Origin of the sequence: Rothia sp. HSID18067 (assembly GCF_003989445.1) — a bacterium.
GTDB classification, from domain to species: Bacteria; Actinomycetota; Actinomycetes; order Actinomycetales; family Micrococcaceae; genus Rothia; species Rothia aeria.
The window spans coordinates 228,718-286,388 of record NZ_RBMF01000003.1 but is presented as its reverse complement, the minus strand read 5'-3'; the positions used below and the strand labels follow the sequence as shown (position 1 = coordinate 286,388).

Below are 57,671 nucleotides of genomic sequence, written 5' to 3'. Positions count from 1 at the left end.
GTGGCGCTAAGACCGCGCTCGATCACACGGTCATAGTAGGTGCGCTGCACATCTGCGGCCGCCTGGCGCAGTTCATCCTGCGTGATTTTGCCTTTCCAGAACGCTTCCTGTGCTTTTTTCAGCTCGCGGAAACGGCCCACGCGGGGGTAACCGATGATGGTTGCTGCGGGGAATGGGGTGTGGGTCATCCTAGTTCCTTACTGTGGGAGGGTGTCAAATAAAAGGGGAGTTTAGAGGTATTGAAGATCGCTTAGGGGGAGTTTGAAACGGTTCGAGTAGCGCGGAACGTCGAGTTCTTCGAGGACGTCCAGCACAGCCTCATGCTCGTTAAATGTGTAGAAATGCAGGCCGGGGGCGCCAGCATCAAGCACCTTGCGGCATTGGTCGAGTGCATGTTCCACGCCGATGCGGTGCAGCTCGCGCGAATCGCTCGCGGTTTCTAGGCGATGCGCCAGCTCGCGCGGTACTTCAAACCCGGCAAGCTCGCACAGCTTCGTCAGCCGAGTCAGCGAGGTAACGGGCATAATACCGGGAATAATGGGCATCTGAACCCCGGCAAGGCGCGCAGCATCCACCAGCCCCGAATAGCGCTCGGTCTCAAAGAAAACCTGGGTGATGGCGAAATCCGCCCCGGCACGCTGCTTTGAAAGCAGAATCTCAATGTCTTGAAGAAGCGAGGAAGACTCGGGGTGCTTATGCGGGTACGCCGCAACCCCAATCGACACTTTCCCCGCGGCAAGATGCGCGAAATCCTCACGTTCCACCCTGCGAATCAGCTCCACCAGGTAGCGGGCAAAAGGCAGCTCAAGCGGGCGCGTGTTTTCGGGCGGAATATCGCCGCGCAGCGCCAAGAAACCGCGTACTCCAAGCCCCAGAATCAGACGAACTGAGCGTTCCAAATCGGCCACGGAATGCCCCACGCAGATGAGATGCGCCAGCGGGTTCAGCGAGGTTTCATGCACCAGGTGATCGAGCAGAGCCAGCGTCTTTTGGCGGCGCTGCGCATCGCCCGAATAGGTGACGGAAACGTAATCCGGGTTGGTTTGCTCAAGCTCGGTAATGGTTTTGAGCAGGGAATCGCAGCTTGCGTGCGACCGCGGCGGATACAGCTCGTAGGAGAGAGCCGGGTGAACTGTCGTCATTTTCATTCCTTCGTGTTCACCCGATAGAAGCGTGCCCGAAGGTACGCCGAATTCTTTATGCACAATGCGAAGGGAATTCACTTCTATCGGTTCTGGCGGGAGCACCTTGTCCGCCCACCCCGTGGGGTGGAGGCTGGCGAGGTTGCTGCGACGTCGAAGAGCCAGATCTCTCGGTCGCTCTGGATAGATAACACTCCTACTTTAGGCAGGATGCGCGGTGCCAGCAAGAATATGTCGGCACATGTCGTCGCACGGTCATAACCGCTTAATATTGTGGGATGCGGCGAAACAATACGTCATACGGGTTCGCGGCAGGTCGGACTAGCGCGTTGAAACCTCCACCTGATTTGGCCGCGAGTAGATAATATGTCGACGAGCAGATAGCGGAATGTTATCTGCTCGTCACAAAACTATCTGCCCGCGAAGAGTGCAGAGGAGGTGACGCGGCGGCGAGAGGGAGAAGGCATTCTGCAAGGAAAACCTATTGTTCTGAGAAAACATGTTGTGTAAACTGTACGTAAGAGTCCCCCGACCGCCTCTACCCGTGAATCTGCAGGTTCACAGGATATGCGCATATGTCGGGGCCCTCCTTTATCTGCTTCCGGTTTTACTCTGAGGAAATCAGCATTGGGTATTGAGGCTTTTTCAGCACGTCATCTTGAGCTATTAGCTCCAAGTAATTTTTCTTCTCCATACGATTTACCCTCTCAGTAACGTAAGAATTTATTCTTTATGAGTGCTGAGCGTTCGGACGGATACATCGGCATTGGGGTTGGGTGAATGCGAGGAATGTGCCCGCGAGTTTGAAAATTTTATTGCGCAGGATGGGCTGTATTACATAGTCTGAGTACGTTTTTATGCGTCCGCTGGGTGGAGGGATAAAAAGAGGGAGCTTACCTGGCTTTAACTTAGCCACTCTATTCGCAGGTTGGGTAAATCAAAAACTAACAACAGAATAGCCTTATTATTGTTTCTCTCATTAATATTTCATTTATGGTTTTGATAGTGCCGACTTACTCGGGACCTGTTTCCACAGGTACTACTGCACCAGCGTTGTTTGGAGTGGTTCTGTGTGTAGAACAGGACGCAATGAGGAGCATGGCACTTACGGAGCCTGTCGCCTGTCTCTCCCGCTATTGTCAATGCACCAGAAACTGATATAAGCGCGACTAACTGGTTGGGAGTGTCTATAGAATGCTTAGAGTTTAGACTGTTCACCATCTGGATAACGGATAGATGATGGATTTGAGGTTTTAAAGAATGTGTAAGTGCAGATAATGTATCCTTGACGGCATCTTCATTTTCGTCTATACGTGCTGAATATAAGGAAATAATACGTTCCCTCAACTGTTGAAAGACCGTTAAATCTTTCTCATTGATCTGAAATGGTGACCATATACTAAGCTCTCGGGACATTGTGTTTATCCATCCCTGTGCTGTTTCTATGTTTTCGAAGCGATCAATAATTTCTTTGCCGTCATAATACCTGCTGCTTGCAAAATTCGAAGCTAGGGATTCTAGCGGTCGTACCATAGCGCCGTCAATAATGTATTGCGATTTCATGGATTCTCCCGATTCTGACGCAATGCTGTCGTGCCATCCATGAAGACTATGCTAGCATGAGGTTAGTCTAATGGTATCTACATTAGGAAGGTAGATTTTATGTCATCCTCGCAACACCCTTATGCGTCTCAGCAGGCTGTGAAAAACGATGAATCGAACCCAGCGGAAAATCCATGGTGGCGGAGTGCAGCTCCTCCACGACCCAAGATACGGACGATTTTTGTTGCTACTCTGGCAAGCGTTGTTGCTCTCACGCTCCTTGCAGCGATTACTGCCAGTACGGGATATATGCTGCTTATACCTCCCATGGCTGCATCCATGGCACTTGTGATGGGGGCACCGAAATTGCCACTATCTCAGCCACGGAACGTTATTGGAGGACAGACTGTTAGTGCAACGGTTGGAGTGCTTACTGGAATGGCCGGGAATTCCCTGTGGCTGGGAGCACTGGCTGGTGGGCTAGCGTTGGGTGCTATGATGCTCACCCGTACACCACATTCACCAGCAGCAGCAACAGCAATTATTGGTGTCACCACAGCGTCTTCAGGTTTGCTCTTTATTGGGCTGGCGGCTGTAGCCGCATTACTTCTTGTATTGGTAGGGGCTGCCGCTAATACAATAAACTCCGTACGATATCCTACTTATATCTGGTAATTGTCCCGTGCCTGCATTGCGAGGAGAAGAAAGCCTGCCTGCTCGTGTAGGTTGTATAACACTATTGGCGTAATGTTTGCGACCATGTACTGTCAAACACGGTAGAGTAAACGTATGGAACGCATCGAATCTCCCGCATCTGCACGCCTGGGTAACTCCGGGCTGGTCGTGCCCTCCGTCGGTATCGGCTGCAACAACCTGGGGCGCCCCGGCACCCCCACTCAAACTCAGGAAGGCACCAACGCCGTGATCGCCGCCGCAGTTGAGGCGGGCATCGGCTTCTTCGATATTGCTGACCTGTACGGTGCCGAGCCCGGGCTTTCAGAAACCATGTTCGGTACCGCGATGCGCGAACTCAACCTCAATCGTGATGACCTGATTATCGTCACCAAATTCGGGCTCCCTACCGGTACCCTCAACGGCAACGACTGGGATGCGCGCGGCTCACGCCGATACATCATGCGTGCCGTCGAAGGTTCACTGCGCCGCCTGGGAACCGAGTACATTGACCTGTATTTCTACCACAGCCCCGACCCGAACACCCCGCTGGAAGAGACCCTGTCTGCTCTTGATACGCTCGTGACCAGCGGAAAGGTGCGTTACCTGGGGCACTCCAACTTTGCGGGGTGGCAGCTTGCCCACGCCGAGCATCTCGCCCGCGAACTCGGCACTGAGCGGTTTATCGCCGCCGAAAACCACTACAACCTGCTGGATCGCCGCGCCGAACTCGAAATTCTGCCCGCCGCCCGCCACTTCGGGCTCGGGGTGCTCCCTTACTTCCCGCTCGCTAACGGGCTTTTGACCGGAAAATACCGCCGCGACAACATCCCGGCAGGGTCACGCCTGTCGCACTCCAAAGCGCAGGTACTTGCGCAAGCCGACTGGGAACAACTCGACGCCTACCGCGAATTCTGCGCCGATCTGGGGACCTCCGAGGTTCAAGCGTCCATCTCTTGGCTCAAACAGCAGAACCCCGTTGCCAGCGTGATCGCCGGGGCAACCACCCCCGACCAGGTACGCGCAAACGCGCAGGCCGCAAGCGTGCGGTTCAACGACGACGAACTGGCGCGGCTCAACGAGATTTTCCCCGCCCCCGAGCGCATCGCGCTTTTCTAACACAACCTTCACCACAGATATTGCTGAACGGGAATACTGCCGCCGGGGCGGGCGTTAAACCCCTGCACCACACAAAAACGCAGAACACCCGACCGCATGAGAGACAAGACTACCCGCATGAGCATCACCACTGATCCGCCGAACCGCGCCAGCACACTACCCCCGCTCGGGCAGGGCGCACACACCCGCCGCCTGGGCGTTATCGCGCTGGTGGCAACCTTCGGCGGGCTCCTCTTCGGGTACGACACCGGCGTTATTAACGGTGCCCTTGACCCCATGAGCCGCGAACTTGGCATGGGCAACACCATTCAAGGCTGGGTCACAGGCTCCCTCGCTTTCGCCGCCGCCCTCGGAGCCATGGTCACCGGGCGCATCTCAGATGCCATCGGGCGACGCAAAACCATCATCGGACTCTCAATCCTCTTCATCGCGGGCGCGCTCACATGCGTCTTCACCCCCAGCATTGCTGTACTGTTGATGGGCCGCACGATGCTCGGGCTCGCTGTGGGAGGCGCATCCGCAGTCGTACCCGTGTTCCTCGCCGAACTTGCACCCTACGAAATTCGCGGCTCACTCTCCGGGCGTAACGAACTCATGGTTGTCGGCGGGCAGCTCGCAGCGTTCATCGTGAATGCCATTATCGGTAACCTCTGGGGCGAACACGACAGCGTATGGCGGTGGATGTTCGCCGTTTGCGCTCTGCCTGCACTCGCGCTTTTCATCGGTATGCTGCGCATGCCCGAATCCCCACGCTGGCTTATCGCGCAGGGGCGCACCGAGGATGCGCGCGCCATTATGCGGCGCATCCGCCCCGCCGAACGTGCTGACGCCGAAATTGCGGACATTGCGCGTTCACTTGAGGAAACGCACACCCAAATCGGCGCGGAGACTAAGGGCAGCACGGGTAAAATCCTGCGTGAAAAATGGTTTGTACGGATTCTGCTGGTCGGTATTTTGGTGGGTGCCGGGCAGCAGCTCACCGGTATTAACTCCATCATGTACTACGGCATTAAGGTGCTCAAAGAGGCCGGGTTTGACGAAGGCTCGGCGCTCGTTGCGAATATCGCGCCGGGCGCTATCGCCGTGGTCGGCTCAATCTTTTCGCTGCGCATGATGGAGCGTGTGAACCGCCGCACGATGGTGATTACGGGGTATTCGCTGACCGCGTTTTTCCACCTGCTGATCGGGGTGGCGTCTATGCTCCTGCCGGAAGGCAGCCCCGCGCGCCCTTATATTATTCTGGTGCTTGTGGTCGGGTTCGTGGGGTCGATGCAGACCTGCCTGAACGTTTCGACGTGGGTGCTGATGAGCGAGCTGTTCCCGCTTCGGGTGCGAGCGATCGGCATGGGCCTTTCCGCATTTTGCGGGTGGATGATGAACGGCCTGCTGTCCCTCGTATTCCCGGTCATTCTGGGTGCACTGGGGCTGACCGGATCCTTCTTCGGGTTCATGGTGGTGAACGTGCTGATCGCCGTGCTCATGTGGCGTAACCTGCCTGAGACCCGCGGCAAAACCTTAGAAGACGTGGAGGCGGGCGTTATCTCGGGCGCCGCCTACCCGTTTGGGGCGACTCGGTAGACGGCACCCCCTCTTAGCTCGCGAGCAGGTAGGAGCTCATACCAAAATCCACCTGCTCACGGAAGAATAAGGCCGCTGGATACGGTTTACGGATTCTGTTGTAGAAAGTCTTCAAGAGAGATGCGATAACCATCATCTTCGGCACGGGCTTTACACAGTATTTCAGCATCAAACAGATTTTCACAATAGTCATTGCACTGAAGGCAAACTTATGCTATCATATATAGCGTTTAATTAGTTTTATGTTATTATTTCCCTAATTTTAATTTAAGGAGACTACCAACGATGCAGCACTGGATATTAGCAGATGAAATCCAAAACCCATATGTTGATGTGCAAAATAAACAATATATGCGCACTGAGATGGTTAACTCTCTGAAGCAATTAAGAGATAAAATATCTCGAATTGACTCCCAGCCGGAATTATGGTTTCGAGGTCAAAGCGATAGCGAGTGGATTTTAGTTCCCAGTATAGGGCGAAAAATGTATGCGGTTTCTGACTATCGAGGGAAACCTATTTATCCTCATTCGCTTAGTTTCCCCAATGATTTAGCGTATCATCAAGGGGCTGTAATATACCCAAATCCCTATAATTTAATCAAAAAATATAGGGACAGTCTTGTGCGGGAGGGAATTGTAAATAGTGACATGGATATGCCGCAGTTTATTGAGCTTGCGCAGCATTACGGTCTGCCAACTCCTCTTTTGGACTGGACTGTTAATCTTGATGTTGCATTATATTTTGCAATTTCTGGATATAAACCTGCAACTCAAAAACAGCCCGCATTGTATTGTTTAAACCCGAAAGCTATATCGCAGAGTAATGCTGAAGAAAAAACCACTCTCAAAACTTGGGTAAATCGTTTAAATGATATTACTATAGGTAACGAGCAAAGAACTGGAAAAATTGCTGTTCCTGCTTGGCCTGTGTCTTCCAAGGAAGATAATCCAAGGGTGCATATTCAAGAAGGTAGGTTTACTTTATCAGGCCTTGACCCTCTTGTGACTTTAGACACGTATAGGACAGGATATGTTCCGGTAACTTTATTTAAATATACGATGTCTCCTAAATGTGTATCTGAGGTAAAGAGTCACTTAAAAAATATCAACTGCACCCAAGAGTATTTATTTCCAGAATCTGGAAACTTTGAATCTAAAAAATCTAAGATTGCACAAAAATATGCGCGTGAGATATTTAATACAATGAATAAGGAGATTCATGATAAATATAAGAAAATGTGGCAGGAAACGCCGTTAGAAGAAAAAGGTACCCCAATGTACGAGATAGCTAAATATAAAGAGCTTTCCGTAGATGAGTATGTTAATAGTATTAAGAGGATTATTCATTAGGGATTGTCCCGCACCCAGAAAACACCGTGAGGTAGGAGTTGATGGGGTGCTTTATTGTACTAATAAGATCCGCTAATGCGTGATCTGAACGATTATGTGCCCCATCACTTCCTGGCGGTTTCTTCGTCCGGTTGATCATCTAGCCCTTGGTAACCCTTGTCGTTTAACATATTTTCTTCTATTAGAGCCTATCCCAATCGTGGCGCCGGTGCACAAAAGCTGTCGTGGCGTGAACCAGTAAAAAGGTCACTAATTGCTGGTGAAGTCCCGCCCCGGGTACAAATTGAAATCTTCTAGCGTGGTGTTTGCCTCTGAATAACCTAACTGCTGGGCGACCAATGGTAAATGAGCACCTAAGGCACTGTTGACGATAAAGGTATTGGTAATGTGTGGGATGGGAGGCGCAACTAGGTGTAGAGTCTCAGCAGTACCCTCTCAATCGTGGTAGTGGTATGGCTGATTGGGAAGGTGAGATACCTAAACGTTCAGCTGAGTCTTCACACGGTTCTGGTGTAGTACAGCAAGTTTTCAGGTTTTTGTCAAAGTAAAGGCATGACCCCTGGTAATGGAATGGTTCCAGAGAAGAGCTTCCACCCAATCAAGGGATGAATGGGGCGAATTGCGTGACAGTGAGTCCGGGACTATGGTGAACAAACGATGGTTTCTTATGATTGGTTATTTCTTTCACCATTATCGTGTACAGGGTTTACCCCAATGAATACCCCTCTAGCGCAACATAGACTGCTATTCGCAACTCCATACTAGATACATACATATTTTTATTTCTAATACTTATATATTTGACGAGGGTAGCAAAGGCACTCCTATCCTGCGGGGCAGGCGGTTAAGTGCTACCGTCAAATAAGACGGCACTATGCCGAAACAAACGCGCGCAGGCTCTCGGCACACACCCATGGCGCGTATCAATCCACCCGACGAGCCAAACATAACAACTGAATCAGGGGCAAAGAAGTGACCAACACCGAGAAAAATGACTGGGATTTGCGCAGCGAAAAGGTTCAGAAGAACCAGGTGGCCGCCTACGATGAGATGCGCCGCCGCTGCCCCGTAGCGCACGACGAGTTCATGGGCTACTCCGTGTTCAAAAACGCTGATGTGCAGCATGTGCTCGACCATCCCGACATTTACTCGAATATTGTCTCGACGAGGCACATTGCCGTGCCGAACGGTATGGATGCGCCCGAACACACAACGTTCCGTGCCGTGAATGACAAATACTTCACCCCCGAACGCCTGAGGGAGTTCGAACCGAAAATCCGTGAGGTCGTCAAGAACCTGGTGGCTGATCTGCCGCGCGGCACCGAGGTTAATGTGATGGACGGGTTCGCGCAGGCTTATGCGATGCGCATCCAGAACGCGTTCATGGGCTGGCCCGCGAGCCTTGAGAAGCCGCTGATCGAGTGGATTGAGAAAAACCGCGAAGCTACGCTGCGCCGCGACCGCGAACAGATCGGCAAGGTCGCCCTTGAGTTTGACACCTATATTCGTGAGCTTCTGGATGCGCGCCGCGAACAGGCTGCCGCCGGGAACCCGCAGGATGTGACCGCCGAGCTGCTAACCGACACCGTGCAGCTGCCCGGCCACAAGCCGCGCACCATGACCGATGAAGAGATTGTGAGCCTGATCCGTAACTGGACGGTGGGGGAGCTTTCGACCGTTTCGGCGTGCGCCGGGATTATCGTGAACTTTTTGGCGCGCAACCCGCAGGAGCAGGCACGGCTGCGTGACTCACTGGGGGAGGGGCATACGGAGGTCGCCGCCGCAGTTGAGGAGATTATGCGCCTTGAAGACCCGCTGGTGACGAACCGCCGCGTAACTACCGAAGACACCGTGCTGGGTGGGCGTACTATTCCGGCGAATTCGCGGGTGACGATTAACTGGTCGAGTGCCAACCGTGACGAAGACGCGTTCGAGGATGCGCTCACCTATAACCCGCACCGTGACCAATCCCGCAACCTGGTGTATGGCGACGGTATTCACGTGTGCCCAGGTGCCCCGCTGGCCCGCTTGGAGCTGCGCCTGCTCATGGAGGAGCTACTGAAGGCAACCAAGAGTATTGTTCCTGGTGACGAGTCTGACGTGCCCGCCACCGAGAACGCCACCTACCCGATCTCAGGTTACTCGACGGTCCGGGTGGTGTTTGGGTAGGGTTTAGGGCCTCATAGCAGCTTTCGACCAATTGCGAAGGGGGCGGGCTACACGTACTTTCCTTACGTAGGACGTATGACTGTACGCCACCCCAGGGCAGCGACGCAGTGGTGCAGATTGGGCTGTACCACTCAAAACCTGTGTCATATTGTGGACAGGTGCAGACCGAATATCTAAAAAATAGAGCACTTTTTCTTTGATATTTTTTAATTTTTCACCCTGACCCACAGAGTGAGTATTGAGCGTTGTTTTCAAATATGCTAGGTTGTTTTTCCCTTCGAGATTGTGGTTAGGGGCCAATAATTTAGCGGCTAAACAGCCTGAAAACTGTACTGCGCAAGCAATAATTTGCCATCAGATTTTAAATATTTACCCGTAAAATTTAAACACTAGTTTGTATTTTGATATTTTTGAATGTTCTTTAGTGCTGTGATGGAAAAATTTTCACAATCTGGTATTTGTCTCATTGGGGTTGGTTAATCGCTCAGATATCCTCTACAGTCGAATGGCGGGTTTAGGAAAATCTGTGCCTCAAGTTGAGGTTTAAAGTCTTTCGGTCATAGTGTCTAGAACAGTTGTTAGGGGTTGCTCTCGTGTATCTCAATACCTTGACAAAACCAAACCCCAACAGCCTGTGCCGTGCCCACCATCTCTTCTTACTCCATAGATGGGTTCCCCACGTATTTTTTCTGCCTGTAACAGGGAATAACCCCCGCCTGTCTGCCTGCCCCCAAACACCTGCTGCCCCTTTGGGCATGTTAACTACTCGCAGCGGCTGCCCGCGCGAGGCAGCGTGCATGAGCAACGGCCAAGCAGGCAGCTCCACGGGACGGATCGGGGCATATAAAATCCCCAGTCTAGAGCCCCTTTCGTTGCACAGCCGCTGCGGCTGGAAGGCACTGAATTCTATCCCACCCTGCAGCAGGGAATCGGCGGATAATGCCCTTGCACCCGCCTGTTCCTTACGGCGCGCCAGTACACGACCATAGGCCGCACCATTACAGCCCAGTAACGTCAGTAAATAACCAGCAGCAGGATAAGGGAGGTGAGAAACGATGTACACCACGCATCACATAGGCACAGCGACCCGCTCACACGGTTACTGCATCGCGCCGGTGGCGCAAGATAAAGATCGGGGGCGGGCGCCGCCTGTGCTGTGTTCACCCCCGAAACAAGAAGAATAGGGTTAACCGCGGGATCCCATCCCACCTGTGTCCCTGCACGGGCGGGATCTGAGGGGATAAATTGCTGTTCCTGGTATCCCTAAGGGGCCGCAACGAGGTTCTCAAAGCGGTCGGGTGAACGCACCTATTGGCCCTATTCGCTGGAAACACCACTAGTCCGGAAAGCGGTGTCTCTGGTTATCACCGATATTTCCCTGTTGACCCAAGAGGCAGGGGAACAGGTTTAGAAAGGAGAGTAGAGAGAATCCCCAGAACAACAGTGATCTTTTAGGTAGCAGAGTCTAGTGGATGATATTGAAGACTTGGCAGACGGTATGCCCTAAGCCGTTTCGTCAGCTTCAGTTCAGCTTCCAGCCCGTGAGGTGGGGTGCGCAGCCAGTGCATCCACCGAGGCGTGGTAGCCACCCACTAGGTAGGTGACTACCCCGCTTAGATATGTTGTGCAGAAAGAATGGTTAGCTAGCATCTCTCAGCAACATGTCTAGGCACACCTAAACACTTGGGCTGCTGTCCGTCATAGGCGGGCGGTAGCCCAAGTTTGTGGGTGCTCTCACAGCGAGCACGCCCACTATTCTACTACAGGCGATGATGGTACCCGAAGAGCATTTAATATACTGATAAAACTATATATCGCAGTGTCGCGTATTTTAGAGAACAGCAGATATTGAGAATGTGGCTTTATTTCTCTGCTATAGCAAGGGTTTACGATATTCCTTGATAAGTAAAAGTGCATAACTGAAATTTTACATACGAAATTATTTACAAAAAATTTAAATTTTTTTAAAAACTTATGGATTAAAAATTTAACCTCACCTAGGATGGGGACTATCGGATTGATAATCCGACCTGAGAGTACACCACTCTTAGGAACACCCTAGAGAATAGGAGTCTCTACATGCAGTACATCAATGCTGATATCCGCGAGCTTGGCTCGTTTGAGGAGGCCACGAGCGGTCTCTGGTTTGGGGCTTACCGTGACATTTTTGCTGGCCGTCTCTTCTTCCAGTTCTCCCTGTAAAAGGGCGTACCCTGGCAAGGAAATCCTAGGGATAGGAGTTTTACCATGCAGTACATCAATGCTGATATCCGCGAGCTTGGCTCGTTTGAGGAGGCCACGAACGGCTTCTCCTTCTTCGGCCTGTACCGCGACCTGTTCTTTGGGCGCACCAACGTGATTGTCCATGCAGGCTACTACCCCTAAGCCTACATTTAAGAAGGTGCCTCACCTTTGAGGCACAGGCACTGTAACTCAATGAAGTAATATCCGGTGCCGAACCCTCTGTGTATGTAATCCTACATTGTAAGAGCGCATATTTCGGGATAAAAAAATGCACCCGAAATATGCGCTCTTTTCGCTCTTATGTGCGCACCTATTTATTAGATGATCAGGGGAATACAGAGGAGGAGCTTTATTATTGGAGGGCAGCTCCAATAAATACTTAATTATTACCCTGAAACATAAAAACAATGTATAACTGGCTATATGGTGGAGAATCTGCGGTTGCCTGGTTGTTTCAATAAGCTGTGGTGAAAGAATAATAACAGTACTCACCGCAGTAGGAGAGGGTGAACCCTACAGGTTCTGCCCTTCGTACATGACTTCCCAGGCGGTGCCGAACTGGTCGATGCAACGTCCGTCGTATGCTTCCCACACCTGCTTCTCAAGCGGGTAAAGTACGGTTCCGCCCTCTGACAGCGCTGCAAAAACGCGATCCGCATCGGGCACAGAATCAGCCGAATAGACCAGAAAACTTGCTGGTGCGCCTTCGGGTGCTTCCTCATTCATAACATCTGAGCCCATGAGAGTCATGTTATTAAACTTTAAGGCGGTGTGAGCGATCTTCTCACCCCATTCTTCCTTGTACATCCCAGCGCTCTTGAGCGCGTCTGCCATGTCCCGGTAGCGGATAAGGCCATCTCGCTGCGCCCCGAAAAGCTTCTCATAGAAGTCGAAAGCTTCACGGGTGGTTCCGTGGTGGTTTGAAAGATAAACATTCATCTGTGCCATGTGAAATTCTCCTGATTTCGGATGATGGGGACAATAATTTCACGGTAGCAAAGCCACACTATCTTTGCTTATCTTCAATTGCGCACTTATTGACTCTTGCGGGGTGACGGCAGGTAACGTGCCAGCAACGCCGGAAAATTCATGGTGATAGGCGGGTCTTCGGGCAGAGGCATGCGCATTGTCAGATGAACTGGGTCAGGTGTTGTCGCCGCATCAAATGTTATAGGAAAGTCTGCTTTAGCTCGGTAATTCTGACTAAGCGCCTTCAGCGGGTGCGCCCCGAAACGCACCTCGCACGCCAGCAGGTAGTAGGTTCCAGACGGAATATTTGTGAAGGTATGTTCCACAGAACCAACCGCCGCCACCCCAATAACCGGCTCTCCCTTAGGAATCGCGGTAGGAAATAGCCCCATAAACGTAATATCACTGCGGTAGCCTAGCGGATACACTGCGCACACCGTCAGCCGATGCGGTGTTGTAACGGTGCTTTGACGGTGCACAAACTGGGCATTATAACCACGTAGCCCTGAGAGTAAGTTTTGAGCATTGAGAGACTCCCGTAGATATTCGCGAGGTGAGCTACCTGTATGTTGCTTGAAGATACGAGAGAAGGTCGTCAGGCTGTTGTAACCAGCGCCGATAGCGCAGCTTGTCACAGTTTTAGCGGGCGATGTGTTTAGGAGCTTTTCAATGCTGTGCTGAATCTTCAACGCCTCAACATATTGCTTAATGGTGTAGCCCCTCACTTGTCTAAAACGGCGTGAGAGATGGTACGGGCTGTAACCGCAGGCTTTAGCGATGTTGGCAAGCGTCGGCTTATCTTCTGCGTGCTGACGAATGTAATGTGTGATCTTGGTGGTATCCATAAGACTTCTGGGAGCGTGCATAAAATCTGGAGGTTCATATATGAGGCTAATAAGGGGAAGGACTAGCCCGTGACTACTACAAAGCTGCGCCTGCCATCGGTTCCGTACATGGCGTGGTTGTGGCTAGAGTCTAAGACGTTGTAGCGGTATTCGGGTATGCCATCTTTGACGTGGCATAGAAAGTAGTCATGGGACATGCTTTTTGGTAGAAAAATTACTGGTTGTGGGAGTTATCTTTCTGCGCAGAAGACTTCTTGTGTTCGCGGTACATCATCCAGAACCCGCAGACGATAAGAACCGCGCCGAGAATAGAAGAAGTCGTGAGATCGATCGGTAATATACGGCCGTCACCAATGCGGGGGAGCGCTAAAACGAAAGTTGCTAGGGCAAACACCCAGAGCGATAGTGGAAGTTCCTGACGCCGTGACTGCTTACCTTGATTGTCCTTGTGCACTATACTCATCCCCTCACAAATTATTGCCTTAAAATTTACCTTACCTAAGTTATAAATTTAAAAATACAACAGACACTGCCATTATACTGTTTAAAATAAAATAAATCAAGATATATTTAATATTTTGGTTGTGTGTACAATTTCTGTCTATTGATTGCTGGTACTTATTAATTTAAAGCACCGTTTCTATATTATATTTGAGGGTTATGCAGGGGGTCACTACCTTTTTATATTATTAATAAAAAATTCGAAGGATGGGGCAATCGTCGTGAGAAAACCATCGGAATGCAAAACACAAAGAGAATTATTGTGCGGATTAAAACATAAAAACCCAGAATCCGACAAGCCTATAGCAAACATATTTTTAACCATTTGTTCATCGAAAAAACTTGGTTCATGAGAATCTATGACTATCTCATCAATAATATTTAATGGGATTTGATAATTGGGGCCATCGGAAAAAGTTTCCTCAAGAAGCATATCTTCATTCCACAAGTCATAAAATGCGCCTCCGTCATAGTTTTTACAATCTTTTGCATTGAATAGCGCTTGTGAAATCCCGTCTTTGTTTTTATACAGGAAATCTATATAAGCTTTAGGGAGTCTATATTTTTCAAATATTTCCTTCATATCATGCTCCTTCAGCTATAACTTGAGACAGGCACCCATGTTTAGCTGCTCATTTTGCGATTTTAAATATTCCTCTGCCCGCTTCTTTAAGGTTTAATCACCAAGGTATTTTCGTCTTGGTTATCTGCGGTACAGGCCCGCTGCCTGGGCGGATACATTCGGGGTGGCAGCAGCCGAGCTAGGGACCGGTGCATCGGCACGCACAATCTGCGACTGTTTAAACCGGCGGTCAGGGGTGCAGGTCTGCTTGTATTTAGTGTCCGCTAGGCTGCGGATCTTCTGCACATAATTCTGCGTCTCGGGGTACGGCGGGATACCCTTATACTCCTCAACCGCGCCCGGCCCGGCGTTATACCCGGCCAGCACCAGATCCAGCAGCTCATCATCATTCGCGGCGTATTTAGCTAAACGCTCCTTCAACCCAACCAGGTAGCGGGACTGCGCAGCAATCGCATCGTGCGGGTCGCGCCGATCCCCACTCTGGCCCCACTGCGCCCACGCGGCATCGGTAAACTGGGCGATACCCTGCGCCTGCGCGTCAGAGACGGCACCCACCTGCCAGTGGCTCTCCGTCTCAAGCTGAGCGGCAAGAATCCCCGGGCGGTACCCGGTGGCGGATGCGCCCCGCAGCAGATCCTCACGCACCTCGGCGGGCGCATAGGTCAGGTCGGTAACCTGGCAGTACTCGTCATAGGTTGCCGCGAGTCCCACCACGCCGCCTCCGAGCAGTACAACGGACGCGATCACCTGCCAGTTAGCCATGAAACCAGCCACGAACTTCGTGAGGAACCCCGCCCTCGACTTTTCAGACGCCATGCCTTCTAGAATAACGCACCCCGCCGCAGAAGCGGACGCGGCCCACACACTAATCACTGGAGCCTCCTCACGGTGAACGGGGCGCGTGCCGGTGCTGGTTACCGGCACCGGGCGGTGGGCAATCGGGTCGTTGTGCGCAGGTAAAATTTAGACGGCAACCCTAGAAGAAAACGCTCATATTATTCGCACCATCAGGGAAAGAGATCATGGAAGCTTCTCAGGATAAAGAGCATAAATCAGCAATTGAACTGGATCTATTATTAGATGATTTTGTGTTGGATAAAAACAGCAATTGCTTAAAAGAGCTATTTGAATTACCTAGCGGGAAGTGGGCTGAAGCTAAACATTTCTTTGACCAAGATTATTACGCTTCAAACTATCGCAATTCGAATATTTCTGTCTGCTGGCTGCCAGATGTTGACGGAAGCACCGATAAGTATCGAATAATCGTATTTTTTGATATAAATGATTTGGTGTCTCAGGTAATATCTTTGAACATGGCAACTTTGTCATCGAATAACTCTTTCTGACTACGCCAGGGCAGGCGCAGATGCTGTTGCCCAGAAGGCATCGGCAGAACTGTCTGTCCTGCTGGGGGTCCTGATTTCGGGCCCGAGTTTCGTAGTAGGCAGAGCGCTTCGGGAGATTTCACGTGGGCCAAAAATTTCGTCCTCACGTATAAGTCACGTATAAACAGGGGGCACCGCCACCCCCCAGCTAGGGGTGGCGGCAGGGGGAGAGGTTACTTGTCTGTTACCTTAATTTTGCCCATTGCCCCGCGTTCCATTTCGGCGAACCGGTGATTCACGAACGTGTAGGTGCCGGGTTCGCGGAACTGCATCTCAACGAACCCGCCCTGCGCCGAGTCAAGATCGAGCGCCTGCGAATGCCCGCCAGTAACCCCGTACGGGTCTTTACCGCGCCGCAGCAGGTAACCGCCCTCCTTATACACCGTGTCGAACTGCGAACCGACCACGTGGAAGCTCATGCCCTTTGACGGCCCCGCCGCCATCAGCCAGATACGCACCCGCTCACCCTTCTTTGCCTCCAACGGCTGGTTGATGTACTGGGTGGCGTGCCCGTTAAACATGGTGAACGTGGGGGTGCCCGCCGCGATACCCTCGGACGAAACCTCAGTGAGCTTATTGCCGTTCTCCGCAGTCTGGCCCGTGTCGCTCAGGTACGTCTCGTTCTGCACCAGCACATACTCGTGGTCCACCGGATCCATATCCTGCGGGTCGATCACCACCGCCCCGTACATGCCCGAGGCCATGTGCAGGCTCATGGGCGTAGTCGAGCAGTGGTACAGCCAGATGCCGGTGCCGGTCGCCTCAAAACGGTACACCAGCTTCTCACCCGGGGCGATGGTCTTCATCGTATTATCGGGGGAGACCATGCCCGCGTGGAAATCAAGCGAATGCCCCATCGACCCGTTATTTTCAAGGGTAATCTCAAAAACGTCACCCAGTTTGCCGTGCAGAATCGGGCCCATGTATGAGCCGTTGAACGTCCACGCTTTCACATCCACCCCGGGGGCGACTTCGCGGTTAAGCTCCTGCACGTCCATGGTTATTTTGTGCACGGTCTTCCCGTCACGCTTCTCACCCGCAGGTACGGGCTGCAGCACCGGGTCACGCCGCTCATAGCCCTCCCCGGGGGATGCGTGCAGATCAACGTTCCCGTTCTGGGCCGTCATCACATTCGACCCCGAACCGTTCGACCCCGCGCCACCGCCGGAGGCGCCGCCCCCGTGGTGCCCATTCGCCTGCAGGTTAGAGCCGGTGGCTTTCACATGGAACAGCATGCCCTGCTGCCGGTGCCCGGCAACAGAGCACCAGCCCTCAGAGTCGGCGGTGATCACGCCAACATCCACGCTTTTCGTCTCACCCGGGTTAATCGTGCCAGTCTTAGCGCCGTTATTGAACGTCAAATCGTGGGTCATGCCCTGATCCTCGTTCGTCACCTCAACTACCAGGCGGTTACCCACCGGCACCTGCGCAGTGTCCGGGGTGAAACGGTAGTTTGAGGTGGCCTTCACCTTCACCGTGGTGGTCTGCCCTGTGCCGGTCGCGGTTGAGCCGCCCATAAGGTTAAAGCCCACTGAGCTCGGATCCACCGCAATACCCAGGATCAGCGCCAGCACCACCGCCAGCACTCCGAACAGGGAATGCCGGGTGTGGTTCACCGGATCAGGCTGAATCCCAGACCCGTCGAAAGAGGGCTTCTCACCGCGGGCGCGTGTAGCCATCATCTCCTTGCGGGTATTCACCGACGCCTTCACCCCGCGCACCATACACGGCAGGAACGACGCCAACCCCAACGCCCCCATCGCCGAGACCGTAACCTTCACCCACGAACCGGTGAGCGTAGTCGGAAGCATAAAAACAATCAGGCTCAGGTTAACCACTGTCACGCGTGCGGCAGCGAACCTGCTGAACTCCTTATTGGAGGCGCGCACCACCGCCGGGCCGCCGCCCATACGCTGCGGCAGCAGGTAGCTCATGGCCCCCAGCAGCACCTGCAGCAGGAACCCCGCCACAAACACGGGGGTGACGGCGCGCATATCAAGCTCAGCGAACGGGGTGCTGAGCACCATGAACGCGGTGGCGAGCACCCCCAGCACCAGCCAGATGAACCCCGCCCCCACCGACATGGGAGGGAACTCGCTGGGCCGTTTCGTGCGCATAGTGCGCACCATAATAACCGCCACCATCAGCAGACCCACGCAGTAGGCGAGCAGGCCCGCCCCGGCGGCAAACCGCGCCCCCGGTACGCCCCCAAAAATCGCGCTGAGCGCCGTCACCAGCACACCCGCGATCATTAGCTGCAGCGCCCGCACACTAATACCCAGGGCGTTCTCCACCATTTTGGTGCGCAGCATCGTCGGCCAGAACGTAATGAGAGTGCCGACCACGGTCACACCCACAAACCCGAGCACGTTCACCGCCTCGTGAGCGAGCAAAAACTGGGCGTGAAGAGTTTTCTCAAGGCCCGGGAACGCAGTCATTGCCCCCAAGGCCGCACCGAACGGCAGCATGAACGCGGCCGCAATATAGAAGCGGATAGTTGCACCAAACCGGGACGGCAGCGCCTGCTTCACCTGCTTCAGCAGCGCAACACCGTGCCAGGTGACCATCGCCCCCACCACGCTCGCCCCGGCCAGCGTGAGTATGTACAGCGTCGGCAGCTGCTCCTGAAACACCATGCCCAGCATGAGCACCACGATGCCGGCGTTAAGCGTGAAAATACGCGTGACCTGAACCCCGCGCGCCTCATCCGGGATTTTGATTTTCATCAGCGCCTCAGTGAAATGCTGACTCCAAATCAGGATAGAGTTCGTAATCAAACCCAGGGTGACCATGTGCACGATCAGCCAGCCGCCATTAGGAATAAACCGGTGCGCCAGCAGGGCGGCAATAATCCCGAACATCCAGTACGACACAGGTTTAGAAGCACGCCGGTGCCACGTGCCGCGCCCCGATGCGCGCCGCGCGATCTCCTCAGCCGTCAGATTCGCCCCAGGGGTGCCCTCCGGGCGGGCGCCGATCTGCAGCCCGCTGCTGCCGGAAGAACCCAAAGGCGCAGACCCCGGCTTAGGCCCGGCCGCGCCCCGGCCGTCCGCACCAGCAGCGCCAGCGCCTGCAGACCCCGCACGCTGGGAATCGTCATGGTGGGTGTTCTTACCCTGTGCACCGCCGCGTTCAGGCTCGTCGGCGGAAGGCCCGTTGAGTTTCTCGCTCACGCTACCGCTCTTTCATTCGCTGTGTCCAATTACCCCCATTATATTGCGCCACCTATACGAATTTTAGTGTCGGTGACCTGTGCTACATGACGTAGAGGAACGGTAGAATAGCCCCTATGAAGTACCTGTCCCTCGCCCCCTTTGCCGCACTCGCAGCCATCATGCAGGCGATCACAATCTACTCCTACGACCAAGACGCCATGGCGGTGGCAGGGCAGATTTTCTTCCCCGTCCTCTTCACCCTCATGGCGCTGTACCTGATGCTCAAAAACCCCGGAGGATCAGCGAAACTCACACTGGTGATGGCGATCGAGCTGGTCATTTCGGCCCTCACCTTCGTCGGGTCAAGCCAGAAAATCGCCGCACTATACCCCTCCATCATCGTGTACTACGTGGCCCTGGCCGCGCTCGCGCTTGAGGTGGCTGCGCGCATCGCCGATACCCCCAAACGCGCCAAGGCTTCCGCCGACGGCAACGACACCCCCGAAACTGACAGTCCCGCAGCGGAACAAGAACACGACAGCGCGGGTGAGCACGACCCGGACGAAACCGTACTAGACAGCGACAGCGCGGCGACCCGCGCCACCGAGGAAGACACGGACAACACCGCAGCGGGCGGCCACGACGACCCCAACACCGCAAAACCCGCTGCGGCAAAACCTGCCGATTCCCAAAAAACCACCCGCACCGGGATGCGCGCCGGGCTCAACCGCAAAGCACCCGTACGCCGCGGCAACCGCCTCATAGCCACCACAAAAAAATCAGACAAACCCACCACAGACACGGACTAACAGGCCCCTGCCGCCCCGCCGCTGCACACACCCTCGCCGCAACCAGCAGCACCCCGCCCAGCAGCAGGGCAGAGCCCCGCCACAAGACCCCCGCACCACCGGGGAACACCCACGCCCACACGCCCACACGATAGACTGGGACAAACAGGCAACAGAAAACCAGCCACAACCGCCGCGCCCGGCGGGCCACAACCGACACCACGCGAAACACCCCCGAGCAGAAAGACCCACCATGACCACAGCGCCACCCGTGCAAAACCCCACGCCAAACACCACCGTGGCAGGCAAAATAGCGCTCGCGGCACTCGCCCTGACCGTCGTCGGCTGGCTCATCTACATCGAATTCACCGGTGGCCTGGACTTTAACGTCTACCGGCTCGGGGCCATGACCATCTTCGACAACGAAGGCATGCACAAAGACCTCTACGCCCGTGACCTGCTCGACTACGGCGCGCTTAAACTGCCCTTCACCTACCCGCCGTTCGCGGCGCTGCTCTTTGTGCCGTTCGCGTTCCTGCCGTTCGGGGTGGGCGTGGGCATCATGTACACCATCAGCATTGGTGTGGCCTGGTGGATGGCCACCCTCATCTACGACTACGCCACCAGCCGTGGCTACCACATCCCCTTCCAGGACAAGCTCGGCAGATACGGTACTATTGCCGTGCTCACCTTCATCATCATCCTCTCCGGGCCGTGGCGGCGCGGGCTTGCGCTGGTGCAGGTGAACCCCATTATCCTCATCCTGGTGCTGGCTGACTTCCTGCGCCCAGCCAAGCGCATCCCCCGCGGGGCGCTGATCGGTATCGCTGGCGGTATTAAACTCACCCCGCTCGCGTTCGGGCTTATCCTGCTGATGCGCAAAGACTGGCGCGGTATTTTCACCCTCGGCGCCTCCTTCGCGGCGACCGTCATTATCGGGTTCATCTTCCTGCCCCATGAGGCCCTCACCTTCTGGACAAGCGCCGTCTCGGACCCCTCCCGCGTGGGCAACATTAACTTCCTTGACAATATCTCCATTCAGGGCTGGCTCATGCACCTGGGGCTGCGTGACCCGCTGCTGAAGCCCGCATACTACGGGCTGGTGCTCGCCACCATCGTCCTCTTCGCCGCGCTGCTGCACCAGCTGAATCGCCGTAAACTTGTACTCTCGCAGGTGGCGGTTGGCGGGTTCCTGATGGTCAGCATCTCACCCATCAGCTGGTCGCACCACAACGTCATGTTCCCCCTGATCCTCATGGCGCTCATCGTTGATGCGTTCCCCCGGTTCTACGCGCACCTGCCCGCCTGGGCCAACCGGGCGGCGCGCATCCTCACCTGGGTGGCCCTCATTGGCCTGTACATTTCGCCCATGTGGCTGGGCGCCTCCCTGTGGGGCAGCTTCAGCGACCTCGACAATATCTACCAGCACGCCCTGCTGTTCTCCACCGTGCCGATCCTGTGCCTGTACCTGGTCATGATCACCTGGGCGGTGGCGGCCCTAACACCCGCCGTGCGCACCGCAGACGAAGACGACCTGTTTATCGCCCCGCCCCCCGGCGCGGCACCCGAGGCCAAAAAGGGGTAGCCGTTGAAAAAACACCCCGCAGCGCTTATTCCGCATGCCCTGTTTGTGCTCACGGTCATCTACATGGTGCAGTACGTCATTAATGACGGCGGCAACGACCTGTACATATACCGTCTAGGGGCCGAAACCATCACTGATGGGCCCGGCGGGCCCGGGCTGTACGAGGTGAGCCTCGACAACTACCCGTTCACCTACCCGCCGTTCGCCGCGCTGCTCTTTGTGCCGTTCGCGCTCATGCCCAAAGAAGTCGGGATGGCCCTGATGATGCTCATCACCGCCGGTATCGCCTGGTGGCTGGGGTGGGTCATCACCAGGTACGTGAGCGGGCGCGGGGTGCGCATCCCCCTGTACGAACACCTGGGAACCGCCGGGTGCGCCTCAACGCTGGCGCTGCTGATCTGGGCGAGCGGACCGTGGCGGCTAACCACCCACTTTGGGCAGATTAACGCGGTCATCCTGCTGCTGGTGCTGGCTGACTTCCTGCGCCCGGCCACGCGCATCCCCCGCGGGGTGCTGATCGGTATCGCTGGCGGTATTAAGCTCACCCCGCTCGCGTTTGGGCTTATCCTGCTGATGCGCAAAGACTGGCGCGGTGTTGCCTCCGTGGCGGGCGGCTTTGTGGGCACCATCGCCCTCGGTTTTTTGGCGGTGCCGGGTGAGGCCGCCTACTACTGGGGTGTGGCGGTGCGTAACACCTCCCGCATTGGGGTGACCGCGTTCTACGATAACGTGTCTCTGACCGGTATCTTCGCGCACCAGGGCGTGCCTGAGCCTATCGCCACGGTGCTGGTGGTGGCGCTGTCCCTATTCCTGCTGGTGGCCACCGCCGCCCTGATGCGCCTGTTCATCCGCGCGAACATGGTGTTTTCCCAGGTGGCGTTGAACGCGTTTTTAATGCTCCAGATCTCCCCGATTAGCTGGTCGCACCACAACACCTGGTACCCGGTTCTGCTGGTTGCGTTGTGCCTGGAGATTTTCCCGCTTATTATGCCTGCGGCACGCCCGGTAGTGTACGTGCTGAGTGCGTTCGCGAGCGTGATCGCACTGGTGGGCATGTATATTTCCCCGTTCTGGCTGGCGGTGCTGTTCTCCCCGAAGTACTCTTCGCACGAGATGATCTACCTGCCGCAGGGCGGCGCCGGGCTGGTGGCCAGTTCAGCCCCGTACGCCGCCATGTACCTGGTGGTGGTGTTGGTGTTCCTCACCTATTGGGCGCACCGGGCAGCAGTTGATGCGCGGGTGGACTCGGGCCGGTTCCGTGCGCCCGAACGCCCCGCACCGTAGCCCTCCACACGCCCGCGCCCAAGAGGGCACAGCTAAGGCCCGTCGTGCATCACGACGGGCCTTAGCAATCAGGGGGCACCTTCCGGTGAGGCGACCGGGTGCGGGCTACTTGGTGTTCATGCGCCACCGGGCGTAGGGCGCCTCAACGAACATGTACACTTCGCTGCTGCTGTCTTCCCACTCGGTGGTGCTCTTCGACGAAGCCATGCTGGTGCCAATCACCGAGCCTTTACCGACCGCATCTAGCCTGAAGTGGTAGTAGCCGTTATTGTCGGTGCTTTCGCTGTTCACCTCAAACGAGCTGGTGCCGCCGGTGTAGGTGAAGGCGTAGTTACGTGCTCGGCCCTCAATGCTCTCACCTTTGCCGTATTTCGGTGCGGAGGAGGCATCGTACACGCGCACCGTCCATTTGCCTTCGCCCTCAATCTGCAGCTTGCGGGTGGTTTTGCTGGTGGTGTCCATCCAGGCGGAGCCGGTGATCGTGGAGCTCACGCTGCCGGAATCACGCACCTCAAAACCGCTGGACTGGTCTTTGTCGGTTTTACCCGCCACGTTCAGCACACCCCGGTTATTCTCGTTTGCGGGCACGGACGCGGGAGTGAACTCGTAGTAGACCAGCGCCTTCGAGTCGTTGCCGTTGGGCTTTTCGATGTCGATGGTCTTCTTACCCTCACCCGTGTACTCCTTGAAGTCGCCCGAGGGCTTCTTCAGCTCGGTGGAGTCATCCGAATCGGAGGATGAGCTGCTGCTCGCGGACGAGGAGCTGCTGGAACTGCTTGCGGCAGGCTCCGCGTTGTTCGTATTGTCGCTACCGCGCGGTATGAACAGCACCAGCGCCAGGATCAGCAGCACCACCAGCAGAATAACGCCCGCGATACTCGCCAAGCCCAGCGGGGTGGAGAAGAAGTTCTGGTTCCCGTTATTTGCGGTGAGTTTTTCTCGCAGCGTATTTACGGCCCCGGCTGCCCCTCCGGAGGCTTTCTTGGCTGCCGCGCCACCAGCCGCTGCCGCCGCAGGTGCTGCAGCGTTTGCGGGGTTAAACTGCGCGTTATTCTGGGTGTTTCGGGCGTTCTCAGCCGCGAACGATGCGGGGGTCACGGTGCCGGGTGCTGGCGCGTTCGCGACCGGGCCGCTGGCGTTGCCCTGCGTACCGTCAGCCGGGGTGGCCTGCACGTCGCGGGCTGTCAGTCCGGTACCTTGCGTCTGGCTCGGCTGGGACTGATCGGCTGGGGGCTGCTGGCCTGCCTGGGCCTGCCCCGCCTGCGGGTTCTCCGGCTGGGCGCCGGGTTGGCTTTGCGGGTCATACCCGTAGCCGGAGACACCGTAATCCTGGCCGTAGTTCTGCGCACCATCCTGCCCGTAGCCGGGGGACTGCACCGCGCCGGGGTCGGTGCCGTACGAGGCGCCCTGCGCTGGTGCGCCGCCCTGGTTCGCGGAATTCACGGGAGCGGCACTCTGCTGGTTTGGCAGCGGAATCTGCGAGGTGTGATCCGCCAGCTCGGGGTTAATCGGCTCCGGCAGGATCGGAGGAACAGCCGGTGCTGCGGCATCAGGGGCCTGATCGGAACCTGCCCCAGCGGATGCTGCGGGTGCAGCAGCCGGTGCCGTGGGCTGGTTGGTGGGTTCTTCTGAGAGCCCGTACCCCGAAGGGTCCGCCGTGTATGACTGCTTGCCGGTTTCGCTAGCTGCCACATGCGACTGTGCCGCACCGGTACCCTCGGGGAAGGTCGCTGCGGGCAGAATAGAGGCCGGTTTAGCGGCCTCATCCGCGCCCGATGCCTGCTGCGCAGCGTCAGTTAGCCCGTAAGGCTCCTGCTGGGGTTCCGGTTCAGGTTCGGGGGTGTGGGACACGGCCTCCTGCTGGTGTTTCCCAGCATCGTGAGCTTTAGCGTCACGAGCCTCGACGCCATACTCCTGGGCACCATACTCTTGGGCACCATCGGTTTCGGTGCCGGTGTTTTCGGTACCGTGTGCCTCAACGCTGTGATCTTTAACGCTGTATTCCTCAGCGCGGCGGGACTCGTGGGGCGCATCCTCAGCCTCTTCTGCGGTATCTTTCGCGGCGTGCCGCAGCTTTACCTGGGACGGCTGCTCGGTGGAGGGCTCCTCACCCTCGGTGCGGACCTCATCATCCTGGGTGGTGTGCTGGGCCGCGGCGGAGGTGTCGTGGAACTCAATCAGGGGCGAGTTCACCGGCGAAGGCAGCGCATCCTCATCCTCAGACGCGGTACTTTCAGCATCCTGGACCGAGGGTGTTTCCTTCGGCTCGAACGGCTCATCATCGTCGAGGGGAGAAAGCGCAATAGTTGCCGCGTCTGCGGGAATATTCGCTGCGGTATCCACCGACGAGGCGGTGGTAATGTCCGGTGCCTCAACGCTCGCGCCGAGCATCCGCTCACCCTCATACACGAACGGTTGGGCGTTATCGTCCTCAGCCGCCTCGGCTGCCCTGCGGCGGCGCTTGTGAGGCTCGTCACCGCCCATAATGTCATCGGCGGAGGTGCGGGTTGCCGCATCCGGCTCCTGCTCCTGCACCGCAATACCTTCAGGCGGGGTGGGCAGAGGCATTATATCGTCGGCGCCCGCACCGCTGAGGGTGGGCCCCTGCCGCTGCTGCCGCTCGCCCGTGTCTGCCTGTTCTTTCTGAACCTTATCGGCGGCGGGGCTCGTGGCGGCGTGTTTTGCGGCGTGCTGTGCCGCACCGTCGGTTTCTTCAGCTGCTGGCGCGGTGCTCTCAGCGGCACCCTGGGTGTTCTGTGCGGGCTTCGCGTCGTCTTTGGGCTGTTTCTTCTTTGGCTGAATCTTAATGAGCCCCTGGGTGTCGAGGTTTTCGTTCACCTCAATACTGATGTGCTCACCGGGTGCACCCTCGTTTGATGCACTTATCTCCTGCGCCTCACGCACCTGCGCGAACCGGCGCAGAGCGTTCTTCACAGGTTCGGGCTGCTCCAGCTCTTCGGCTGTGGTGGCACCGGTGCGGGTCTCGGCGGCGGGGGCATCTTGCTCGGGGGAGGTTTGCTCAGAAGAAATGTGTTCAGCGGAAACCTGCTCAGCGGCACCTTTTTCGGTGGAGGAGTGCGCGTACTCTTCGTCCCATGTAGCACGCCGCGCAGCCCGGGAATCACCAGAATCAACCGTATCCGTTTGGTTTTCCTCGGTCTCGGGGAGTGATGCAGGGGCAGCGGCGACCGACTCGGGCGAACCGGCATGGGTGCCCTCCTGCTCGTCCGCACCCGCTGCGGGAGTAGCCTGAGCGGGCTCATCCTTCTGCAGTTCGCTCTTTATTGCATCACCAACGGGGATGCTGGGGGGAGTGTCAGCTTCCCGGTGCGCTTCAACGTCAGCGGTTACCTGAGACTCCGCCAGCTCATCTGCGGCGGGGGAGTCGGCAGTGCTCTCACGCTGAAAATCTGCGGGCTCTGGCAGGGTAGGCTCGCCGCTAACAGGCTGGGCGTGCCGGGGCGTGTCCTCGGCGATCTCGGCCACCTGCGGCCCGCTCGTGGACTCACTAGCTGGCTGGGTGTGCGCTGCCGAAGCGGCGCTAGCCTGCTCGTCCTTGGCATCAGCTGTGTTCTGCTCAGCCTGCTGGGCGGCTGCGCGCTCGGCGGCCTCCTGCGCCGCCTGCTGAGCCATGAACTGCTCGCGGGCGGCCCGGCGGGAAGTCGGCTGGGGCATGTTCTCGGGCATACCCGCCACAGCCTGCCCACCGTTAAAACCGTTTGACTGCCCTTCCACTACCTGCGGGTGTCCGCCAGGCTGCGGCTCGGTGGTGTTCGCCGGGCCGTTTGGCTGCAGGCGGGCGCGCTCAGCCTCGTAGTGTGCCGCATGAGCCGCACGGGAGGGGTGCGAGGTGGCCTGCGCCATCCTAAAGTCATCATTAAGCGGGTCAAAAGAGGTGGTGCGCGGCTTCTGCTCTTGCCCCTGTTCAGTACCGTTACTGTTCTCCGCGGTCACCGTGTCGTGTTCGAGGGCGGAATGTGCGGGTGCGTTATGAGATACAGCGGTATCGACGGTTCGCTCTGTGCCCGCCTGCTCCTGTATAGGAAAACTGCCGGTGGCGGGAGCTGCGGGACTATGCTGCGCGTGTTCCTGTGGGGTGGGGGCAATAACCGAGTCGTCACCCGCTAGAGTGTAGTCGTCGCCAACGTGTGCCGGAAGCTCATCCATGGGCTCCTCATACGCCGTGCCTTCATCGTTGAAATCGGCGGAATCGGTGGGCTCCTCAATCCACAGCTGCCACCCGGCCGGGACCGGGCCCCACGCGGGGTCGGGGCGCCAAGTGGGGGTGGGTTTCCAGCCTTTGGGGGGTTTGGGCCAATTCGGCGGCGGATTAAAAATCAGTGCCATGAGAAGCCTTCCTTCTGCCCGCGCCACCCCCATACCCGGAAGCGATGGCGCGCACAATCTAAACAAGAGAAATACGGTAACCATAGAATTATGTCATATTTACCGCTAAAATACCCTGTAACAGTCACTTAGACAACCCCACGGCGCAACGTTGCGTGAGCATCGAAAAGTTGCAGGAGCGGCATAGATTATGAGCACTAATTCGTCGGAGCCCAAACGGCACCCCGAGCACAACCACCACGCAGGCACAAACCAACAGAGGCCGCAGGATACGAGGCAAAAATCACCTAAATCATCCACTACTTCCCCAGCCCCTGAGACCACCTCAGGGGTTACTGATGTGCCCTGGAGCAGCTCCAACACCGCTGCTCAACGCGCCGAGAGCACCGCCTCGGATTCGGGCAGTGAGCAGGGCCCCCTCCAAGCAGCCCCCGTCAGCCCCGGGGATGATCCTCGGCCGGTGTCGCAGCTGCTTGCCCTGCCGCCGCTAACGGACGCTATTAAGCAGGTCTCTAAGAACCCCGAGAACCCACCGGCGCACGGCTCGTATGCGGTGCCCGTATATAACCTCGACCCCAGCCTCACCTCCGATATGTCGGCCTCTGTCGAGCGTACCCTGCCGTATCACCGGTTGGCCTTTGCCGACGGCCGTTCCCGCTGGTTCACGCCCCTGCTGGAGGGCCTGGTGGCTCTGGTAGTCTACGTGGTTCTGATTACTCTGTTTACCGTGGTGATGATGAGCATCCCACTGATCATCCGTGCCGATAAAACAACTGACTTCGGAACCTACATAAGGGACGATGTGCTGAATGATCCGCTGGCTATGTTCTTCGTATTCGGTTCAGTTGCTCTTATGTTCCCCGCCATACGTGTTGCACGCCTGATTTTCGGTCCCCGTCCATGGGGCCTGGTGCACTCGGTGCAGCGCCGGGTCCGCTGGTCGCTTCTGCTGACGGCGCTGGTGGTTGGTGCCTTCTGCTATGGGCTGTACACCCTGCTGACGCTGATGCTGGACGGCTTCTCATCCATCGGTTTCCACCACAAGCAACCGCATGAGGTTGCCTTCTGGCTGAACATGGTGTTGCTTCTTGTTCTGGTGCCATTGCAGTGCTACGCGGAGGAACTGGTATTCCGCGGCTACCTGATGCAGACCATCGGCCGGTGGCTCAAGAACCCGGCGTGGGCGATTCTGCTTCCAGCCCCCCTCTTCATGCTTGCCCACGACTACGACCCGTGGGGGCAAGCCTCAATAGTGGTTATGGCGGTACTCGCGGGGTTCCTCTGCTGGTACACGGGCGGCTTAGAGGCAGCTATTGGCATGCATGTGATGAATAATATAACAACGATGGCGATGGGTATATTCGCGAACACGGACCCGCTTCAGATGCAGAGCAGCGGCACTCCCACCGATTTCGCGATGGTGCTCGCCACCGAGGTTCTCTACACGGCGGCCATCTGCTGGTTCACGCACTACCGCGGCTACCTGCGCACTGCCACGTTCACTGTGCAGGATCCGAAGCAGAGCCACGCGCCCGTGCAGTTCTCGCCTGCCCAGGCCTCTCAGGGGCACTCACCCCAGTCGCCGGAACAGCCGAAGCAGCAGGGGAAGTAACCTCCCAAAAAAGCTCACGGTGCGGTGTGCTGGTGCGGGCTGAGAACCCACACGGGCGCACCGCATGCATCATCTGGTGTTTCGGTCTGAGTCTCTTCACGCGGGGTAAAGCAGCATTTCTTGCTTTTACCTCACGTGAAGAGGCTTTTTAGTACCCCAAAACTCTCGCGTGAAGGTAGGCTTAAAACATGAGTGTAGACGCAGTGAAAAACATCGAAGACCTAGCACAGTTCGTTGAGGACTCGCCGGTTTCTTACTTGGCGGCGCGCACCGTGGCGCGGCGCCTGCAGGGGGCCGGGTTTACCGAACTGACCGAGTCTGAGACGTGGCCCGACTCCGCCGCGACGGGGCGCCATTTTGTGGTGCGTGACGGCGCGATTATTGCGTGGGCGGGCGGGCGTCAGGCGTCTGCGGCGAGCGGCTACCGGGTGCTGGGTGCACACACCGATTCGCCCGCGCTGAAAGTTAAACCGAAATCTTCGCTCACGGTTAAAGGCTGGCACCAGATCGGTGTTGAGAACTATGGTGGGGGGCTGCTGAACTCGTACCTTGACAGGGAGCTGCGTTTGGCGGGGCGGCTGACGGTGCACGAGGGCGGCACCCTGCGTGACCGGTACGTGTGCACGCCGCCGCTGGCGCGCATCCCTCAGCTGGCCCCGCACCTGGACCATAAACGGAACGAACTGGTTCTTGATAAACAGTTCAACCTGTACCCGATTTGGGGTATTGATCCGGGGCAGAACGATGTGCTCGCATACTTGGGGCGGCACACGGTCGATGAGGGCGGCGACGTTGACCCCGCCACCGTGGTCGGCTACGACCTGCTGACCGCCGATTCTCAGCCGGGGCGCCGGTTTGGGCAGCACGGCGAGTTTTTTGCCTCCGGCCGGCTGGATAACCTGTCGTCGGTGCACGCGGGGCTGTGCGCGCTGGAGCGGTATGTGGCCGATAATGCCGACGAGCACGCATCCCACACCGTGATGCTCGCCGGGTTCGACCATGAGGAGGTTGGCTCGGAAACCCGCAGCGGCGCGGCTGGCCCGTTCCTGGAAGATGTGCTGGTGAGGCTGTCGGCGGCACGCGGCGAGAACACGGAGCAGTACCGCCGTTCTGTCGCCTCCTCGGTGTGCCTGTCGGCGGATGCGGGGCACCTGCTGCACCCGAACTATCAGGGCCACCACGACCCGGTGGTGCAGCCGGTTCCCGGTGCCGGGCCGCTGCTGAAGATTAACGCGAACCAGCGGTACGCCACAGACTCGGTGGGCGCCGGTATTTTCGCGGCGGCATGTAAGGCGGCACGGGTGCCGTATCAGGAGTTCGTGTCGAATAATAATATGCCGTGCGGTTCCACCATCGGGCCTATCACCGCCACCCGGTTGGGGATGCGTACCGTGGATGTGGGCGTGGGCCTGCTGTCGATGCATTCGGCGCGCGAAATGTGCCACGTTCACGACATGGCGTACCTGACCCGCGCGGTGGAAGGCTTCTACCGGTTACAGGGTCTATAACCGGACTGCTGCATAGCGGGACGGCGCAGGCGGCGGCAATGACGGCACAACATAGTGCATGGTTTTGGCATTTTTGTAATGCTCCCATCCTTACAAAACAACCGAAACCGTGCACTATATGAGTGCGTGGTGAAGGATTAAATACTTATGGTAGCCGGGGAAGCATATGACGCCGTAAGTAAGCAGCAAAACGAGGAGCTTCAGCTCTTTCAAGTGCCCCGCATAAGTCTGCTTCACCATATTTCTTAATGAAATATCTTTCTTGGAATAAATATATTTCTGCGAGGTCTGTAGACGACAATGTGAGGGATTCTTGAGTTGACCTACCGAGATGCGGTTCCACAAAATCCATCAGAAGGTCGTCAGTGCTGATAGTTACATAGGGTAAGGGTTCGTCGGTATTTTCGCTCGTTTCCCAGTAATCCAGGAGAGCTTTGTCGTTGGTGACTAAGTAGTCAATATTGTGCTTCACCATTGCTGCATGTATATGAAGGTCGTTCTTATCGGGGTATCCATGTATTGAGGAGATGGGGTAACCTTCTAACACGAACACAGATTTACCTATCTGCTCTCTAACCTTCACCCGTGCAGCATCATTTCCAGTTGGGTTTCCTCTAAGCCAGTGGTACCCCCACTCGTCGAGAATATTCTGTGTTGTGTGTATATCGAAGTACTTTTTAATTAAGAAGGAAATGGAGGATAACAGAAGTGACTAATAAAATAGATTTTTTAAACGAATATAGTTTATCTAGTTCAAGTGTAGAAATTGTGACGGATGAAAGCCAAATTGTAGAGGCTCCAATTCCAAATTTTTGGAAAGAAGCACTTTTGTTAGATAGTTTGGAAGAAAGAAAAGAAAAAATTCTTTCAGTGTGGAAAGAATATTCTTCTTCTGATTTGCGAAACACAATTTCTTATTTAGGCGATTATTTAAAAAATATAGACTTGATTTGTTTAGACGGCGAATATTCGCTTTTGTATGCGATTTTGACTTACCAAACAGGAGAAGAAATCTATTATGAAGGGAAGCAACCCGTTACAGTTGAGGTGCTGAAACAAAAGTTTGGAGAAAACGCACCAACTATAAAACAATCAATAGCAGATTTCTATACTCATATCCACAACGGTTTTTATGATTATACAAGTAAAAGCATGGGGATTGATAACCTTAAAAATGTGAACTCTATGGCAGATTATGACTGGGAATATTTGCAACAGTTAGACATAGATTTAATCCCACTTTATAATTTTTTCAGTAACGGTATGGGGGAATACGTTGTTTTAGACATCGAAAATGGAAACACCTATTTATGGTCGTCAAGAGAACTTCCTAAAAGGCAGTCTGACTTTTGGGCTTTGGTAGACGAATGGATTATAATTGGATTAGATTTTTAAAACAGAGAGTATAATTTGTTGGTACCCTAAATGTTAATCAAGAAAAGTATAACATTTGGGGTATTTTTGTTATTCAATACAATTTACCTTGATATCTTTTCATATTATGCTATACTAATTTTATTACTTTTGGGAAGAGTAAGTGTTGAGGGAGATTGGGAGAGGCATGATTTGCTTTTATCTCATACTTGCTTACTCTGTCCGACCCTCGGACGGGGTCGACTAGTTTTGGTTTACTTCGTCAGAGGCTCAGATTGTTTGTCCGTGTTCTCATTCGCACACACCAACCCTCTGATTGTGTGGATTTGTTCTCATTCAGACAATCTGACCCTCGGAAAGAGTGCCCGAGTTCTGATTGACTCCGTCAGAGCCTCAGATTGTTTGCCCTTGTTCTCATTCGCACAATCCGAGGCTCAGATGAGGCAAATCTGTTCCAGTTTACTCTGTCAGAGGGTCGGACAAGCTCTTTTCAAAAGTAATGACCATATCCGAGGGGGATCGGATAAAAATGAAAAAGAAAAGGTGGATATATGCCAGCAAAACAAACATTATTAAATCTGCAAACGAGCAGTTTACGCTATGCCGAGTTTTCTCAGTTTATCGCGCGTTTCTTAGACGATGTCGAAAAGGAAAACTTGGATGTCAAGAAAGAAGAAATCTTGTCTAACTTGCTGGGGCAGCTAAAGACTAATTTGCCTGCTTATCAAGCATCGCTAGGACAAGTTCGGGTGAGTGAAAAGTCCAGCACGATTACCGAAGCCGACCAGTTGCGGGATGAAGATTTCCAAGCGCTACGCGAAGCAATTAAACCCTATCGCAATAGTCGCCGCGAAAACGAAAAGGCAGCTTATAAGACTTTAGACTTGCTTTTCGACCAGTACAAGAAAGCGACCAAGGTTTCCTATGAAGAAGAAAGCGCGCTGTTAAACAGTCTACTAGAAAAACTCAGAAAAGCTGAATGCCAATCCGCTATTGAGACTTTGGGGATTGGGCGCTTTATGAATAACTTGACCGAAAGCCAAGCGGCTTTTGAAAAGGTCTTCTCTGACCGCTCACAAGAAAATCTCGCTAAAGTCAGCTTTGACACCAAGCAACTGCGCAAGGACTTGGCAGTTCCTTACCAACAACTAAGCGACTATGTAGCTATTCTAGCTCAGTTGAAAGAAGACGCTATTTACCAAAAGACCTTATCTGTCCTCAACAACAGCCGCAAGTACTACGCCGATGTCTTGGCACGCCGCAAGGGCAAAGATAAGAAAGAAGCGAAAAAGGTAGAAACGGAAACAGAATAAAAAAGACGCTCCACTTACTCATAAGTGGGGCGATTTCTCTCTTTACGCCGTTTGGCTTCTCATTCCAGTTTTGCCCAATTAGTTCACATACTTACACCACCACGGAGCACTACAGTATTTCAGATATTGTCAATAGCGACAAGACCCCGATACCCGCCGCCAAGGAACTCTACGATGCCAAACTCAAGCTGGCAAAAGAAGGCTTGGCGAAGATTGAGAAAGAAGACCATGAGAAGTACGAAAAGCTCAAGGGTTTGAGCGACCAACAACTCATGGAAGCCATGTTTCCGACGCAAGTCGGCGAGTATGAGCGGGCGCGCTCGACTTGGAAGGAGAACAACAAGGGCTGGTTGCAGTGGGTTGAAATTGATAGCAGTGGGTGCCATTATCGCGGGGAGTGTCCTGAGCGGAGGCACACTCGCTCCTATCCTTATCGGAGCAGGGACAGCTTACCTGGTGGCAGATAGCGGTTATCAGGCGGTTAGCGGGGAGACCATTTCGGGGAAACGGCTGACTGACGGGGAGCGTATCTGGGCAGGTGTGGACGCAGTCTTGACGGCAGCGACCGGTGGCTTTGCGACCTATGCCAGCGTGCTTGCCAAGACAGGGAAAGCCGCCTCTACGACGGTACAGACGGTAGGCAAGGTTGTCAATTATGCCGATGATGCCAATGACGTCGTCCATACGGTGTCTGCAATGCAGGATGACCCCTTGGGCGCAGCACTCCAATTTGGAATAGGGCGTGCGATTGGTCATGTCTCGAATGTCTTAGGCAATAAAGCCCGAGCAAGATTTGGCAAGGGTGGCAGTGGAGCTGATGTGGACTTGCCAAGTAGTGGGAAAGGTGTGGATCTGCCAGCGGGCAATGCAGGCTTGAAGACCCATGCGGACACAGATGTGGATCCGTCTACGCTTGGTACAGGCAAGAAGCCAAAACCAGAGATTCAGACGCCCCAACATCAAGAAATACCAAGTCCAAGCAAGAAGCCAGAGCTTGATGTGACGAAGACAAGCAAGCCTGAGATTGACCGTGCAAGCAGTCCAGAGATAACTGGTCCAAGTAAGAAGCCAGAAATTGATACCACTAAAACGGCGAAACCCGAGATTGACAATCCAAGCCGTCCAGCGGTGGATAAGACCAACAGCAAGCCGAGCGAGATTGATACAGGCAAGACGGTGAAACCGGAGGTCAGCCAAGCTCGTCCGAGCGAGGTGGCGTCACCAAACAGTCGTCCAAAAGAAGTGGATGTGACCAAGAAGCCAGACATTGAAGTGACTCGCCCAGCCGAAGTCAATCCGACCAAGGTTAAGCCAGAAATGGAAACCAAGGTCAAACCGGACATTGACGCTGCGGCAGCTAGTGCTAGTGCCGTTCCGAAGGTCAAGGCGCAAGAGCCCGACCTCCCCAAAGTCGGACAACCCGAAGTCACTCCTGATGCCGGCAAGAAGGTGCAGAAGCCAGAAGAGGTGGATACCGAAGCAACTAAGGCTGGTATAGGAATGTCGGAAGATGCAAATTATGCACAAAAGACATATGGTCACTCGTTCAGTCAAGAAGGACAGAAAATATATTCTGAATTAGCAGGGGAACCTATAAAAACAATTGATGATTTAGTTGATGCAATAAAATCGGGTAAAATAGATATTAAAGACTTACCGGTTGAATATATCAATCGTGATGGAAATACTTTGATATTGAATACTCGTACATCACAGGCTTTAACTCAATCAGGTATTCCTAGGAGTGATTGGCATACGATTGATAGGACGGGAGAAAAGTTACACGAGACTTTGCTTGACGGACAACTACAAAGAAACAAACTCACTTCAGAAGGTATTAAAGAAGTTAGACCAAGTAACAGAAAAGGATAATAAATATGACATACAAAACAGAATATGTTTTACCTATGTTTTCTTCAAATTTAGAAAAAGAGCCTGAAATTCAAATAACAGGTTTGGAGGTTGCAATTCGGATTTCAGGTTATGATGATGAGGAACAATTTAGTGAAGTTCTACTAAAATTTCAATCAGTCTTGGAATTTACTCGGACATCCTCAAAATTTGGAATAACAGAGGGTTCTTATGATACAGTCATTAAAATTGAAAATTCTAAAAGATTAGCGGAGTTAAAAGAAACAAATGAAAGGGACTATGCGTTTTGGTCTCCTAATCATTATGCTTTTTACCTAGACGGCTCAGGTTTCTTTCAAATAATTGCTGATAGTTTTGAGGTGGAAAGGCTTGTTTGATTATACAAAACTTAGTAGAGAAGTATCCTATATATTAAGACATAATCCAGATAAATATGGTATAAAGCTGGACTCGGAGGGGTGGTGTTCAGTTGATGATTTAATACATAAATTATCAGAAACTCCTTTATGGAAAGGACTTACAAGAGATGACCTTGAAACAATGATAGAACTATCTGACAAAAAGCGTCATGAAATAAAAGGTGAAAAGATTAGGGCTTTTTATGGACATTCAATAAAAGACAAATTATCTAAAACAGCCAATAAACCACCGAAAGTTTTATACCATGGAACAGTTCAAAGATTTTTAAATCAGATTTTACAAACTGGGCTAATTCCAAAAGAAAGGCAGTATGTTCATTTGTCTTCTGATGTGAGTACAGCAAAGCAGGTAGCTTTGAGAAGAGATGACAGAGCTATCATTTTAGAAGTTGCTGCCCAGTCTGCTTGGGAAAATGGTGTAAAATTTTATATTGGGAATGAAGATATATGGCTTTCTGAGCCAATTCCTAGTGAGTATATTTCTATTATTGAGGATAAATAATCTTTTTATGACTAGAAATAGAAAGAAAGGGGAAAAGAATGTCCGATAAATCAATGAAAATGACAATGATGACAGAACAATTTGAAAAGGGCGATAGCGGAGAAACAGTAGAGGGCATTACTCTCATTGTTGACGGTGTTGTCAAAGACGTGACAGATATTCTTAAGGAAACAAAAGGATATAATTCAACCTTAGACTTAATTCAAGATGCTATTGTTCGTGGATTGGCTGAAATCAGGGAGTCATAGTTTTATTTAAGAGGACGTTAGTCCTCTTTTTTGTTATACTGGAAAGTGTAGGGGAACAAAATGGAAATTTTAAACAAGTACATTGACAATCCAATCCGAGATTAACAACTCAAGCCGAGCGAGGTGGCGTCACCAAACAGTCGTCCAAAAGAAGTGGATGTGACCAAGAAGCCAGACATTGAAGTGACTCGCCCAGCCGAAGTCAATCCGACCAAGATTAAGCCAGAAATGGAAACCAAGGTCAAACCGGACATTGACGCTGCGGCAGCTAGTGCTAGTGCCGTTCCGAAGGTCAAGGCGCAAGAGCCCGACCTCCCCAAAGCGGGACAACCCGAAGTCACCCCTGACGCTGGCAAGAAAGTGCAGAAGCCAGAAGAGGTGGATACCGAAGCCACTAAGGCTGGGAAGGTTGAGGAGGAAGATACAAATTGGGGCCCAGATGAAATTTCGCGTTTACGAGAGGATTGGGGAGTTCCAGAAACTGACACACTTGCTGTTGCAAAAACAGATATAGAAGGTCTAGAAGACATAGTATTTAAAGGAGGCTCTCCAAGAGTTAGAAAAGAAGCTGGTCTAGATGATTTAGATGTGTTAAAACCAGATAGAGCGATTAAAAGTTCTGGTAAAATTGCGTCTGCGACTCGTCATGCCGAGGAAGATGTGGCAAATGAGTTCGTTGAAGCTGTGGAAAAAGCAGGTTTATCAAACGAAGAAGTTAAGGGAGTCTTACACTTGTATCAATCAAATCCAAGTGGAGTATGTCCTACTTATTTAAGTGGTTTAGGTAATCCCGATAAGGCATCTGGAGTAATAAAACAACTAAGTGAAAGATACCCAAATTTAAAGATAAAAGTATCTTCCAATCAAGTTGAAGGTGTCCGAGTGACAGGAAGATCAAACTTTACTGTTCAAAACGGGAAATATGTTGATTGAGGTGAAAAATGGAAAATTATAAATTAGCAAACTTCATGCAAATCTTGACGGAGTGTTTACCGTCATATTTGAAGAAAAAGGAAGATATTGTTTTTGTCAAAAAGACGCTTGAGATGACGCAAGATTTTCTTTTGGATAAAGAAACGGTGTCTCCTGACGCTTTATATGACCGCTTGGAAAATATAAACGAGGAAGATATTCTTACTTATTTTGACCTTGACAAAGAAAGTGCTCCGTCAGTCTGGGTCTGCATAGCAGACTTTGTGGCTTATATCTGTAAATTAAGCTACGACGAAAGTGGCGAAAAGTATCTACCCGAGACGATTGAAGCGGTGGATGAAGCGACCTTAACAGAGTTTTTTACTCAGTACAAGGAAAATCTTTCTCTGTTTTCAGATTTGTCAGTGGCGGCTACGACTGCTTTGCAGGAGAAAGAAGTTGATTTGACAGACGAAGCTGTTCATACCTATTATGTACAGTTGTTTGGAGATGATAAATAATCATGGAGCTAAACTTGATTGTTAAACAAGTTCTGCTTGATATTGACTTCATCAACCGCTATGAGGCCTTATCAAAAGAATATAGTCCGGAGAAATTAAGAAATAAAACACCGTTAAAATATCTTGACGGTGAGTTAGTTATGGATATGATTTCAGAGGCTGGCTATATTCCCGGTTTTGACCCCAAAGAGAAATTTTTTAAATTTTATGAAAAGATAGAAGATTATCGGTTCGGTCTGCATATTGTACTTTATAATGGAACAGTAGAGCTCATTTGGGCTGTTAAAGATAAAGAAAAATCAATTGCAGGCATGCCGTGGGGAATTTATTCTAGATTGATGATTGACCCAGACTATCGTATCAAAATGCCCAATTTCAGTGACTACGACGAATTGGAAGATATTTTAAAAACAGCTTTTAAGATTTATGAGGATTTCAAACAAGTCTTTTTAGAAATTGCTGAACAAAAATAGATGTCGAAAGAGGGCAATCGCCCTCTTTTTTGCTATACTGGTATCAGCGGGGTGGAGTAGATGATAGATAAAATAGATTTTTAGGCTTTTTGTCAACTGTAGTGGGTTGATAAAAAGTTACAACCTGGAGAGGACCAAATTGGTTCTCTCCTTTTTGATATTCAAAGCAATGAGAATTCTCGTTTTAAAATTTTCAAAGTTCCGGAAGCCAAAAGCATTTCGCTTAATGACTTTGATGAGGTTATTTGTGGCCTCAAGTTTTGCGTTTGAGTAGGGAAGTTCAAGTGTATTAATGATCTTATCCTGATCCCTCAAAAAGGTCCTAAAAATGGTCTGGAAGATAGGATTCACAGAAGAAATGGACTCTGTGATCAATTCAAAGAAATAGTCAGCGTGCTTCTCTTGAAAATGAAAGAGTAAAAGCTGATAGAGTTCATAGTGATCTCTAAGATCTTGAGAGTAAGAGAGAAGTTTTTCGAGAATCTCTTTATTGGTTAAATGCGGCCGAAATGTTGGATGATAAAATCGTTTACTGCTCAGCGTATAGTTATCCTGTTGAATGAGTTTCCAGTAACGTTTCAGTGCTTTATATTCGTGCGCTCTCCTATCAAACTGATTCATAATTTTGATGCGTACGCGATTCATTGCTCGACTGAGATGCTGGACAATATGAAAGCGATCGAGAACGATTTTAGCATTTGGAAAAAATTTTCTAGCAATATCGTAGTAGGGACTAAACATGTCCATGGTAATGACTTTCACGCGACTTCTTACCTGTCTAGAATACCGAAGGAAATGATTGCGAATAGTTGCTTGAGTCCGTCCATCTATGAGGGTTATTCATTAGGGGCGTGACACCCCAACCGCCTAACCACTCTTCACCACACAGAAAAACAACGACCCCTCACCTCTTGTCCACGTATGATGGTGAAATACCAAAACCAACCACCAACCATACACGCACAGGTAGGAACCGTTGCCTTCTCACCGTACCACCGGCCTGAGACCAGCACAATTCACGACCCTCCTAGCACTCCTGACCAACACCCTCACCTGGAATACTCCGAACACTAAACCTCATAAACTCACCCTCACCCAGGGGCTGAAAGCCACCCTGCTGTATCTACGCCAGAACCAGACCGAAGAGTTCTTAGCCGAAGACTTCGGAGTTTCTCAACCAACGATCAGCCGCATCCTGAACACGATAGAAACAGCACTGCTACACGTCTTAGCCCCAGCAGTACCGCCCATACCTGAAACCCTGCTGCAGAGTTCTGGGACCGTGATCGTCGACGGCACCCTCGTGCCCACCTACAACTGGCATGGTCCAGGAATGCGCCTATACAGCGGTAAACACCACTGTGCTGGATTCAACCACCAGATTATCTGCACTCTAGATGGTGTACCCTTGGTGATCACCTACCCCGTACCCGGGGCACACCACGACACGTTTGCGTACCGGTGGCACGGATTGGACAGATTCTTAGACCCGCACGATACTCTGGCCGATAAGGGCTACCAAGGACTAGACCTGATCACCCCGGTGAAGAAACTACCCGGCGGAGAACTCACCGACGACGAGAAACACCTGAACCGGCACATCAATCACCACCGGGTCGTCATCGAACGCGTGATCGCACACTTCAAGTGTTGGCGGGTACTCTCTAGTACCTTCCGCAGACCCCTCACCTCGTACCGGAGAGTGTTCTCGGTGGTGCGGGCACTGTTTTTCTGGATACAAAACCACCCAAATGAATAACCCTCATAGATTAATGTTGTTTTTGCCGCAGAAATAGTACCTATACCTTCAGTAGACCCTGTGTGTGAAGAGCGGCCACACCACCACTGCTAGTCCCTGCGGGCCAGTGCCCACAGTGCGGATGCGCATCCCAGAAGGCCCCAGAAACCGACGACTATTACGTCCAGGATCTGTATCGGGCCGATGTTGAAGAGGGTGGCCCTCATAAGGTTTGCCGCAGGCGCGAATGGCAGGAACTGATGAACATGCGCGTACCACTCGGGCAGCCGTTCGGGCGGGTAGTTAATCGGCGCAAACAGTATAACCATGAAGACAATCGTCTGTGTCACGATCGTCAGAAGTGACGCCGGAATCCAGTACGCAAGCATAAACCCTAATACCGCCATAACAACTTGAAGCGCGAACACAACGGCAATAGCGCCGATACTCAGGTTCACATCAAAACCAAATTTGAGTTTCGCGGCTACACCGCCCGCAATAATGCCGGGAATCGCGAGAACCGCCCAAACGAGTATGTCAGCCGCCAGAATCGCCAGGCGCGGAACCGGAAGGGACCGCTGATAGTCGAACATGCCGTTCGTCTTAGTGGTAACGATAATCTGGGGAGCTATTACACACCCCATAGAAATGAGGGTCACCGTTACCGTGCCGGATGCCAGATATTCTGCAGAATTCCGGTCAAGATGCGGCATGAAGACCGAGATGCCGTAAAGAAGCGCAAAGGCGAAAAGGGCCTGCACCACCGCAAAAAGCGGCGCGTTGATGGCGTTACGAATCAGTGACCAGCGGATTAGCTCGACCGTGGCACGTACCGTCGAAATTCGTGAGGGCACGAGGGTGCTAGTCATGGTTAATCATCTCCTCATAGTTATCGGCCAAAGACGCCGAGCCTATGCGATAGCTTTCGACGCATCCCGCACGGATTCCTGAAAGTACATGGGGTAAGGCCAGCTCAAGCTCGTCGGTACTCAGGGTGACGGTAAACTCCTGGGGGATAGTGAAATCGCCCTCTGCACGCTTCTCAATATATTCCGTATCTGATATATTCCCTGGTGAAGGGGATATTTTTACATCTAGCACGCTGCTAAGTTCTTGAAGGAACTCCGGGGTAGCCGTGATGGAGAGCGTACTTTTTGCTTCCTCCAAACCCAGCGCGCTTGTCGGTTCATCACGAACTAGCAGCCCCTTGTTAAACAGCAGGTACCTATCGGCGTGACGCTCCACCTCCAGGAGGTTATGAGTCACGATCAGCACCGTGGCACCCTGCTCGGCGCGCATCCGCAGCATCCTCCACAGCAGTTCACGGCGCACCGGATCAACATCGTTCGTGGGCTCGTCAAAGAGGTAGATGGGGGCGGGTGCGGTAACCGCCATACCGAATGAGGTGAGGCGCTTAATCCCGCCCGAAAGCTTATGCCCCGGCCTGCCCGCCCAATCCCCTAAATCGAGAGTATCGAGAGTTTCCTGAACCGCCCGCTTCGCCTGCTTCGGCTTCAACCCGCGAATACGAACCGCCGTCGCTATCGCCTGGCGCGGGGTCACCCCCTCCAGGGACGACGTTACCTGCGGCATGATCGCGCATATCTGCCGAGCCTGTGTCGGATGCGCTATCAGGTCCGTGCCGCCGTAGCTGATGCTGCCCGCATCCGGCTTGGTCAGGCCCACGATTTGGTTGAGAAAAGTTGTTTTACCGGCGCCGTTGTGCCCTATGAGGGCCGTGACCTCGCCGGGGTCAAGGCGCACACTAATATTGCTATTGGCCGTGGTGGCACCGAAGGTTTTGGTGAGGTTATTGATGGTGAGTGCGGGCGCGGTGTCTGTACTCATAAGGTGCCCTATCTGCTGCAGGATACTGACGGTACCAGTAGCATAACGGCGGTTTTTCGGCGCACCCGTGACATTCGTCAGGGGTGCAGCAGGGGCTTGTCATCACACCAATAACCTGGTCCCGGCATAACCTGTGACAGGGCCTTTTGGGTTTTTGCGGGACTGTTTTATATTGTATTCCTCATGCACGGTGTATCGCCCGCGACAACGGGTGGCTTTAGCCGTGCCCCTGTCACCCATAAACTGTACATTTTCCCGCATATTTGTAGGGTTAAAGCGTACGATATGTGGGAAAGTGTACGATATATAACGTTATACCGTGCCTAGGTGCACACATACCGACAACGTATTCTCCCGCCGCATCAGACAGTGGGAGAGAAAGAGAACTCGGTGAAATACCTCAAACCATATTTTATATTTTGTGCTCGCGTCATGACTTTAGCCTGGCGAGTCTCATCCCCGAAAAACCTTAGCGTACTGGCCGCCGTCATTATCTCTGCGCTTGCTCTGATCGCCTGCCCCATTCTGCTGGGTTATGGTGTTCAGCGCACCCTCGAAAACCCCGAAGTTTGGCGTCAAAACCTTGCCATCCTCGTGATTCTTTACAGTATTCTGTGGCTCATCGGGCAGAGCTTTCGGTATCTTTTCTACCCTGCCTACGGGTTCATCGAGCAGAAAATGCAATCGCACCATATGGCGGATGCGCTCGTCACCAGCATCGGCGCCGACCCACGCGCACGCGCTACACTAGGCGCCTCCGAAATTGCGTATGCCGTCGATGCGCAGGCCGCATCCATTCGCGAAACCCTTGCCACCTTGTACCTCTCAATTCTGCCCGCCGGGGTTGGTTGTATCGCCGGTGCTGTCTCAATTCTGGTGATGGGTGGCGTGCCGGAGCTAGGCATATTTTGCGGGTTTGTAGCCCTATATCTGGCTGGAAGCATGCCGTTGATTGCGCGTCATCAGAAGTTTCAAGGCGAATTCTTTGACGGCTCAATGCGCAGTTTCGGCACCCTGGAAAACACGCTCCGCCTGTGGCGTGAAAGCAGAATCCTTGGGGCGGCTCCCTTTCTGCGTGACCGATACGCCCAAGGCCGCCTGCCTGTAGAAGCAAAAGCTCTCAAAAGTTACCGTTACACCATGTTGTTACACACCTGGCAGGGCGCGATGCTGTCTCTATGTCTGCTCGCAATAGTGCTCAAAACCGTATTATTTGGTGAAGGTTCTCCGGCGCAGATTACGGGTACTGCGGTGGCACTCATCGGAGTGTGCGCGGCGGCAATTGGCCCGCTCCAAGCCGTCGGCTTTGGGGTATCGACCATCGCGGTCTCGGCGGAGCGTTACCGGCAGGCGCACCATAAAATAGCCACTCCTGCCGCTGAGAATTCGGGGTATCTCATCGACTATGTCGTAACCACAGGTGAACTTTCCCTCCGCGTGGATGCACGCAACCTGAGTGAAACATCCTATGGTGTGCATACGGTGAAGCCGGGACGCCCATGTTGGGTGCGTGGCGCATCCGGTGCGGGAAAAAGTTTGCTTTTAGAACGGCTTCTTGGTGTGCGTGCGACAACTACCCCCGCTTATATGTCGATGAGCGCACCGCAAGGCACTCTTCGGTTTGTCTACTTGCCGCAGGAAGCTGTGCTGCTGGTTGGTACCGCGCATGAGAATGTGGCGTTTGGGCGCGACATTCCGGTGCATATATGCGACCGGTACCTGCAGGCGGTGGGGCTAAGCGAATTTACCTCTAGTGGTGCTCGATGTCATGACGCCGTCGCGGGTGAGAGCGGCAGCGTGTCCGGGGGAGAGGGCAGGCGCATCGCCTTGGCGCGTACTTTGGCGGCGGCCGAAGCCTTGAATGAGCAGAAAGCCCTGAGCCCCGCGACCGTCATGGTTCTCGATGAACCGACCGCCGGGCTGGATACGCCTACCCGTGCCCGCGTCTGGGAGCTGATTGAGCGAGCGGCCCATACCGCAATCGTGCTGGTGAGCACCCACGATGAGGATGCGCCCGCCCGGCAGGACGATACCGTCATTGAACTCTAATGCGGCGCGAAGTCTAGGAATGAGAGAGTTTTACCTGTAAAACATGCGGTAAAGTTGAATCAACCCTTTTCACCGGGGTAGAACACACGGCACGCATTATGAAATTTACCCCCGTGATGACTCTTAGGGTGGAGACGGCTGGAGCACCGCAGATTCCGAGCGCGCGAGGCACCAAATCTGCGTGCGGAAGGCGCGCAAGCGCAGTGGGAATGCTGTTCTACGAGATAGTAGAAACGGCTTGAGTCGATCCTCATCAGCTACATTCTGAGTTTTGCCGCTTATCTCAACCTATCGGGACTTATCTTAAAAACCCTGATAACCCCCGATAGGTCCCGATAACTTTTGCCCCCATAAAAAGAGCCTTTATGTGAATAAAGCGGTGAAAAGTACGCTTTATTCACATAAAGACTCTATTTTTATACCCGGGGAGAGGCGGGAGAGAGCCTACCGAATTAGCGAGAGCAGCTCCTCGTGCACGGTGGTATCGCCGGTGACTTCCGGGTGGAAAGAAATGCCGATAATGTTCCCGGCGCGCACACCCACAATCTTGCCCTCATGATGCGCCACCACCTGCACGCCCTCACCGGCGCGGGTCACAATCGGGGCGCGAATAAACGCCGTATCGATCACGACGTCCTCACCTGAGGGTGTAAGCCACGACAGATGAACCTGCGCCGAATCGACCTGTGAGCCGAAGGCGTTACGCCCAACCGAAACATCCAACACACCGAGCGACTGCTGTCCCGGAGCTGGATCGTCAATCACAGTCGAGAGCATAATCAGCCCGGCACAGGTTCCCAGGGTTGGCAAGCCCCCCGAAATCGCCTCAATCAACGGCTGACGCAGACCAAAAATCCGGGTCAGCCTGTCAATCGTGGAAGATTCGCCGCCGGGCAGAACCAGCGCATCCAGGTTCGCCAGCTGCTCGGCACTTTTGACGAGCACCACCTGCGCTCCCAGTGATTCGAGCATGCGCGCGTGTTCGGCAACGCCGCCCTGCAGTGCCAAAACACCCACGGTTTTGCCCGCACCGGGCAGGGCAGCCGGGGGAAGAACCTCAGTCTCGCTCATGAGCCTATCTTTCTGCAACACGAGGTTGCGCACACAATGTAGAACGTTGGGTTTCGGGCTGTGTTTGAGAGCACCAAACTCACCCGAGCGGATAACGCCTCTGAACAGAGTCGGGGGCGAAGCCCGCACCGAGCTTCACCCCCTGCACGCCTTGGCCGGGCGCCCTCACCTGAACCGAATATATCGATCGGCGAGCGCGCATTCGCCACGCGGCGGCCTATACTTACCAGCCGCGCTCCGCCAGGCGATGCGGCGCGGGCAGATCGGCAACGTTGATGCCAACCATGGCCTCGCCCAAGCCGCGCGATGCGTCCGCCACCTTGTCGGGGTCGTTGTAGAATGCGGTCGCCTTCACGATGGCCTTGGCGCGTGCCTCGGGGTTGCCGGATTTGAAGATGCCGGAGCCGACGAATACGCCGTCCGCGCCCAGCTGCATCATCATGGCGGCGTCGGCGGGGGTTGCCACGCCACCGGCGGTAAACATGACCACGGGCAGCTTACCGGTCTTCGCAACTTCGAGCACCAGGTCGTAGGGGGCGGCAAGTTCTTTCGCCTTCACGTACAGCTCGTCGGGCATGGTGCTGTACAGGCCCTGCAGCTCGGCGATCTGGCGCTTAATGGTGCGGATATGCTTGGTCGCCTCCGAGACGTCACCGGTGCCAGCCTCACCCTTCGAGCGGATCATAGCAGCACCCTCGGCGATACGGCGCAGCGCCTCACCCAGGTTGGTGGCGCCACATACGAACGGCACCGTGAACTGGTGCTTGTCAATGTGGTTCACGTAATCGGCGGGGGAGAGCACCTCTGACTCGTCGATGTAATCCACCTTGAGGCTTTCAAGAATCTGTGCCTCAACAAAATGCCCGATGCGCGCCTTCGCCATCACGGGAATCGAGACGGCGTTAATGATGCCCTCAATCATGTCGGGGTCGGACATGCGGGCCACGCCGCCCTGCGCACGAATATCGGCGGGTACGCGCTCAAGCGCCATGACGGCGACGGCGCCAGCATCTTCGGCGATCTTGGCCTGTTCGGGGGTGACGACGTCCATGATGACGCCGCCCTTGAGCATGTCGGCAAGCCCGCGCTTCACGAGCGGGGAGCCAGTTACTGGGGAATTAGTCTGTTCAGTCATGCCCCCATTTTCTCACGTTTGGTGTATGTACGCTCGCCCCGTGACGGATTTTCTGCCGCAGGGCGCGCATCTTTGTGTCTGCGCGACATGAATCGTCATATTTCGTGCTGTGGCCGGGTACCGTGACCCCCACCAACGGCCGGTAGTGGAGTAAGCAAGGCGTTGCATAGTGCCCATCTGCCGTGCTTGCACATCGGGTAGTTGAGCCTCATGCGCCTAACTGCCCATACTATTGCGTGCATCACATTAGAGCCGGTCTAACCCTATTTTAACGGTGTGCTCAGTGCTAAGGTTAGGGGCTGGGGTTGGGGTTTATTGATACGCGCCTCACCCGAACACCATGAACCAGCCACCACATCCAAAGCACAAAGGAACACACCAGTTTGCTTGAAGTCATCATTGCCCTATCGCTGGCAATTCTTCTGGGTAATATCCTCGCCCATAAAATACGAATAACCCCCGCCATTATGCTCATTTTCATGGGGCTTGTGCTGGCACTCATCCCCGTTCACGCCATGCACGAGGTGCGTGAGGCCGGGCTGCCCCCGCACGTGATTCTCGAAATCTTCCTGCCCGTGATGCTGTTCTGGGAGACCCGAAACACCTCTTGGCGTGAGGTACGTGCCCGTCTGCGCGGCATTCTGCTCTCGGGCACGGTGCTCGTAATTTTTACGGCGTTCGTTATCGCCTGGGTACTCCACACCTTCATGGGTATCTACATGTGGCATGTGGCGCTGATTATCGGTGTGGCGCTTGCCCCCACCGATGCCGTGGCTGTGGCAACGCTCAACGGCAAACTCCCCAAAGCCTCCATTACCACCCTCAAAGCGGAAGCACTCATTAACGACGGCACCACCCTAGTTCTTTTCGCGCTCGCCCTACAGCTTGCGGGCGGTCATGAGCTGGCTCTGGGGACCGCATCCGGAATGTTCTTCTTCTCGTTCCTGATTGGAACTCTCGTTGGCCTGGCCGTTGGGTGGGGTGCGAATAAGCTGCGTGCACATATCGGCAACCCCATGAACTTCAGCGTGTTCATGTTCACCATACCGTTTATTGCTTTCTTCCTCTCTGAAGAGATCGAGCCTTTTGAAGGCATGAAAGGTTCCGGAGTGGTAGCCGTGGTGGTCGCCGCCTTCTACCTGACCTACCGCGGACCGGATACCATCAAACCCCAAAACCGCTTCTACGGTCTGCCCATCTGGTCGTTTGTTTCCTATGTCATGAACGGTGCGCTCTTCGTGCTTGTGGGTGTGCAGCTGCCCAGCGCCACCGAGCATATGGAAGGCGTCATCCACGAATACAACTATGCGTGGGCTTCTGCACTCGCCGTGATTGTGGTGGCATGGCTCGTTTCCATTGCGGCGCGTTTCATCTTCCTGCACGTCACGATCGGTATTATTCGTGCCCTTGACCGTTCAGAAAAGCAGAGGCGGCTGCGCACAACCTTCCGTGGTCGTGTGGTGAGCACCTTTGCGGGGCTGCGCGGCGGTGTTTCCCTCGCGGTGGCTCTCTCCGTGCCGACTGATGTTCCCGGGCGTGACTTTATTATCTTTATTGTTGCGGGCGTGGTTCTTCTGTCGATGGTGGTTCAGGGGATGCTCCTGCCGCTCGTTATCAAGTGGGCGAAAATTCCGGTTGATACCAGCGAAGAAGACGAGATTAATGAAGCGGTGCGCACGATCATTGCCGAGTCCTTCGACTCTGTGACTGAGATCGGCCAGGAAATTAGTGCGCCGCAGGAAATTATCGACCGCATTGCCGAAGAACAGATGTACAACGCGAGTATGTACCGCAACCTGCACACCATTCGTAAGCACGGTGCGAACGCGCCGGAAGAAGCCCACCGCATTATTGAAGCGAGCGACCTTGAGAAAGAGCTGCGCCTGCGGCATTTGGAGAAGCAACGCAGCGTGCTCAAGCGCCTGCGTAATGAGCGCACAATCGATATGAACGTGCTCCACGCCATTCAGGAAATCCTGGATATTGAGGAGATACGCGTGCTCGGCCCGGTTGAGCTGGAGTAACGCAAACACTGGTAGTCGTGCTCCGCGGTTCTGTGCACGGTATGCTGGTATGCGTGAGTAATAAGCCAGCCACCTCGCAGCAGCACACACCGCAGATACCGGCCCCCGGCTCACCCACCCGCGCCACCGCATCGGGCCGGGGCGCACTTGCCGTGCACGCAGTCATCTACCTGCTTTTTGGTCTGAGCACCATCTTTATTCAAACCCCCGACTGGGGTACCGACAGGCTGCTCATTGGAGGGCTGATGCTTGCCCTCGGAGCCTCCCACTGGTGGGTTTCACGTGGAACACGCTACGGCCCGGCCACCAGTGCCACGCTCATCTCGGTTGCGCTCGTGCAGGCCGCTTCCGGGGCGTTACTAATTGCCCAGCCTGATGCACCTGCCCCAATCCTGCTGGCCACCTGCGGCGGTATTGGCCTTGGCGCCCTTCTGAAGGGCCTGCTGGGGGCGCGGTACCGCTCCGTTATCGCCGCGGCGCGTGACTGGGTGCTGGAGGGCACGGTGATGCTCGCAGCCGCACTCGCCGTACCGTTCATGGCGAACATCGGGCCGAAAGCGGTGCTGGGAATCACCGGCGGCGGGGCGCTCATAGCGGGTGTTTTCCTGCTGGTTGGTGCCCTGGGTGCACGTACCGAAGGCACGCCCGGGGCGTAATGTTGGCGCTGGATAATGGGTGCGGAACCGTGGACGCGTACACTGGTTTAGACGCACACAAAAGGAGGGTTCGTGGCTGAAGACCGCCCGCGGGGGCTCAAAGCCCAAGTGAAAGGGCCGCTGATTATTGCTGCTGCGCTTGCGCTCGCGGCATTCTTTGCGGTGTTCGTTTTTGCAACCGGAGGCACCCATAATAAGCCGAATATCGGTCTGGCTTTGGGTGTGGGGGGTGCCGTGTTTATCGTGACCCTGGTGGTGTGCGCAACCTTGATTCTGGTGGACCGCCCAAACGACCCGTCACTGGGGCAGGGCACGGGCATTAATCGTTCTTCAGCTGAACTGTATGCCCAGGCAAAAGCTAAACGAGAAGCAGCGGAACGTGAGAAAGCCCGTGCTGAGGGGAACTCACAAGCGGCCGGAACCAAAGCGGAAACAGCCGAGAATGATGCTGAGCCCCCTAAGACGACTGACAGCTAATCGGCGCGCTGAGGCGGTATGCTAAGCTGGTTCTATCTTTATGAGTTATACGCCTTATGGCGAGAGGAGCTGGTAGTGCTACCTGCCAACTCCTCTCTACGGGTAGAACAATTACCTTAGGCTCTTGGTGCTTATGCGCATCAAGAGCCTTTTTATGTCGTGTGTGGGGCGGCGGGAAAACTATTTTGTGTGAGAAAGAGCCGCTTTCCGCGCGCCCATCATGGCGCGCTGTACCCCCACTATTGAGGCCAGTACCAGCACGAAGCCGAGCATCGACAGCGGCGTCATGCTTTGCCCCAAGAAAATCCAGCCGAGAATAAACGCGGTCACCGGGCTGAGCGGGCCTAAGGATGCGACCACGGCGGGCGGCAGCTTCGAGAGCCCATGAAAATACACGCAGTAGGCGAGCGCTGTGCCCACCAGGCAGAGGAAGGCGTATCCACCGATATTTGCGGCGGTGAGCGGCGGCAGTGGTTCCTCGGTCAGCAGGGCGATGGGCAGCAGGAATATTCCGCCCACGAGCAGCTGCCATCCTGTCATGGCGAGAGTCGAGAGAGACGATGTGCCCATGGAGGTGAAGAAAATTCCGCACGCCATGGCGACAGCCCCGGTGAGCGCCGCGAGAATGCCAATCACATCGAAGGTGGTGCTGGGGGATGCGACCAGCAGAATAATGCCGATAATGCCCATAAGTGCGGCAAGCCATGCCGATGCGGGAGTCGCTTTCTTAGCAACTGTTCGGGTGAGGACGAGCACGAAAATAGTTTGTGTTGAGCTGAGAATCGCCGCCAGTCCGCCGGGCAGGCGGTATGCAGAGACGAACAGCATTGCCTGGAATAGGCCGATGTTGAGGATGCCGAGAAGAATAATTCGGCCCAGCTCGTTCTTGAGCGGGAACTCTCGGGTGATGAGCAGTAGCAGCAACCCTGCTGGCAGCACGCGGATCAGTGCGGCGGTGAAGGGACGGTTGGGCGGCAGAAACTCGGAGGTGATGAGGTAGGTTGATCCCCAAACCATGGGGACGAACGCCGTGATGATCAGCAGAGGAAGACGGTTTTTCATAGTTCTTCGCAGTCGGATAGATGCCTTGAGTTCAAGATAAATCCTAATCGCTTTTTGTCTTGAAAGCAAGATAAAATAGTAGTGAGCCGACTCTAGGAGGAATATGTCGAGCGCCCGTTCCCGCAGTACCCACCCCGATGCCGTGGACGTCATTATTGATCAGTGGAAACGTGAACTCCCCGAGTTGGCTTCTGAAAATATGGCCCTGATTGGCCGTCTTAGGCGATGCTCCATCCTGCTCGCGCCGCGCCTTGACGAGGTTTTTGCCGCCCATGATCTCAGTAATGGCGCCTTTGACGTGTTGGCGACATTACGCCGCGCGGGTGCGCCCTATATTCTGACCCCAACCGAGCTTTTTGCCTCGCTTATGGTTACTTCGGGCACTATGACAACCCGCCTGCAGAAGGTGCAGAAGCGGGGGTGGGTTGAGCGCATCCCCAATCCGGACGATGCCCGCAGTATGCTCGTGAAGCTAACGGGCGCCGGGCGTGAATTGGTGGAAAAAGTCGTCTTCGAACACGTGGAAAACGAGCGGCGTATTCTGGAAAAGCTGCCCGCTGAGACACGCCGTCAGCTGGATGCAGGCCTCGCCGAGCTGATGCGGGTGCTGGAGGATGCGAAAAAGAGCTGAAGGAAAAGGTGTAGCGAACCTGCGTGCTCTAATCCTCCAGCGGTTCCGCCAGAGCCTCCTCCTGCCCGTTATCCGCTACGATGCTCAGGGCACGTTCCAAGATCTGCACATCCTCGCAGGTCTCTATCGACGTAACCTTACCCCACACGAGCGTGAAAAACTGAAACACCGTATTCTGGTAACGCTCCCCACCGGGTAGATCGCCATTCACCCGCGCCAGCACTGCCACACGCGTGCGCCACGGGTAACCCGAGACCAGAATATCCTGAACGTCAAAATGGGCACCCGGCAACAGACGATTCACACGTTCCCACCACAGGATCATGGTCTTTTTACTCGTGCGGGTGCCGCCTAGAGCGTGACTGCCATGAAATCGGTATTGAAAAGAATCCGCCAACGAATCAATCATCGCTTGATAGTTTCCGGCGTTAATTTCTTGGAAAGTAGCGCGTATTTTATTTGCCACTATGCGCCTATACACTTCTTGCTCCTCGTCTCAACGTTACCCGAAAGGTACATGCGATTCTGCGCGGTTGGCCTCCCTGAAGTCAAGGGTTTACCAGTATATACAGGTATATGACGTTTTATCAGTGAGAATTTACGCGGGTTCCTTACAGAAGAACAGCCTTCGAGGGTAAGGGGCGGTGTGCTAAGCTGGAACCATATTTGCAAACTGGATGCCTGTTATAGGCAAGAGGAGCCGGTAGCGCCAACTACCAGCCCCTCTCTGTGAGTAGGGTATTACCTCAGGCTCTTAAACCAAGCTGAGATAAAGCCTACGATATGTGAAACGGCTTGAGCCGATCCATCAATCAGAATGTAGTTGATAAGGATCGCTTGAGCCGTTTCTACTATCTCGTAGAACAGCATTCCTACTCACCTCCTCCCCACCCCGAGAGTCATCACGGAATGTAAATTTGCAAACTGTGCCGGTGACTCATTCCGGGAAGAGGGCACTCATAACTTTACCGCATGCTTTACAAGGAAATTTCGTGTGATTCTGGAGAATGCGTAAAAATGTGATTCTTCCATTTTTAAATTCTTTTCACGCGCACTAGGGATATCCCTAGAAGAAATATTGCGTCATAAAGCGTTATTCCATAACTTTGCCAGTACTCAGCATTGATACCAGCGTTACACCCAATCTACGATAGAAATATCCATCCCGGATTTTTGTAAATTCTGCAATATCTTATTCAATCACCAGGAGACCCCATGCAGACCCTTATTATTAACGCCCACCCGGATCCCCAGAATAAAACCGCGTATTGCACCAACCGCCTCGTCGATTGCCTGACCGAGAAACTGCCGGATGCAACCGTGCTGAACCTCTACAACGCGGATATTCCCGAACTTACTGCCGAGACTCTGCCGGTCTTTAACGGCGCATACAGTGGGGATGGTAAAGATGCAGAGTTGAGCAAGGGCGCACAGCATTTTCTTGCGCGCAATGCCGAGCTGCTCGAACAGTTCAAGGCGGCCGACCGGGTGATTATCGCCATGCCCATGCACAATTTCACGGTGACCTCACGCCTGAAAGACTACCTGGACAACATCATCGTGCCGGGGCAGACCTTCCAGTACACTCGGGAGGGCCCGCAGGGTCTCATGGGCGGGCATAAAGCGCTGCTCGTGCAGTCAAGCGGCTCCGTATACAGCACCGGTCCGCTGGCACCGTGGGAGCAATCGTACCCCTTCCTGCAGACCGCATTTGGGATGCTCGGGTTCGATTCGACCGATATTGTGCGTGCCGAAGGCACCATGGATCCAAATATTGGCCCAGACGTCGCTGTTGAGCGTGCCTGCGCCGAGCTTGAACAAAAGCTGCCCGAGTTTCTTGCCTAAGAAACCAAGAATTGCTGGGTATAAGGAACACTCAGAAGCCCGATGGTACTGAGGCAGTGTGCTAAGCTGGAACCATATTTCATAGGATACACTCATAGCGGAGGAGCCCAGTAAGTTGGAATTACTAAGCTCCTCCTTGTGAGCAGGTTGTTACCTCAGGCTCTTAAGCCAAGCTGAGATAAAGCCTACAATATGTGAAACGGCTTGAGCCGATCCATCAACCAGGATGTAGCTGATAAGGATCGCTTGAGCCGTTTCTACTAGTTCGTAGAGAGGCATGTCTACTCGCGCTTGCGCGCCTTCCGCACGCAGATTTGGTGCCTCGCGCGCTCGGAATCTGCGGTGCTCCAGCTCATCCGCCCCGAGAGTCATCACGGAATGAACTATCTACGAAATGTGCCGGTGACTCATTCCGGGAAGAGGGCACTAATAACTTTACCGCATGCTTTACACAGAAAATATGCCCTTTTAAAAGCGTTAGCATGTAAAAAGGCTCCTTATGTGAATAAAGCGTTGAAAAACTCTCTTTATTCACATAAAGAGCCTTTTTGCGCGGGAGATGAGAGAGGGAAGCAGGGGAGAGGGTCGGGAGGAAAAACGGTGGGAGGAAGAGCTTACTTCTCAACAGGAAATGGGTACAATAGAGTCCCCTGCCCGCATCGGCATGTAGCGCTGACCGATATTACCTGAGCCATGCCGCCTCAGAGACGGGCGCACTCCACAGACCAAGAAACGCATCTTCATGACACATAAACCTACACACGCCCTGCCCGAAAATACCGGCGCGGCAGACAACCCCAACGCAGCCGCAAAACTTGGCACAGCAGCACCGTCCAAGGCGAACCCGCCCGTCACCGGTGCAGTTCCAGCGGTGACAGGCACCGTGCCCTCCACCACTGGCGCCATCCCGGCTGTGCCCGCACCTGATGCAGGCCCCGGGATGCCCAATATGGACGATCCCAAAAACATCTACCTACTCAAAGATGCCCCCGTTTTCACAGCGCTTCTTTCCCTGGGTATCCCCATGGCAGCAGGGCTGGCGATCACCAGCATTTACAACGTCATTAACTCCTACTTTGTGGGGCACTACGGCACCGTCGAAGAGCTCGCCGCCACCGGATACGGCGTACCTGTTTTCTTTATCATCATGGCGATTGCGGGTGTGTTCGGTCTGGGCTCATCAACCCTGGCGTCGCGTCTGCTGGGCGAAGGCAACAAGGCACGTATTCGCAACGTAACCTCATTCGCCCTGTACTCTGCGCTCGCCTGCGGTGTGGTGGTCGCTATTGCCGGGTTCCTGTTCGCAGACCCAGTTACCGGCCTGATGGGCGCCTCCGGGTCATCCTTTGAGCCGACCAAAACCTTCGTGCACCTGCTCTTTGTGGGTGCGCCGTTTTCGGTCGGCATGTTTACCCTGGAACAGCTGGTGCGTTCTGAAGGTTACGCCAAACAGTCCATGTACGGCATTATCTGGGGCGTCGTCATCAACTCAATTTTCGATGTTCTGCTGATTGCGGTTCTCGGCTGGGGTATCGCCGGTGCCGGTTGGGCGATGCTCGCCGCAAACGCCGCATCCATGGTGTACTACCTGCAGTTCCTTATTCGCAAGAGCCCCAACTTCTCCTGGAAACCCAGCGATTTTGTGATCGCCGGCGACATTATTAAACCCGTGTTCGCCGTGGGTGCCGCCGAACTGATTCAGAGTGCAAGCCTGACCGTTTCTGCGCTGGTGCTCAACAATATTGCTGCAGGATACGGTGACGATTCTGTGGCCGCCTTTGGGCTGGCGATGCGTCTGAACATAGTACCTGAAATGCTGTGTATGGGTATTTGCATGGGCGGTATTCCGCTCTTCGCCTATGCCTACGGTGCTCGCAATCGAGACCGCGTGCGTTCTGCGCTGAAAACCGCCGCAATGGTATCGGTGGCAACCTCCATTATCTTCACCACCCCCGTTTTGATATTCCGTCGCCAGCTTCTTGAGCTCGTGGGCGACTCCTCGCTGGTCGCCACCGGCGAGAAAGTGCTGATCGCGCTCATGCTTGCCGCCGTTTTCAACGCCGTGAGCATCGTGTTCGTCTCGTGGTTCCAGGCCGCCGGTAAAGGCTTGCCCGCCACGCTCATGACCCTGGGTATTGCCCTGCTTTTCTTCCCTGCGGTTATCTTCGGCAATATGTGGTTCGGCTTCGACGGCCTCACCTGGGCGTTCCCCTTCACCCAGATCTCGGCGTGCGTGCTGGGTGTGATCCTCTTCTTCGCAACCGGCGGTACCAAGGTGAAGGACACGGCAGCGAACGAGACCGCTGCAGTGAAAGACCCCGCAAAAGCCTAGCCTCACCGCCGCCAACAGGCGCTGCAGCAGCGAAACACCATAAGGTTTAGGCGGTGTTCGTTACTGCCGCGTCAATAGAGGTATGATGAGCGAGGCAAACAACCACACCCCACGCACGGAAACGAGCACAAAGGAAGAGGCGCGCGTGCACGAAACAACCGACAACACCCCTGCGTCGCGTGCGGCCGAAATCCTCGAATCCGGCGACGAAAGAAACATCTACTACCTCAAATCAGCCCCGCCCATGCGCGCCCTCCTGGCCCTGGGCATCCCCATGGCCACCGGCCTGGCGATTACCTCCATCTACAATGTGGTGAACTCCTACTTTGTGGGGCACTTCGGCACCGTTGAAGACCTGGCGGCCCTCATCTTCGGCTTTCCTGTTATCGGTGTCATCACCGCCCTGGCGGGCCTTTTCGGGGTGGGCGCATCCACCCTCACGGCGCGGCTGCTGGGCGAGAACAAAGCCGACCGCATCCCCGAAGTCACCTCATTCGCGCTGTACGCGTCCCTGCTGTTCGGGGTGCTGCTGGCCCTGATTGGCGTGTTCTTCATTGACCCGCTCACCCATTTTATGGGGGCCTCAGGCGCCACCTACGAACCCACCCGCTGGTTCGTGACGATCCTGTTCATTGGCGCCCCGCCCTGGATGTGCATGTTCACCCTAGAGCAGCTGGTGCGGGCCGAAGGGTACGCCAAACAGTCCATGTACGGGCTGGCCTGGGGCGTGCTCGCCAACCTGGTGCTGGATGCGCTGCTCATTGGTGTGCTCCACATGGGCGCAGCCGGTTCTGGTTGGGCGCTCATGGGCTCGAACCTGGCGTGCATTATCTACTACATGCTGTTTCTGACCGCTAAAAGCAAGAACTTCTCGGTATCTCCCCGCGATTTCAAGCTCTCCGCCGACGTGCTCAAACCCGTACTGGCGGTGGGCTCCTCACAGCTGGTCTCCAGCCTGTTTCTGGTGGCCTCAGCTCTGGTGCTGAATAACCTGGCGGTCAAGTACGGGGATGCGGCAGTCGCCTCATTCGGTGTCTCAATCCGGCTGATTATGGTGCCAGAGACCCTGTGCATGGGTATCTGCATGGGCGGTATCCCGCTGTTCGCCTACGCCTACGGGGCACGGAACCGGGAGCGTCTGAGGGCCTCACTGAGAACGGCGGTGGCGCTGTCGGTGGGCACCTCGGCGGTGTTCTCCGTCCCGGTGTGGTTTTTCCGGGACTGGGCGCTGTACCTGACGGGCGGACCCACCCTGGTTGAGGCGGGCGATAAGGTGCTCACGGCCCTGCTGTGCTCGACCGTGTTCCACGCGCTGGTGGTGCTGTGGATCTCCTGGTTCCAGGCATGCGGCAAAGGAACAGCTGCGGTGGTGATGACCGCGAGCGTGGGTGTTTTCTTCTTCATCACGGTGCTGGCGGGGGAGGCACTGTTCGGGTTTGACGGGCTCACCTGGGCGTTCCCGGTAACCCAGATGGCCTCGTGCGCGCTCGGCGTGGTGCTGTTCGCGGTAACGGGCCGCACCCGCGTGCCCGCAACAGCCCCCGATGCGGGCGCTTCCGCATCGGCAGAACCGGGAGGGCAGGCCGCTGGGAGTGTTGGCGCCGGAATATAACGGCTCACGCCTGCGCGTACACTAGAGGTATGCGTGAACTTCAGGAAAAAATCGTGGCCCAGATGGGCGTTCGCCCCAATATGACCGAAGAGCAAGCGCGTGAGGAAGTACAGCGGCGCGTACAGTTCCTCTGCGACTATGCGAAAGCAACCGGCACCTGCGGATTCGTGCTCGGCATTAGCGGCGGCATCGATTCCACGCTGGCGGGCAGGCTCAGCCAACTCGCCAGCGAAAAACTCAACGCCGAAGGATACCAAGCGCAGTTCATGGCGGTACGCCTGCCCTATAAAACCCAAGTCGACGAAGAAGACGCACAAAAAGCCCTCGAATTCATCGCACCCGACCGCACCGTCACCTTCAATATTGCGGATGCGGTCGATGGGTTCGACACCGCCTACACGGCTGCCGTGGGCACGCCCATCAGCGACTTCAATAAGGGAAATATTAAGGCGCGTGCCCGCATGATCGCCCAGTATGCGCTCGCTGGCGACCCGTCCCTGCTGGTCGTCGGCACCGACCACGCGGCGGAATCCGTGACCGGTTTCTTCACGAAGTTCGGCGACGGTGGGGCAGATATACTGCCCCTTTCCGGGCTGAATAAGCGGCAGAATCAGCTGCTTCTGAGGGTTCTGGGCGCATCCGAGCGGCTGTGGGCTAAACCGCCGACAGCCGACCTGCTCGACGGTATCCCCGGGCGCACCGATGAGGACGAGCTCGGCATCACCTACCCACAGATCGACGACTACCTGGAAGGTAAAGAGATTGACCCCGTCGTCGCCGAAAAGTTGGAGAGCATCTACCTGCGCAGTCGGCATAAACGCACGGTTCCGGTGGGTATCGCCGATACGTGGTGGCATGTGAACTGACTCTGTCCGCGCGCCCCCTTTTAGCTTTATCCTTGAGATAGGGACGCAATCTCAGAGGAAGGACACAATGACTGAACCTGCTTCAAACCCCAACGACCCCCGCATTAACCTCGACAAAACGGAGCAGCCGGATCACCCAAGCGGGCCTCAGCCGGACCCCTACCCGCAGAGCTACCAGGGTCCCGCCGTTGGGCAGCCGCCCGCACCGGTGCCCTATGCAGCCCCCTACCCGGGCCAGTATCCTTACCCTGCTGAGTACCGGGCGGCTGACGCCCACACTATAGCGATGCTCGCCCACCTTTCGCTGCTGCTG

The 57,671-nt window shown here is 54.6% G+C and carries 52 protein-coding genes, 1 pseudogene and 1 riboswitch (2 of these 54 only partly in view); of the genes and pseudogenes, 33 read left to right on the top strand and 20 right to left on the bottom strand.

Features of this window, described 5'->3' with window-relative positions; genetic code table 11:
- From metE to D8M23_RS12390, 3 genes are all read right to left on the bottom strand, one after another.
- A protein-coding gene (gene metE, locus D8M23_RS10110) for a 5-methyltetrahydropteroyltriglutamate--homocysteine S-methyltransferase (protein ID WP_126854662.1) crosses the window boundary here: on the bottom strand, positions 1-188 show its 5' end (the start). Its footprint begins 2,134 nt before the window's first position; only the first 188 of its 2,322 coding nucleotides appear in the window; the start codon lies at positions 186-188; the stop codon falls past the left edge of the window.
- Between the two features lie 42 nt (positions 189-230).
- Complete coding sequence (locus D8M23_RS10105) at positions 231-1,142, bottom strand: methylenetetrahydrofolate reductase (RefSeq protein WP_126854661.1); 912 nt, start codon at positions 1,140-1,142, stop codon at positions 231-233.
- Between the two features lie 80 nt (positions 1,143-1,222).
- A riboswitch (SAM riboswitch) is annotated at positions 1,223-1,332 on the bottom strand.
- Between the two features lie 797 nt (positions 1,333-2,129).
- A complete protein-coding gene (locus tag D8M23_RS12390) occupies positions 2,130-2,363 on the bottom strand; it encodes a CGNR zinc finger domain-containing protein (RefSeq protein WP_423816641.1) in 234 nt (77 codons plus the stop codon).
- Positions 2,364-2,804: 441 nt separating this feature from the next.
- Here D8M23_RS12390 and D8M23_RS12325 point away from each other — a divergent pair, with 441 nt between their 5' ends.
- The 3 genes from D8M23_RS12325 to D8M23_RS10085 all read left to right on the top strand — a co-directional run bounded on the left by D8M23_RS12325 (position 2,805) and on the right by D8M23_RS10085 (position 6,053).
- Positions 2,805-3,359 carry an HPP family protein gene (locus tag D8M23_RS12325; protein ID WP_126854659.1) on the top strand — a complete coding sequence of 185 codons (555 nt, stop codon included), beginning with the start codon at positions 2,805-2,807 and terminating at the stop codon, positions 3,357-3,359.
- A 114-nt stretch (positions 3,360-3,473) separates the two neighbouring features.
- A complete protein-coding gene (locus D8M23_RS10090; RefSeq protein ID WP_126854658.1) occupies positions 3,474-4,475 on the top strand; it encodes an aldo/keto reductase in 1,002 nt (333 codons plus the stop codon).
- Positions 4,476-4,571: 96 nt separating this feature from the next.
- Positions 4,572-6,053, top strand: a complete 1,482-nt coding sequence (locus tag D8M23_RS10085) for a sugar porter family MFS transporter (RefSeq protein ID WP_126854657.1) — start codon at positions 4,572-4,574, stop codon at positions 6,051-6,053.
- 13 nt (positions 6,054-6,066) lie between these two features.
- Here D8M23_RS10085 and D8M23_RS11725 read toward each other — a convergent pair whose 3' ends face one another.
- A complete protein-coding gene (locus D8M23_RS11725; RefSeq protein WP_153274076.1) occupies positions 6,067-6,222 on the bottom strand; it encodes a hypothetical protein in 156 nt (51 codons plus the stop codon).
- Between the two features lie 116 nt (positions 6,223-6,338).
- On the opposite strand from D8M23_RS11725, the gene D8M23_RS10075 reads away from it, so the two are divergent.
- The 4 genes from D8M23_RS10075 to D8M23_RS11840 all read left to right on the top strand — a co-directional run bounded on the left by D8M23_RS10075 (position 6,339) and on the right by D8M23_RS11840 (position 11,957).
- Positions 6,339-7,403, top strand: a complete 1,065-nt coding sequence (locus D8M23_RS10075) for an FRG domain-containing protein (protein WP_126854656.1) — start codon at positions 6,339-6,341, stop codon at positions 7,401-7,403.
- Between the two features lie 972 nt (positions 7,404-8,375).
- On the top strand, positions 8,376-9,572 hold the full coding sequence (locus D8M23_RS10070) for a cytochrome P450 (protein WP_126854655.1): 1,197 nt from the start codon (positions 8,376-8,378) through the stop codon (positions 9,570-9,572).
- Between the two features lie 2,079 nt (positions 9,573-11,651).
- On the top strand, positions 11,652-11,774 hold the full coding sequence (locus tag D8M23_RS12300; RefSeq protein ID WP_006889120.1) for a hypothetical protein: 123 nt from the start codon (positions 11,652-11,654) through the stop codon (positions 11,772-11,774).
- A 45-nt stretch (positions 11,775-11,819) separates the two neighbouring features.
- Positions 11,820-11,957 carry a hypothetical protein gene (locus tag D8M23_RS11840; RefSeq protein ID WP_023133131.1) on the top strand — a complete coding sequence of 46 codons (138 nt, stop codon included), beginning with the start codon at positions 11,820-11,822 and terminating at the stop codon, positions 11,955-11,957.
- Between the two features lie 372 nt (positions 11,958-12,329).
- Here D8M23_RS11840 and D8M23_RS10065 read toward each other — a convergent pair whose 3' ends face one another.
- From D8M23_RS10065 to D8M23_RS10045, 5 genes are all read right to left on the bottom strand, one after another.
- Positions 12,330-12,764 (bottom strand): VOC family protein, encoded by a 435-nt coding sequence (locus tag D8M23_RS10065; protein WP_126854654.1) that lies wholly within the window; start codon positions 12,762-12,764, stop codon positions 12,330-12,332.
- Positions 12,765-12,850: 86 nt separating this feature from the next.
- Positions 12,851-13,630: a helix-turn-helix domain-containing protein gene (locus tag D8M23_RS10060; protein WP_161971669.1), complete on the bottom strand. Its 780-nt coding sequence runs from the start codon at positions 13,628-13,630 to the stop codon at positions 12,851-12,853.
- A gap of 214 nt (positions 13,631-13,844) precedes the next feature.
- On the bottom strand, positions 13,845-14,093 hold the full coding sequence (locus tag D8M23_RS10055; protein ID WP_126500713.1) for a hypothetical protein: 249 nt from the start codon (positions 14,091-14,093) through the stop codon (positions 13,845-13,847).
- A 210-nt stretch (positions 14,094-14,303) separates the two neighbouring features.
- Positions 14,304-14,714, bottom strand: coding sequence for an SMI1/KNR4 family protein (locus D8M23_RS10050; RefSeq protein WP_126854652.1), 411 nt, complete (start codon positions 14,712-14,714; stop codon positions 14,304-14,306).
- Between the two features lie 120 nt (positions 14,715-14,834).
- A complete protein-coding gene (locus D8M23_RS10045) occupies positions 14,835-15,587 on the bottom strand; it encodes a lytic transglycosylase domain-containing protein (protein WP_126854651.1) in 753 nt (250 codons plus the stop codon).
- Between the two features lie 149 nt (positions 15,588-15,736).
- Between D8M23_RS10045 and D8M23_RS10040 the strand changes: the two genes are divergently transcribed.
- Positions 15,737-16,060 (top strand): hypothetical protein, encoded by a 324-nt coding sequence (locus D8M23_RS10040; protein WP_126854650.1) that lies wholly within the window; start codon positions 15,737-15,739, stop codon positions 16,058-16,060.
- Between the two features lie 212 nt (positions 16,061-16,272).
- On the opposite strand, the gene D8M23_RS10035 is transcribed toward D8M23_RS10040, so the two are convergent.
- Positions 16,273-19,272 carry a multicopper oxidase domain-containing protein gene (locus tag D8M23_RS10035; protein WP_126854649.1) on the bottom strand — a complete coding sequence of 1,000 codons (3,000 nt, stop codon included), beginning with the start codon at positions 19,270-19,272 and terminating at the stop codon, positions 16,273-16,275.
- A 116-nt stretch (positions 19,273-19,388) separates the two neighbouring features.
- Between D8M23_RS10035 and D8M23_RS10030 the strand changes: the two genes are divergently transcribed.
- The 3 genes from D8M23_RS10030 to D8M23_RS10020 all read left to right on the top strand — a co-directional run bounded on the left by D8M23_RS10030 (position 19,389) and on the right by D8M23_RS10020 (position 22,911).
- Positions 19,389-20,063: a hypothetical protein gene (locus tag D8M23_RS10030; RefSeq protein ID WP_126854648.1), complete on the top strand. Its 675-nt coding sequence runs from the start codon at positions 19,389-19,391 to the stop codon at positions 20,061-20,063.
- Positions 20,064-20,295: 232 nt separating this feature from the next.
- The gene (locus tag D8M23_RS10025; RefSeq protein ID WP_126854647.1) at positions 20,296-21,627 is read left to right on the top strand and encodes a glycosyltransferase 87 family protein; all 1,332 of its coding nucleotides are present in this window, start codon (positions 20,296-20,298) and stop codon (positions 21,625-21,627) included.
- A 3-nt stretch (positions 21,628-21,630) separates the two neighbouring features.
- Positions 21,631-22,911: a glycosyltransferase family 87 protein gene (locus D8M23_RS10020; RefSeq protein WP_126854646.1), complete on the top strand. Its 1,281-nt coding sequence runs from the start codon at positions 21,631-21,633 to the stop codon at positions 22,909-22,911.
- Positions 22,912-23,016: 105 nt separating this feature from the next.
- Here D8M23_RS10020 and D8M23_RS10015 read toward each other — a convergent pair whose 3' ends face one another.
- Entirely contained in the window at positions 23,017-27,258 is a 4,242-nt protein-coding gene (locus D8M23_RS10015) for a hypothetical protein (RefSeq protein WP_126854645.1), read from the bottom strand.
- Positions 27,259-27,448: 190 nt separating this feature from the next.
- On the opposite strand from D8M23_RS10015, the gene D8M23_RS10010 reads away from it, so the two are divergent.
- Both D8M23_RS10010 and D8M23_RS10005 read left to right on the top strand, forming a co-directional pair.
- Positions 27,449-28,870, top strand: a complete 1,422-nt coding sequence (locus D8M23_RS10010; RefSeq protein ID WP_126854644.1) for a CPBP family intramembrane glutamic endopeptidase — start codon at positions 27,449-27,451, stop codon at positions 28,868-28,870.
- 188 nt (positions 28,871-29,058) lie between these two features.
- Complete coding sequence (locus D8M23_RS10005; RefSeq protein ID WP_094758792.1) at positions 29,059-30,378, top strand: M18 family aminopeptidase; 1,320 nt, start codon at positions 29,059-29,061, stop codon at positions 30,376-30,378.
- A gap of 145 nt (positions 30,379-30,523) precedes the next feature.
- Here the strand turns inward: D8M23_RS10005 and D8M23_RS10000 are convergent, their stop codons facing one another.
- Positions 30,524-30,853, bottom strand: a complete 330-nt coding sequence (locus tag D8M23_RS10000) for a hypothetical protein (protein WP_126854643.1) — start codon at positions 30,851-30,853, stop codon at positions 30,524-30,526.
- A gap of 233 nt (positions 30,854-31,086) precedes the next feature.
- Between D8M23_RS10000 and D8M23_RS09995 the strand changes: the two genes are divergently transcribed.
- A complete protein-coding gene (locus D8M23_RS09995; RefSeq protein ID WP_126854642.1) occupies positions 31,087-31,773 on the top strand; it encodes a hypothetical protein in 687 nt (228 codons plus the stop codon).
- 530 nt (positions 31,774-32,303) lie between these two features.
- Positions 32,304-33,065: a DUF6261 family protein gene (locus D8M23_RS09985; protein WP_126854640.1), complete on the top strand. Its 762-nt coding sequence runs from the start codon at positions 32,304-32,306 to the stop codon at positions 33,063-33,065.
- A gap of 119 nt (positions 33,066-33,184) precedes the next feature.
- Here D8M23_RS09985 and D8M23_RS11765 read toward each other — a convergent pair whose 3' ends face one another.
- On the bottom strand, positions 33,185-33,451 hold the full coding sequence (locus D8M23_RS11765; RefSeq protein ID WP_161971668.1) for a hypothetical protein: 267 nt from the start codon (positions 33,449-33,451) through the stop codon (positions 33,185-33,187).
- Between the two features lie 70 nt (positions 33,452-33,521).
- Here D8M23_RS11765 and D8M23_RS11980 point away from each other — a divergent pair, with 70 nt between their 5' ends.
- From D8M23_RS11980 to D8M23_RS09940, 7 genes are all read left to right on the top strand, one after another.
- Positions 33,522-34,937 (top strand): hypothetical protein, encoded by a 1,416-nt coding sequence (locus D8M23_RS11980; RefSeq protein ID WP_202976137.1) that lies wholly within the window; start codon positions 33,522-33,524, stop codon positions 34,935-34,937.
- Between the two features lie 5 nt (positions 34,938-34,942).
- Positions 34,943-35,314: a hypothetical protein gene (locus D8M23_RS09970; RefSeq protein ID WP_023132775.1), complete on the top strand. Its 372-nt coding sequence runs from the start codon at positions 34,943-34,945 to the stop codon at positions 35,312-35,314.
- A complete protein-coding gene (locus D8M23_RS09965; protein WP_002924189.1) occupies positions 35,307-35,858 on the top strand; it encodes an RNA 2'-phosphotransferase in 552 nt (183 codons plus the stop codon). Before D8M23_RS09970 ends, D8M23_RS09965 begins: the two co-directional genes overlap by 8 nt.
- 38 nt (positions 35,859-35,896) lie before the next feature.
- On the top strand, positions 35,897-36,106 hold the full coding sequence (locus D8M23_RS09960; protein WP_002924190.1) for a hypothetical protein: 210 nt from the start codon (positions 35,897-35,899) through the stop codon (positions 36,104-36,106).
- Positions 36,107-36,265: 159 nt separating this feature from the next.
- Positions 36,266-37,039, top strand: coding sequence for a hypothetical protein (locus D8M23_RS11975; RefSeq protein ID WP_202976136.1), 774 nt, complete (start codon positions 36,266-36,268; stop codon positions 37,037-37,039).
- Positions 37,040-37,047: 8 nt separating this feature from the next.
- Complete coding sequence (locus tag D8M23_RS09945) at positions 37,048-37,539, top strand: Imm6 family immunity protein (protein WP_004190956.1); 492 nt, start codon at positions 37,048-37,050, stop codon at positions 37,537-37,539.
- Between the two features lie 14 nt (positions 37,540-37,553).
- Positions 37,554-38,012: a hypothetical protein gene (locus D8M23_RS09940; RefSeq protein WP_233129311.1), complete on the top strand. Its 459-nt coding sequence runs from the start codon at positions 37,554-37,556 to the stop codon at positions 38,010-38,012.
- Positions 38,013-38,129: 117 nt separating this feature from the next.
- On the opposite strand, the pseudogene D8M23_RS09935 reads toward D8M23_RS09940, so the two are convergent.
- Positions 38,130-38,852: pseudogene (locus D8M23_RS09935) on the bottom strand (ISL3 family transposase); the annotation flags it as partial.
- A 136-nt stretch (positions 38,853-38,988) separates the two neighbouring features.
- Here D8M23_RS09935 and D8M23_RS09930 point away from each other — a divergent pair.
- Positions 38,989-39,771, top strand: coding sequence for a transposase family protein (locus D8M23_RS09930; protein WP_094758338.1), 783 nt, complete (start codon positions 38,989-38,991; stop codon positions 39,769-39,771).
- 89 nt (positions 39,772-39,860) lie between these two features.
- Here D8M23_RS09930 and D8M23_RS09925 read toward each other — a convergent pair whose 3' ends face one another.
- Both D8M23_RS09925 and D8M23_RS09920 read right to left on the bottom strand, forming a co-directional pair.
- Positions 39,861-40,619: an ABC transporter permease gene (locus tag D8M23_RS09925; protein ID WP_126500696.1), complete on the bottom strand. Its 759-nt coding sequence runs from the start codon at positions 40,617-40,619 to the stop codon at positions 39,861-39,863.
- Positions 40,612-41,598, bottom strand: a complete 987-nt coding sequence (locus D8M23_RS09920) for an ABC transporter ATP-binding protein (RefSeq protein WP_126854639.1) — start codon at positions 41,596-41,598, stop codon at positions 40,612-40,614. Before D8M23_RS09920 ends, D8M23_RS09925 begins: the two co-directional genes overlap by 8 nt.
- Positions 41,599-42,030: 432 nt before the next feature.
- On the opposite strand from D8M23_RS09920, the gene D8M23_RS09915 reads away from it, so the two are divergent.
- Positions 42,031-43,647, top strand: a complete 1,617-nt coding sequence (locus D8M23_RS09915) for an ATP-binding cassette domain-containing protein (RefSeq protein WP_238693846.1) — start codon at positions 42,031-42,033, stop codon at positions 43,645-43,647.
- Between the two features lie 444 nt (positions 43,648-44,091).
- Here D8M23_RS09915 and pdxT read toward each other — a convergent pair whose 3' ends face one another.
- Both pdxT and pdxS read right to left on the bottom strand, forming a co-directional pair.
- Positions 44,092-44,718 (bottom strand): pyridoxal 5'-phosphate synthase glutaminase subunit PdxT, encoded by a 627-nt coding sequence (gene pdxT, locus D8M23_RS09910; protein WP_126854638.1) that lies wholly within the window; start codon positions 44,716-44,718, stop codon positions 44,092-44,094.
- A gap of 223 nt (positions 44,719-44,941) precedes the next feature.
- Positions 44,942-45,853, bottom strand: coding sequence for a pyridoxal 5'-phosphate synthase lyase subunit PdxS (gene pdxS, locus D8M23_RS09905; RefSeq protein WP_126854637.1), 912 nt, complete (start codon positions 45,851-45,853; stop codon positions 44,942-44,944).
- A 383-nt stretch (positions 45,854-46,236) separates the two neighbouring features.
- Here pdxS and D8M23_RS09900 point away from each other — a divergent pair, with 383 nt between their 5' ends.
- The 3 genes from D8M23_RS09900 (at position 46,237) to D8M23_RS09890 (ending at position 49,010) form a co-directional block, all read left to right on the top strand.
- Positions 46,237-47,877 (top strand): Na+/H+ antiporter, encoded by a 1,641-nt coding sequence (locus tag D8M23_RS09900; protein ID WP_126854636.1) that lies wholly within the window; start codon positions 46,237-46,239, stop codon positions 47,875-47,877.
- Between the two features lie 53 nt (positions 47,878-47,930).
- The gene (locus tag D8M23_RS09895) at positions 47,931-48,533 is read left to right on the top strand and encodes a hypothetical protein (protein ID WP_238693845.1); all 603 of its coding nucleotides are present in this window, start codon (positions 47,931-47,933) and stop codon (positions 48,531-48,533) included.
- A gap of 72 nt (positions 48,534-48,605) precedes the next feature.
- Positions 48,606-49,010, top strand: coding sequence for a hypothetical protein (locus D8M23_RS09890; RefSeq protein ID WP_126854635.1), 405 nt, complete (start codon positions 48,606-48,608; stop codon positions 49,008-49,010).
- A 180-nt stretch (positions 49,011-49,190) separates the two neighbouring features.
- Here the strand turns inward: D8M23_RS09890 and D8M23_RS09885 are convergent, their stop codons facing one another.
- Positions 49,191-50,072: an EamA family transporter gene (locus D8M23_RS09885; RefSeq protein ID WP_126854634.1), complete on the bottom strand. Its 882-nt coding sequence runs from the start codon at positions 50,070-50,072 to the stop codon at positions 49,191-49,193.
- A 103-nt stretch (positions 50,073-50,175) separates the two neighbouring features.
- On the opposite strand from D8M23_RS09885, the gene D8M23_RS09880 reads away from it, so the two are divergent.
- Entirely contained in the window at positions 50,176-50,703 is a 528-nt protein-coding gene (locus tag D8M23_RS09880) for a MarR family winged helix-turn-helix transcriptional regulator (protein ID WP_126854633.1), read from the top strand.
- A 28-nt stretch (positions 50,704-50,731) separates the two neighbouring features.
- Here D8M23_RS09880 and D8M23_RS09875 read toward each other — a convergent pair whose 3' ends face one another.
- On the bottom strand, positions 50,732-51,169 hold the full coding sequence (locus D8M23_RS09875; RefSeq protein WP_238693844.1) for a nuclear transport factor 2 family protein: 438 nt from the start codon (positions 51,167-51,169) through the stop codon (positions 50,732-50,734).
- 749 nt (positions 51,170-51,918) lie between these two features.
- Here D8M23_RS09875 and D8M23_RS09865 point away from each other — a divergent pair.
- The 5 genes from D8M23_RS09865 to D8M23_RS09840 all read left to right on the top strand — a co-directional run.
- Positions 51,919-52,548, top strand: a complete 630-nt coding sequence (locus tag D8M23_RS09865) for an FMN-dependent NADH-azoreductase (RefSeq protein ID WP_126854631.1) — start codon at positions 51,919-51,921, stop codon at positions 52,546-52,548.
- 742 nt (positions 52,549-53,290) lie between these two features.
- Entirely contained in the window at positions 53,291-54,880 is a 1,590-nt protein-coding gene (locus D8M23_RS09855; RefSeq protein ID WP_126854630.1) for an MATE family efflux transporter, read from the top strand.
- A gap of 85 nt (positions 54,881-54,965) precedes the next feature.
- Entirely contained in the window at positions 54,966-56,492 is a 1,527-nt protein-coding gene (locus D8M23_RS09850) for an MATE family efflux transporter (protein ID WP_233129315.1), read from the top strand.
- Between the two features lie 29 nt (positions 56,493-56,521).
- Entirely contained in the window at positions 56,522-57,358 is an 837-nt protein-coding gene (gene nadE, locus D8M23_RS09845) for an ammonia-dependent NAD(+) synthetase (protein ID WP_126854629.1), read from the top strand.
- A gap of 67 nt (positions 57,359-57,425) precedes the next feature.
- Positions 57,426-57,671: the 5' end (the start) of a DUF4870 domain-containing protein gene (locus D8M23_RS09840; protein WP_126854628.1), read on the top strand. 363 nt of this gene lie beyond the right edge of the window; the window shows 246 of its 609 coding nt (coding positions 1-246); the start codon lies at positions 57,426-57,428; its stop codon lies beyond the right edge, outside the window.

Bases quoted from the DNA above. Each gene is read 5' to 3' on its own strand.
- D8M23_RS10105 (WP_126854661.1), bottom strand. From the start codon at position 1,142: ATGACGACAGTTCACCCGGCTCTCTCCTACGAGCTGTATCCGCCGCGG.
- D8M23_RS12390 (WP_423816641.1), bottom strand. From the start codon at position 2,363: ATGGTGAACAGTCTAAACTCTAAGCATTCTATAGACACTCCCAACCAG.
- D8M23_RS12325 (WP_126854659.1), top strand. From the start codon at position 2,805: ATGTCATCCTCGCAACACCCTTATGCGTCTCAGCAGGCTGTGAAAAAC.
- D8M23_RS10090 (WP_126854658.1), top strand. From the start codon at position 3,474: ATGGAACGCATCGAATCTCCCGCATCTGCACGCCTGGGTAACTCCGGG.
- D8M23_RS10085 (WP_126854657.1), top strand. From the start codon at position 4,572: ATGAGAGACAAGACTACCCGCATGAGCATCACCACTGATCCGCCGAAC.
- D8M23_RS11725 (WP_153274076.1), bottom strand. From the start codon at position 6,222: ATGCTGAAATACTGTGTAAAGCCCGTGCCGAAGATGATGGTTATCGCA.
- D8M23_RS10075 (WP_126854656.1), top strand. From the start codon at position 6,339: ATGCAGCACTGGATATTAGCAGATGAAATCCAAAACCCATATGTTGAT.
- D8M23_RS12300 (WP_006889120.1), top strand. From the start codon at position 11,652: ATGCAGTACATCAATGCTGATATCCGCGAGCTTGGCTCGTTTGAGGAG.
- D8M23_RS11840 (WP_023133131.1), top strand. From the start codon at position 11,820: ATGCAGTACATCAATGCTGATATCCGCGAGCTTGGCTCGTTTGAGGAG.
- D8M23_RS10065 (WP_126854654.1), bottom strand. From the start codon at position 12,764: ATGGCACAGATGAATGTTTATCTTTCAAACCACCACGGAACCACCCGT.
- D8M23_RS10060 (WP_161971669.1), bottom strand. From the start codon at position 13,630: ATGGATACCACCAAGATCACACATTACATTCGTCAGCACGCAGAAGAT.
- D8M23_RS10055 (WP_126500713.1), bottom strand. From the start codon at position 14,093: ATGAGTATAGTGCACAAGGACAATCAAGGTAAGCAGTCACGGCGTCAG.
- D8M23_RS10050 (WP_126854652.1), bottom strand. From the start codon at position 14,714: ATGAAGGAAATATTTGAAAAATATAGACTCCCTAAAGCTTATATAGAT.
- D8M23_RS10040 (WP_126854650.1), top strand. From the start codon at position 15,737: ATGGAAGCTTCTCAGGATAAAGAGCATAAATCAGCAATTGAACTGGAT.
- D8M23_RS10030 (WP_126854648.1), top strand. From the start codon at position 19,389: ATGAAGTACCTGTCCCTCGCCCCCTTTGCCGCACTCGCAGCCATCATG.
- D8M23_RS10025 (WP_126854647.1), top strand. From the start codon at position 20,296: ATGACCACAGCGCCACCCGTGCAAAACCCCACGCCAAACACCACCGTG.
- D8M23_RS10015 (WP_126854645.1), bottom strand. From the start codon at position 27,258: ATGGCACTGATTTTTAATCCGCCGCCGAATTGGCCCAAACCCCCCAAA.
- D8M23_RS10010 (WP_126854644.1), top strand. From the start codon at position 27,449: ATGAGCACTAATTCGTCGGAGCCCAAACGGCACCCCGAGCACAACCAC.
- D8M23_RS10005 (WP_094758792.1), top strand. From the start codon at position 29,059: ATGAGTGTAGACGCAGTGAAAAACATCGAAGACCTAGCACAGTTCGTT.
- D8M23_RS10000 (WP_126854643.1), bottom strand. From the start codon at position 30,853: ATGGTGAAGCACAATATTGACTACTTAGTCACCAACGACAAAGCTCTC.
- D8M23_RS09985 (WP_126854640.1), top strand. From the start codon at position 32,304: ATGCCAGCAAAACAAACATTATTAAATCTGCAAACGAGCAGTTTACGC.
- D8M23_RS11765 (WP_161971668.1), bottom strand. From the start codon at position 33,451: ATGGCACCCACTGCTATCAATTTCAACCCACTGCAACCAGCCCTTGTT.
- D8M23_RS09970 (WP_023132775.1), top strand. From the start codon at position 34,943: ATGACATACAAAACAGAATATGTTTTACCTATGTTTTCTTCAAATTTA.
- D8M23_RS09960 (WP_002924190.1), top strand. From the start codon at position 35,897: ATGTCCGATAAATCAATGAAAATGACAATGATGACAGAACAATTTGAA.
- D8M23_RS09945 (WP_004190956.1), top strand. From the start codon at position 37,048: ATGGAAAATTATAAATTAGCAAACTTCATGCAAATCTTGACGGAGTGT.
- D8M23_RS09925 (WP_126500696.1), bottom strand. From the start codon at position 40,619: ATGACTAGCACCCTCGTGCCCTCACGAATTTCGACGGTACGTGCCACG.
- D8M23_RS09920 (WP_126854639.1), bottom strand. From the start codon at position 41,598: ATGAGTACAGACACCGCGCCCGCACTCACCATCAATAACCTCACCAAA.
- D8M23_RS09915 (WP_238693846.1), top strand. From the start codon at position 42,031: ATGACTTTAGCCTGGCGAGTCTCATCCCCGAAAAACCTTAGCGTACTG.
- pdxT (WP_126854638.1), bottom strand. From the start codon at position 44,718: ATGAGCGAGACTGAGGTTCTTCCCCCGGCTGCCCTGCCCGGTGCGGGC.
- pdxS (WP_126854637.1), bottom strand. From the start codon at position 45,853: ATGACTGAACAGACTAATTCCCCAGTAACTGGCTCCCCGCTCGTGAAG.
- D8M23_RS09885 (WP_126854634.1), bottom strand. From the start codon at position 50,072: ATGAAAAACCGTCTTCCTCTGCTGATCATCACGGCGTTCGTCCCCATG.
- D8M23_RS09880 (WP_126854633.1), top strand. From the start codon at position 50,176: ATGTCGAGCGCCCGTTCCCGCAGTACCCACCCCGATGCCGTGGACGTC.
- D8M23_RS09865 (WP_126854631.1), top strand. From the start codon at position 51,919: ATGCAGACCCTTATTATTAACGCCCACCCGGATCCCCAGAATAAAACC.
- D8M23_RS09855 (WP_126854630.1), top strand. From the start codon at position 53,291: ATGACACATAAACCTACACACGCCCTGCCCGAAAATACCGGCGCGGCA.
- D8M23_RS09850 (WP_233129315.1), top strand. From the start codon at position 54,966: ATGAGCGAGGCAAACAACCACACCCCACGCACGGAAACGAGCACAAAG.
- nadE (WP_126854629.1), top strand. From the start codon at position 56,522: ATGCGTGAACTTCAGGAAAAAATCGTGGCCCAGATGGGCGTTCGCCCC.